The 57671-nt window shown below is 42.0% G+C and carries 50 protein-coding genes and 2 tRNA genes (1 of these 52 running past the window's edge); 22 read left to right on the top strand and 30 right to left on the bottom strand.

The features are described 5' to 3' along the window. Together I6E83_RS10955 and I6E83_RS10950 are read right to left on the bottom strand one after the other, a co-directional pair. Nucleotides 1–623 carry the 5' portion of a restriction endonuclease subunit S gene (locus I6E83_RS10955; protein ID WP_197101933.1) on the bottom strand. The gene continues 589 nt to the left of window position 1, outside the view, so the window shows 623 of its 1212 coding nt (coding positions 1–623); its start codon is at nucleotides 621–623; its stop codon lies beyond the left edge, outside the window. Next, the gene (locus I6E83_RS10950) at nucleotides 613–2148 is read right to left on the bottom strand and encodes a type I restriction-modification system subunit M (protein WP_197101932.1); all 1536 of its coding nucleotides are present in this window, start codon (nucleotides 2146–2148) and stop codon (nucleotides 613–615) included. Before I6E83_RS10950 ends, I6E83_RS10955 begins: the two co-directional genes overlap by 11 nt. 145 nt (nucleotides 2149–2293) lie before the next feature. Here I6E83_RS10950 and I6E83_RS10945 point away from each other — a divergent pair, with 145 nt between their 5' ends. The 4 genes from I6E83_RS10945 to I6E83_RS10930 all read left to right on the top strand — a co-directional run bounded on the left by I6E83_RS10945 (nucleotide 2294) and on the right by I6E83_RS10930 (nucleotide 8197). Further along, nucleotides 2294–2872, top strand: coding sequence for a hypothetical protein (locus I6E83_RS10945; protein WP_197101931.1), 579 nt, complete (start codon nucleotides 2294–2296; stop codon nucleotides 2870–2872). A gap of 823 nt (nucleotides 2873–3695) precedes the next feature. Then, nucleotides 3696–4859, top strand: a complete 1164-nt coding sequence (locus tag I6E83_RS10940; protein WP_197101930.1) for a leucine-rich repeat domain-containing protein — start codon at nucleotides 3696–3698, stop codon at nucleotides 4857–4859. A gap of 131 nt (nucleotides 4860–4990) precedes the next feature. Further along, nucleotides 4991–5695 carry a hypothetical protein gene (locus I6E83_RS10935; protein ID WP_197101928.1) on the top strand — a complete coding sequence of 235 codons (705 nt, stop codon included), beginning with the start codon at nucleotides 4991–4993 and terminating at the stop codon, nucleotides 5693–5695. A gap of 1113 nt (nucleotides 5696–6808) precedes the next feature. Continuing rightward, nucleotides 6809–8197 carry a GntP family permease gene (locus I6E83_RS10930; RefSeq protein WP_197101925.1) on the top strand — a complete coding sequence of 463 codons (1389 nt, stop codon included), beginning with the start codon at nucleotides 6809–6811 and terminating at the stop codon, nucleotides 8195–8197. A gap of 624 nt (nucleotides 8198–8821) precedes the next feature. Here the strand turns inward: I6E83_RS10930 and I6E83_RS10925 are convergent. The 6 genes from I6E83_RS10925 to I6E83_RS10900 all read right to left on the bottom strand — a co-directional run bounded on the left by I6E83_RS10925 (nucleotide 8822) and on the right by I6E83_RS10900 (nucleotide 14200). Beyond that, nucleotides 8822–9883 carry a hypothetical protein gene (locus I6E83_RS10925; RefSeq protein ID WP_197101923.1) on the bottom strand — a complete coding sequence of 354 codons (1062 nt, stop codon included), beginning with the start codon at nucleotides 9881–9883 and terminating at the stop codon, nucleotides 8822–8824. Nucleotides 9884–9964: 81 nt separating this feature from the next. Beyond that, complete coding sequence (locus I6E83_RS10920; RefSeq protein ID WP_197101921.1) at nucleotides 9965–11461, bottom strand: YHYH protein; 1497 nt, start codon at nucleotides 11459–11461, stop codon at nucleotides 9965–9967. 359 nt (nucleotides 11462–11820) lie between these two features. Then, nucleotides 11821–12798, bottom strand: a complete 978-nt coding sequence (locus I6E83_RS10915; protein WP_197101919.1) for a hypothetical protein — start codon at nucleotides 12796–12798, stop codon at nucleotides 11821–11823. A gap of 100 nt (nucleotides 12799–12898) precedes the next feature. After that, entirely contained in the window at nucleotides 12899–13444 is a 546-nt protein-coding gene (locus I6E83_RS10910; RefSeq protein WP_197101917.1) for a hypothetical protein, read from the bottom strand. 127 nt (nucleotides 13445–13571) lie between these two features. Continuing rightward, nucleotides 13572–13877 (bottom strand): hypothetical protein, encoded by a 306-nt coding sequence (locus I6E83_RS10905; protein ID WP_197101915.1) that lies wholly within the window; start codon nucleotides 13875–13877, stop codon nucleotides 13572–13574. A gap of 26 nt (nucleotides 13878–13903) precedes the next feature. Beyond that, complete coding sequence (locus I6E83_RS10900) at nucleotides 13904–14200, bottom strand: hypothetical protein (protein WP_194363816.1); 297 nt, start codon at nucleotides 14198–14200, stop codon at nucleotides 13904–13906. Between the two features lie 651 nt (nucleotides 14201–14851). Between I6E83_RS10900 and I6E83_RS10895 the strand changes: the two genes are divergently transcribed. Both I6E83_RS10895 and I6E83_RS10890 read left to right on the top strand, forming a co-directional pair. Beyond that, nucleotides 14852–15394, top strand: a complete 543-nt coding sequence (locus I6E83_RS10895) for a redoxin domain-containing protein (RefSeq protein ID WP_197101913.1) — start codon at nucleotides 14852–14854, stop codon at nucleotides 15392–15394. Nucleotides 15395–15600: 206 nt separating this feature from the next. Beyond that, nucleotides 15601–16395, top strand: coding sequence for a YdcF family protein (locus I6E83_RS10890; protein ID WP_197101911.1), 795 nt, complete (start codon nucleotides 15601–15603; stop codon nucleotides 16393–16395). Between the two features lie 60 nt (nucleotides 16396–16455). On the opposite strand, the gene I6E83_RS10885 is transcribed toward I6E83_RS10890, so the two are convergent. From I6E83_RS10885 to rsmH, 7 genes are all read right to left on the bottom strand, one after another. Continuing rightward, nucleotides 16456–17376, bottom strand: coding sequence for a putative RNA methyltransferase (locus tag I6E83_RS10885; protein WP_197101909.1), 921 nt, complete (start codon nucleotides 17374–17376; stop codon nucleotides 16456–16458). 228 nt (nucleotides 17377–17604) lie between these two features. Further along, entirely contained in the window at nucleotides 17605–18723 is a 1119-nt protein-coding gene (gene mraY, locus I6E83_RS10880; RefSeq protein ID WP_110923675.1) for a phospho-N-acetylmuramoyl-pentapeptide-transferase, read from the bottom strand. Nucleotides 18724–18726: 3 nt separating this feature from the next. Beyond that, a complete protein-coding gene (locus I6E83_RS10875) occupies nucleotides 18727–20187 on the bottom strand; it encodes a UDP-N-acetylmuramoyl-tripeptide--D-alanyl-D-alanine ligase (RefSeq protein WP_197101907.1) in 1461 nt (486 codons plus the stop codon). Between the two features lie 358 nt (nucleotides 20188–20545). Further along, on the bottom strand, nucleotides 20546–22297 hold the full coding sequence (locus I6E83_RS10870) for a UDP-N-acetylmuramoyl-L-alanyl-D-glutamate--2,6-diaminopimelate ligase (protein ID WP_197101905.1): 1752 nt from the start codon (nucleotides 22295–22297) through the stop codon (nucleotides 20546–20548). Between the two features lie 78 nt (nucleotides 22298–22375). Further along, entirely contained in the window at nucleotides 22376–24481 is a 2106-nt protein-coding gene (locus I6E83_RS10865; RefSeq protein WP_197101903.1) for a peptidoglycan D,D-transpeptidase FtsI family protein, read from the bottom strand. Beyond that, on the bottom strand, nucleotides 24478–24960 hold the full coding sequence (locus I6E83_RS10860) for a cell division protein FtsL (RefSeq protein ID WP_197101902.1): 483 nt from the start codon (nucleotides 24958–24960) through the stop codon (nucleotides 24478–24480). Before I6E83_RS10860 ends, I6E83_RS10865 begins: the two co-directional genes overlap by 4 nt. A gap of 308 nt (nucleotides 24961–25268) precedes the next feature. Next, the gene (gene rsmH / locus I6E83_RS10855) at nucleotides 25269–26453 is read right to left on the bottom strand and encodes a 16S rRNA (cytosine(1402)-N(4))-methyltransferase RsmH (RefSeq protein ID WP_413787064.1); all 1185 of its coding nucleotides are present in this window, start codon (nucleotides 26451–26453) and stop codon (nucleotides 25269–25271) included. Between the two features lie 326 nt (nucleotides 26454–26779). On the opposite strand from rsmH, the gene gltX reads away from it, so the two are divergent. From gltX to I6E83_RS10835, 4 genes are all read left to right on the top strand, one after another. Continuing rightward, a complete protein-coding gene (gene gltX / locus I6E83_RS10850) occupies nucleotides 26780–28306 on the top strand; it encodes a glutamate--tRNA ligase (protein WP_197101901.1) in 1527 nt (508 codons plus the stop codon). Between the two features lie 158 nt (nucleotides 28307–28464). Continuing rightward, entirely contained in the window at nucleotides 28465–28842 is a 378-nt protein-coding gene (locus tag I6E83_RS10845) for a hypothetical protein (protein WP_197101900.1), read from the top strand. Between the two features lie 122 nt (nucleotides 28843–28964). Then, nucleotides 28965–29040: transfer RNA gene (locus I6E83_RS10840), tRNA-Ala, on the top strand. 145 nt (nucleotides 29041–29185) lie between these two features. Next, a tRNA-Glu gene (locus I6E83_RS10835) sits at nucleotides 29186–29261 on the top strand. 160 nt (nucleotides 29262–29421) lie between these two features. Here the strand turns inward: I6E83_RS10835 and I6E83_RS10830 are convergent. Then, on the bottom strand, nucleotides 29422–29721 hold the full coding sequence (locus tag I6E83_RS10830; protein ID WP_197101899.1) for a hypothetical protein: 300 nt from the start codon (nucleotides 29719–29721) through the stop codon (nucleotides 29422–29424). A 300-nt stretch (nucleotides 29722–30021) separates the two neighbouring features. On the opposite strand from I6E83_RS10830, the gene I6E83_RS10825 reads away from it, so the two are divergent. Continuing rightward, nucleotides 30022–30675, top strand: a complete 654-nt coding sequence (locus tag I6E83_RS10825; protein WP_197101898.1) for a LysE family translocator — start codon at nucleotides 30022–30024, stop codon at nucleotides 30673–30675. 32 nt (nucleotides 30676–30707) lie between these two features. Further along, nucleotides 30708–31166 carry a hypothetical protein gene (locus I6E83_RS10820; protein WP_197101897.1) on the top strand — a complete coding sequence of 153 codons (459 nt, stop codon included), beginning with the start codon at nucleotides 30708–30710 and terminating at the stop codon, nucleotides 31164–31166. 114 nt (nucleotides 31167–31280) lie between these two features. Here the strand turns inward: I6E83_RS10820 and acnA are convergent, their stop codons facing one another. Beyond that, on the bottom strand, nucleotides 31281–34106 hold the full coding sequence (gene acnA / locus I6E83_RS10815; RefSeq protein WP_197101895.1) for an aconitate hydratase AcnA: 2826 nt from the start codon (nucleotides 34104–34106) through the stop codon (nucleotides 31281–31283). Nucleotides 34107–34421: 315 nt separating this feature from the next. After that, on the bottom strand, nucleotides 34422–35429 hold the full coding sequence (locus tag I6E83_RS10810; protein WP_197101893.1) for a DUF3025 domain-containing protein: 1008 nt from the start codon (nucleotides 35427–35429) through the stop codon (nucleotides 34422–34424). 111 nt (nucleotides 35430–35540) lie between these two features. On the opposite strand from I6E83_RS10810, the gene I6E83_RS10805 reads away from it, so the two are divergent. Further along, a complete protein-coding gene (locus I6E83_RS10805; RefSeq protein WP_197101892.1) occupies nucleotides 35541–36257 on the top strand; it encodes a metal-dependent hydrolase in 717 nt (238 codons plus the stop codon). A 45-nt stretch (nucleotides 36258–36302) separates the two neighbouring features. Next, complete coding sequence (locus I6E83_RS10800) at nucleotides 36303–36881, top strand: YchJ family protein (RefSeq protein WP_197101890.1); 579 nt, start codon at nucleotides 36303–36305, stop codon at nucleotides 36879–36881. 3 nt (nucleotides 36882–36884) lie between these two features. Here I6E83_RS10800 and I6E83_RS10795 read toward each other — a convergent pair whose 3' ends face one another. The 5 genes from I6E83_RS10795 to I6E83_RS10775 are packed head-to-tail and all read right to left on the bottom strand — an operon-like array spanning nucleotide 36885 to nucleotide 40797. Further along, nucleotides 36885–37376, bottom strand: coding sequence for a hypothetical protein (locus I6E83_RS10795; protein ID WP_197101888.1), 492 nt, complete (start codon nucleotides 37374–37376; stop codon nucleotides 36885–36887). Further along, nucleotides 37376–38317 (bottom strand): hypothetical protein, encoded by a 942-nt coding sequence (locus I6E83_RS10790; protein WP_197101886.1) that lies wholly within the window; start codon nucleotides 38315–38317, stop codon nucleotides 37376–37378. The genes I6E83_RS10795 and I6E83_RS10790 overlap by 1 nt, the downstream gene beginning before the upstream one ends. A gap of 24 nt (nucleotides 38318–38341) precedes the next feature. Beyond that, nucleotides 38342–39250: a class II glutamine amidotransferase gene (locus I6E83_RS10785; protein WP_197101884.1), complete on the bottom strand. Its 909-nt coding sequence runs from the start codon at nucleotides 39248–39250 to the stop codon at nucleotides 38342–38344. Further along, entirely contained in the window at nucleotides 39251–39580 is a 330-nt protein-coding gene (locus I6E83_RS10780) for a hypothetical protein (RefSeq protein ID WP_227680924.1), read from the bottom strand. A 47-nt stretch (nucleotides 39581–39627) separates the two neighbouring features. Further along, a complete protein-coding gene (locus tag I6E83_RS10775) occupies nucleotides 39628–40797 on the bottom strand; it encodes a homoserine kinase (protein WP_197101882.1) in 1170 nt (389 codons plus the stop codon). A 190-nt stretch (nucleotides 40798–40987) separates the two neighbouring features. Here I6E83_RS10775 and hisF point away from each other — a divergent pair, with 190 nt between their 5' ends. From hisF to glmS, 7 genes are all read left to right on the top strand, one after another. Then, nucleotides 40988–41770 (top strand): imidazole glycerol phosphate synthase subunit HisF, encoded by a 783-nt coding sequence (gene hisF, locus I6E83_RS10770; protein ID WP_197101880.1) that lies wholly within the window; start codon nucleotides 40988–40990, stop codon nucleotides 41768–41770. A 375-nt stretch (nucleotides 41771–42145) separates the two neighbouring features. After that, nucleotides 42146–42667 (top strand): 6,7-dimethyl-8-ribityllumazine synthase, encoded by a 522-nt coding sequence (gene ribE / locus I6E83_RS10765; RefSeq protein ID WP_194197873.1) that lies wholly within the window; start codon nucleotides 42146–42148, stop codon nucleotides 42665–42667. Nucleotides 42668–42911: 244 nt separating this feature from the next. Next, nucleotides 42912–43760, top strand: a complete 849-nt coding sequence (gene nusB, locus I6E83_RS10760) for a transcription antitermination factor NusB (protein WP_197101878.1) — start codon at nucleotides 42912–42914, stop codon at nucleotides 43758–43760. Nucleotides 43761–43762: 2 nt separating this feature from the next. Next, nucleotides 43763–44794: a thiamine-phosphate kinase gene (gene thiL, locus I6E83_RS10755; protein ID WP_197101876.1), complete on the top strand. Its 1032-nt coding sequence runs from the start codon at nucleotides 43763–43765 to the stop codon at nucleotides 44792–44794. A 3-nt stretch (nucleotides 44795–44797) separates the two neighbouring features. Next, nucleotides 44798–45379 (top strand): phosphatidylglycerophosphatase A, encoded by a 582-nt coding sequence (locus tag I6E83_RS10750; RefSeq protein ID WP_197101874.1) that lies wholly within the window; start codon nucleotides 44798–44800, stop codon nucleotides 45377–45379. Between the two features lie 196 nt (nucleotides 45380–45575). Further along, a complete protein-coding gene (glmU, locus tag I6E83_RS10745) occupies nucleotides 45576–46952 on the top strand; it encodes a bifunctional UDP-N-acetylglucosamine diphosphorylase/glucosamine-1-phosphate N-acetyltransferase GlmU (protein WP_197101872.1) in 1377 nt (458 codons plus the stop codon). Nucleotides 46953–47154: 202 nt separating this feature from the next. Next, the gene (glmS, locus tag I6E83_RS10740) at nucleotides 47155–48999 is read left to right on the top strand and encodes a glutamine--fructose-6-phosphate transaminase (isomerizing) (protein WP_197101870.1); all 1845 of its coding nucleotides are present in this window, start codon (nucleotides 47155–47157) and stop codon (nucleotides 48997–48999) included. 203 nt (nucleotides 49000–49202) lie between these two features. On the opposite strand, the gene ahr is transcribed toward glmS, so the two are convergent. From ahr to I6E83_RS10715, 5 genes are all read right to left on the bottom strand, one after another. Then, on the bottom strand, nucleotides 49203–50204 hold the full coding sequence (ahr, locus tag I6E83_RS10735) for an NADPH-dependent aldehyde reductase Ahr (protein ID WP_227680923.1): 1002 nt from the start codon (nucleotides 50202–50204) through the stop codon (nucleotides 49203–49205). A 311-nt stretch (nucleotides 50205–50515) separates the two neighbouring features. Then, a complete protein-coding gene (locus I6E83_RS10730) occupies nucleotides 50516–51331 on the bottom strand; it encodes a sulfite exporter TauE/SafE family protein (protein WP_197101868.1) in 816 nt (271 codons plus the stop codon). A gap of 69 nt (nucleotides 51332–51400) precedes the next feature. Further along, entirely contained in the window at nucleotides 51401–51913 is a 513-nt protein-coding gene (locus I6E83_RS10725) for a flavin reductase (protein WP_197101865.1), read from the bottom strand. A gap of 52 nt (nucleotides 51914–51965) precedes the next feature. Then, nucleotides 51966–52994 carry a methionine synthase gene (locus I6E83_RS10720; protein WP_197101864.1) on the bottom strand — a complete coding sequence of 343 codons (1029 nt, stop codon included), beginning with the start codon at nucleotides 52992–52994 and terminating at the stop codon, nucleotides 51966–51968. A gap of 50 nt (nucleotides 52995–53044) precedes the next feature. Continuing rightward, entirely contained in the window at nucleotides 53045–54067 is a 1023-nt protein-coding gene (locus I6E83_RS10715; RefSeq protein WP_197101863.1) for a DUF1852 domain-containing protein, read from the bottom strand. Nucleotides 54068–54499: 432 nt separating this feature from the next. Here I6E83_RS10715 and I6E83_RS10710 point away from each other — a divergent pair, with 432 nt between their 5' ends. Continuing rightward, the gene (locus I6E83_RS10710; RefSeq protein WP_197101861.1) at nucleotides 54500–55828 is read left to right on the top strand and encodes an esterase-like activity of phytase family protein; all 1329 of its coding nucleotides are present in this window, start codon (nucleotides 54500–54502) and stop codon (nucleotides 55826–55828) included. 167 nt (nucleotides 55829–55995) lie between these two features. Here I6E83_RS10710 and I6E83_RS10705 read toward each other — a convergent pair whose 3' ends face one another. Together I6E83_RS10705 and I6E83_RS10700 are read right to left on the bottom strand one after the other, a co-directional pair. Further along, a complete protein-coding gene (locus I6E83_RS10705) occupies nucleotides 55996–56589 on the bottom strand; it encodes a 2-hydroxychromene-2-carboxylate isomerase (RefSeq protein WP_197101859.1) in 594 nt (197 codons plus the stop codon). A gap of 56 nt (nucleotides 56590–56645) precedes the next feature. Further along, nucleotides 56646–57374 (bottom strand): SDR family oxidoreductase, encoded by a 729-nt coding sequence (locus I6E83_RS10700; protein ID WP_197101850.1) that lies wholly within the window; start codon nucleotides 57372–57374, stop codon nucleotides 56646–56648. Nucleotides 57375–57671 lie beyond the last annotated feature (297 nt).

Genomic DNA, 57671 nt, shown 5'->3' with positions numbered 1-57671 from the left:
CCCTCAAACCTTTCCCCTGCATCATCAAGCAAACGCTTTTTACCCGTCAGTAATTGCTGCATCAACGCTTTTTTCTGCTGGGTGCTATTGTCAATCAGGCGCTCAGTGGTACTAATCGCTTTGTCCCACGTGGATAGGATTTTGGCGATTTTTTGTTGTTCTGAAAATGGAGGTAGATTAACTGGATGCTGTTTTAGTAAGTTCGTATCTAGTCGTCCTGTACCATGTCCGGCAGTACTAACTAAATTCATAATTTTATGCTTATCACCCGACAACAGAAACGATAAGTATAGTCCGTCTACATTTTTTAAAGGTACTAATGCTTTTATATCTTGATTAAATGAAAGTTCCCTTGTTGCATAACCTACAGGAAAGTCTTTTAATAATGTCATACCTCTCACTAAAACTAATGTAGATCCTTTTGGAGCTTTCTTAGCTGCTGCAAAACCTTTTTCTGTCAATTTATCGATACTACTACATAGGTAATGGGTCTTTAAATCTTTACCGGAGATCCATGGCTCAGAACCATTCCAATACTCTTCATTTTGTTTACTTGGTGTACCACCAGATGAAAATTTTGCTAAATCATCAACTTCTACAGCTTCCCATCCATTAGGCACCATAACCCAACTCCTTTAAAAACCCTGCCATCTCGGTTTCTAACGTATCTAATTCAGCCTTTAACTCAAGACGCTCAGCACGCACCGCATCCAAATCAATTTCCGCCTCTTCCTCAAAGGTATCGACATAACGTGGAATATTTAGGTTAAAATCATTTTCTTTTATCTCATCAAAACTCGCTAGATACGCATATTTATCGACACTTTCTCGCGCTTTATAAGTCGCGATTACCTTAGCAATATTATCTTCAGTGAGCTGGTTTTGGTTCTTACCGGACTTAAACTCATTACTGGCATCGATAAACAGTACTTTGTCATCGCCTCTATTCTTTTTAAACAGCAAAATAGCCGCTGGAATCCCCGTCCCAAAGAACAGCTTTTCTGGTAAGCCAATCACCGTATCGAGCAAGTTTTCTTCGATGAGTTGCTGACGGATTTTGCCTTCACTAGAGGCACGGAACAGCACGCCATGTGGTACGACCACACCCATACGACCAGTGCTTGGCTTAAGCGTTTCAATCATATGACTGATAAAGGCATAGTCGCCCTTGGTCTTGGGTGGCACACCGCGATGGAAGCGACCATAGGGATCGCTGCTGGCATCCTCATGACCCCATTTATCCAGTGAAAACGGCGGGTTGGCGGTCACCACATCGAACTGTAATAAGTGCTTGCCATCGCTACCCAATAGCAGCGGATTACGGATGGTATCGCCCCACTCGATACGGTGGTTGTCCTCACCATGCAAAAACATATTCATCTTCGCCAGTGCCCATGTACTACCAATGGCTTCTTGACCGAATAGCGCATACTTTTTAGAGCCTGAGTTGTTGCGTACCATCGCCCCGCACTTGATGAGTAGTGAGCCTGAACCACACGCAGGGTCACAGATTTGATCGCCCTCAACAGGCTCAAGAATAGTCGCTAGCAAATTGGACACTTCAGGCGGTGTATAGAACTCGCCAGCCGTCGCCCCACTACTGGCAGCAAAGTGCTTGATTAAGAACTCATAGGCATTACCAATCACGTCCAAGCTACCAACACGCTCAACGCTTAGATTGAGAATGTCTTTGCCAAAATCTTCTAACAGGTGGCGTAGCAGCTCATTCTTTTGCTTTTCTTGACCCAGCTTATCGGTGTTAAAACTGATGTCTTGAAAGACGTTTTTGAGCTTAGTACCGTTGGCTTCCTCTAACGCATGTAGCGCCTCATCAATCCGTTGACCATTGCCCGGCTGATAACGCTGCTCGTACAAGTCCCAAAAGCTCGCACCCTCAGGCAACACAAAACGCTGCTTAGACATCATGGCGTGGATCAGCTCTGGATTGTCGCCATACTGCTCAACGAGCTTGTTGTACTCATCGCGATAGACATCAGACAAATATTTGAGGAACAGCATGGTTAAGATAAAGTCTTTATAGGTATCAGCGCTGATGACCCCGCGAAAAGTATCGCAGGCGTTCCATACGGCTTTATTGATGTCGTCTTGATTAATTTGGGTAATATGACTAGCAGTACTGTCGGGCATTTTTCATTCCTAAACACTTGATGAGATATGAATTCTTATAATGAGGTCATAATAGCAGGGTATGAGGTGTTGTTGCCTTGTTATATACTTTTGTTTGATGCAATATACGCAATATATTCTACTACCCCTTACCTTCGAGTTATTTATGAACATCAAACTGTCAATTTTACTTTTACTTTTCTTTGGTGTTATATCAGGTTGCTCGAACGACAATAATGTTAATACAACAACTGATGATTCTGATAGTAATGTTTTAATGCAAGAAGGTGATGAAGGTTATGGTGAAATTCCAACAAACCCTAATACACTTGATGACCAAGTTCAAGATGACCTAGGATTCGAAGAAAGAGGAGACATAATCTCTGATGACTTAGCTGTGAATCCAAACAATATTTCTGTTCAAAACGGTGAGGATTTATTTGAAATTCAAATATATTCGAAACTAAATGAAGGACGAGAGTATGCTCGGAATAACATTGAAAGTGCCAGAAACCTTTCTCCTGAATACGACACTTTCATCAGCTTTACATCGGACTACGAAGGTCAATTTACGTTTAATGAGGTTGTTGTTAACAAAGGACAATCATGTCGAATGATCATGAATCTTCCTGTTACAATGGGGTATGGTCAGAAAGTACAGGGTAGAACTGATTGTGATGAAGATCAAGTAAGGCATTTACTCGTGCAAACAGATCTTGGAAACTTCGAATTCGGACCTAATTAATAAATTCTATAGTTGTGAATAGCAGAGATAAGTGTCTGTTTAAATAATATTTTGATCGTCGATCCGCTGGATAAAAGAAGAGTGATATAATGTGAATACAGCCTCTTTATTGTAAATATAACTTAATCTGTTAAACCAAACAAAAGTTTAATAAAATATTTATTTAATGCTTTGTTACATTACGGATTCTTGGTCGCAGTTACACCCAGCACTTATCTTCTGTTGGTATAATTGCTGGTATTATAAATAAAAATTTATATCTAAACCAATAAAATCAATTACTTACTAATATTGTTCGGCTTCCTCCTTCACCGCCAATCTTATTCTGCTTAATCAAAGCATCAGTTTCCACATCTTGTTCTACCCTATCTCAAACACCCCTTAAATTTTTTAAAAGTAAGACTCTCTGTCTCTACTCATTATCTACTGCTGCCCGAAATATTCCTGTTCAACTTAATTTATTTCTTCACTCTTTTTGCTTGTTCCGAAGTAATATAGTCGATTCAATTTAAAAGTAGTACAAGGCAACCGAGTGCAGATGTATATGTGATACCTCAAGCGAGGTTAACGCTGTAATGCTTTTATAGTGGAATGACTATACAAGCCATAAATAGATGCTTACTGTCAAACCCATATAAAAACTGCTGATACTTTAGCTAAACCGCTTTGGGCATTATTCCTAAACTCCAACAGAACACTTATTGAATGAATAAATGCGTATTTTGTTGATTCATATCAATTAGCTTGTCACTAACGATAAATGAAATGATATGATTTAATGAAAATAAAGCCTTAACGTGCTCTATCAATATTGGGAAAGACGATGTCTCAAAATGGTAATAATACCGATCAAATAATAGTCAATCTTCAAGCACTCACAGCATTTGGTAAAAACCATGATGAGCTCAACCCAATCATAACTGAGCGTAAAGCTAGTCAATTAGCACTCGATGATACTTGGATACAGAAAATTTGGCGTTGGGCAGATAGTTTTGACATTAATGATGAGGCTATACCACGTGATAAAAAAGCTCTGCTAGCATTAAAAAGTATTGTTCTAGAAGCTAAAAACTTTTCTGAATTACCAGAGAGTCTCGGGCAGCTTAGTTATATAGATACGCTTGAACTAAATTATAACCAGCTTAAGGCGTTACCTGAAAGCATTGTACAACTACAAAACTTACTTCAACTTGGTCTTAATGGCAATAGTCTTAAAGCACTACCTGAAAGTATCGGACAGCTTAGTAACTTAACTCAACTTGGTCTCACTGGCAACAATCTCAAAGAACTACCTGAAAGTATTGGACAGCTTAGCAACTTAGCTCAACTGACGCTTGGTAGTAATACTCTTAATGAATTACCTGAGAGCATCGGACAGCTTCACGATCTGACTTATCTTTCACTTTTTGATAATAATCTCAGTTCTTTACCCACCAGCATTGGACAGCTTAATAACTTAACTTATTTCTTTCTTGCTAATAACCATTTGAGCGCATTACCTAAGAGTATTGGTCAGCTTAGCAACTTAGAAACACTAACGCTTAGTGGCAATGAACTCAGTGCATTACCCGAAAGCTTTGGTGAGTTTAACAAGCTAACTCAACTGACTCTCAGTGATAACAATCTTAATGAATTACCTATTAGCATTGGACAGCTTGATCGTTTAGAGATACTGAATCTTGATAACAATAACCTCAGTAAGCTACCTGAAAGTATCGGACAGCTTGGTAACTTGACTAAACTGATGCTTAGTGGCAATAAGCTCAGCGAATTACCCATAAGCATCGGACAGCTTAGGCGTTTGGAGATACTTGATCTTTCCGATAACGGTTTGAGTGTACTGCCTGAAAGTATCGGACATTTGAGCCAGTTAAAAACTCTATACCTTAAAGGTAATAGAATTAAACATCTTCCGGAAAGGATTAAGCACAATAGCGACTTGTGTATTTATGACGATAGCGGCTTATTAAGTAAGGATCTCTACTAAATAAATCGCATTTTCTAAACTGATTAAAGGTACAAACCAAAGTCACATTTAAAGATTGATACCTGTGGTCAAATCCGTACAAACCGCCCATACTTATCACACTTATTTAAATAGAATAAAGGAATTAAATCATGAAAACACTAGGATTGTGTATTGCAGCAGGACTGGGATTAAGCGCTTGTGCTAGTGGCATAAGTGGTGGGACAACGGTTGATGCCAATCCAAACAGCATAGTGACTCAATACCCCGTTGAGGCTGCTATGCTCAACATCTATACCAAACAACGGAGTGAAAAATTGGTTGCTATTGTAGGCAATCAAAGTGCCTCAGCGGACATTCAAATTACACCTAAAGGCAGTATTCAATTCAATAATCAAGCGGTGCAAGGTGCCGAAGTAAATACCATCAATAAAGTAAATAATCGAATCACTGATCAGTCAGTCGCGATCAATTACTTTACCCTGAATCCACTAGTGTTTCATGGCTTTACAGATAGCACAGGCAAATATTCACTATCGAACCAGACAACTATCATTCCTAAGATGGCTACAGTCGGTGACTCAAATAAGTTGATGACTGAAACCGTCTATGCTGACAGCAGTATGCATAAAAAAATAGGGTCGTACGAACAAGACTGGTCTCTTGCGCGAGACACCAATAATACGGCATGGCTCTGTATAGAAAACTCAAAAAACTTATTACTGAGCTCTGATCCTATGGGCACTTCATCAGAATGCTACAAGATCAATGCCAAAGGCGATATCTTAGCAAGCAAGGTGACATTAAGGCAGCCATCTACAAATGGGACTAAGACAGTGACGCTTGTTAGTCAGTAGTTTATGGCTATATCGTTGAATGTAGAGTACGCATTGGATACTCCTACAAATAGCGAGTTTTTTTCTAACGTGTGACCTATTTTTAGTTATAGAGCCAACCAATATTAAAGCTATTTGCCGTTATTGATAGATAGCAGCAAGTAGCTTCATCAATTTTAAAATCACATGGTCATCTTAAATCATTTTCAGCTATCGTTTGAGACACTTTACTTCTTTAAGAGCGGTAACAATCTTAGGAGGATACCGTTCTGTGCCAATTATCGACAAGCTTTCCATCATTTTATTTGTCTACCAGTTAGATAACTTTTACATCGCTATTCCTGTCTGCTGAGTCGTTGCGCTCAAATTGGCATTGTTGACTACTCTATTTTGACGGCTTCTACTTTGAACTCCGAACTATAATTGTACTTCTCATTAGTCATGACACCCTCATCATCACATCATCAATTTATCAAATCTGTCTCTGTGGTTGCTTCAGCATAGCGCAGTCTTATTTTCAGAGTACACCGCTAGGACTCTCTAATGACTACTAAGATTTAATAGTTGATATTTATTTACATGTCTGTTAAATTTTAACTTGATACATAATGTATCGTTTTATTTGTATTCGTAGATAGGTAGCAGATAATGGCTTGATGCTCTCACATAATCTCATCTACAAAAGTTGTGCTAGTCATATTTGGTTCATGCTAAGGATAGCTATTATGAACAATCATTCTCTAAATTCGCTCTTACAAGCTAAAACTTTTCTAATACCGATCGTATTAGCTCTCGCTATAAGACTGTAGCTATAAGTATTCATTGCTTTGAATACTCTTGGATAGAGAGAACAAGTCAGGTTGCATTCAATATCGTAAATATATTAAGCACTAATCGTAATATTCTATCTGCAAAATGCTTAGATATCAGTACCTCTCCCTTGACACTATGACATAAGGTAATTTTATTCATTTGTCATTCATGACGATATTTCACCATCTAAATAGCAAATACTAGAAAACTCGAGAAAATTTTATTGAATAATAAGTAGACTAAATTCTGTTTATAAGAAGAATTACCTGATTCACAAATTATAATTTAAAGCGTATTTTTCCATGGAAGGAAATTGAAACTATGAGCATTTTTGCTATTTTTTTGTCTTTGTCACTTTTGATATATTTTGCCTATAGAGGAGTTAGCATATTAGTTTTGGCTCCCTTACTCGCTATTTTAGCTGTTGTTTTAAGTGGCGATAGCAGTCAAACCATGGGGATTTATACTGAAGTATTTATGCAGGGTCTTGGAGGCTTTGCTGTCAAATATTTCCCACTATTTATCTTAGGTGCTATCTTTGGCAAGTTAATGGAAGATTCTGGTTATGCCTATAGTATCGCTCGTAATATAGTAGATAAACTGGGAGACAAACATGCTTTGTTAGCAGTAGTACTGGCCTGTTCGATCTTAACTTACGGGGGCGTATCCGCATTCGTCGTTACTTTCGCAATATATCCCATTGCTGCCGCCCTATTTAAGCAGACAAACATACCTAAAAGATTGATACCTGGAGCCATCTGCATCGGTGCCCTAACTTTGACCATGACGGCATTGCCAGGTTCACCTGCCATTCATAATGTTATACCGATGCCTTATTTTGAGACCGATGCATTTGCAGCTCCTGGTTTAGGCATTATTGCCTCGATAGTCATGCTAGGCGGAGGTATGTTGTGGATGAATCGCCAAACGCGTATTGCAAGTGCAAATAATGAAGGTTATGGAAATCATACGTTAAATGAAAAAGAGCCTCACTCAGGTATCGACATACCCAATTTTTGGCTCGCATTATCGCCTATTCTCATTGTGATAATAGGCAACTATGCTTTTTCAAAAATCATAATACCGTTATGGAACAACAGTTACTTAGCTGACGAAAAGTTTGGTGGGGTAACGCTAAGCTCAGTTATTGGTATATGGGCCATTATTTTATCGTTGTTTTTAGCTTGTATATTTGTGATTGTTTCGAGTTTCAAAAGAATAGATAGTGTGGCAGAAAGTTTAAACAAAGGCGCTACCGGATCTTTACTGCCTATTTTTAACACAGCTTCAGAGGTGGGTTATGGTTCCGTGATTGCAACTTTGGCAGGTTTCGCGATTATCAAACAGTCTCTCATGGGAATTTCACCTGGAAACCCTCTCATATCAGAAGCAATCATGATTAACGTTTTAGCAGGTATTACAGGATCAGCTTCAGGTGGTTTGGGTATAGCGTTAGAAATTATGGGTGCAAGCTATATGCAATTGGCAGAACAATATAACATTGACCCCGAACTGATGCATCGTATAGCTTCTTTGGCTTCAGGTGGCTTGGACTCATTACCACATAACGGGGCAATAATAACAATGCTAACCATTTGTGGTTTGACTCATAGAGAGTCCTATAAAGACATATTTGCTACTGCTGTGGTCATTCCTTTAATTGCTCTTACTCTAGTCATCATACTCGGTACCGTATTTGGGTCTTTTTAAAGAGAAAAGCTAATGTCTATACCATAGAAAGGAGCACTGCCACTTATTGGAGTTATTATAGATAACTATGGAAATTTGTCATATGCTCTTAGCTACGTTTACTCTTTCAAATACAGTTCCACCATATCCTTAGAAGTAGGCTTGGTATGTGTTTTTCTAGCTGAGCATGACTCGTGTCAATAGGTAAGTAATGGCAAGCACTTCATCAGAATGCTACAAGATCAATGCTAAAAGCGATATCTTAGCAAGCAAGGTGACACTGAATCAGCCCAATAGTAACAGCAGTACTAATTCGGTGACGTTTGTTAGTCAGTGATTTATGCGCATATCGTTGTATGTAGAGTACGTATTGGATACTCATACAAATAGCGAGGTTTTTTCTAACGTATGACCTGTCTTTAGGTTATATATAGTCGGTTCAATATGATTTGGATACAAGGAAGCCGAGTGAAAGCACTACAAGTAGTAGGCTAAGCGAGACTGACACCGTACCCAATTTATAGAGGATTGACTAGAGCAAGCCAACGATATACTTGGCTTGCTCCATTTTTCTAAAACAATTCCCGCCAACCTAAATATGTGTGTTGTCAGCTCGTTTGGAACAACACCAATACTTTTCAGATTTTATGATCCATTGACTGTGTAACGTACGATAACTTCATTATCGAGTACTACATTGGTTGACCAAATGAATTCAGCATCTGATTTTTCGTTATCAAAAATATCTGTGAAATTGGTATAAGCTGATTTGTTGTCTACCCCAATGGTTTGGTTACTATAGGTGGTGGCATTCGGCCAACTAGAGTCATCAAAGTCTATTTGTTGCCAATTAGCAGGCAATTCCCAATGCAGACCGTAATCTGCCGAACTATCTTGCACATTGCCGGTGGTAACACAATTGCTAGATAGACGCTCGCTACCCGACTCACTAACACAGGATAAGTCTCTAATCGGCGCGGTATAAAAAGTTTGTGCTTTCCAGTTTTCATCGGTCTTGGCGATGATGTTGTTATCTTTATCTTTGATCACAGCGACTAGACCACCGTCTCCTGCATGAAACTCTGAGCCGTTATTGCTCTCTGAACCAACACCTAAGTTTTCTTCCCAATCTACCAGATGCATAGCAACGGTAAACGGTGCTTTTGCTTTGAAACGTACAATGTTTGAATTGAACTGAGTAAACGGTACATTGTCACGTCCGACGGCTACGCCATTTACGTACATCTCAAAATAATTATCTGCAAAGACATAAGCGGTATACACCTCACCATCTGCATCTACTTCAATGATGTCTGAGCCATCAAGTTGAGATAAAGCTTCACTGGCGGTGCGATAGTCGTTGCCCGTACAAGGGTTGTTTAAGTCGGATGCCACTGGGAAATCTGTGTTGAGTAAATTGGTCGCTGCTGGTACTGTCCACGATTTACCGTCAGTTGACTGGATACTACCGATGTTGGTTTGACGACCGCGGTCACATTCATAGGCATTTGTCACGTCAGTCTGGGCAAGACCTTGAGTTAAGCTAGCGGTGCCAGTATAACTGCTAGCATCTGCACTACTTATTGATGCTGTCGTTTGCTCATTGGCATCGGTAGCTGCTGAGTCTATTTGAGTTTGGCTACACGCCGCTAGCAATACAGCAGATATTGTCGTGGTTAGCAAAGCAGGTATTAAAATAGGTTTCATTAGGATTCCTTAGCATTATATAAGATGGTCTAAAACTCAGCTTATTTGTCTCTATAACTGATCATTATCATTAGATGCACATTATTTTTTCTGTGTATCATCAGTGCGTTTATAAGTCTGTACGGTCGTACCCTCTGGATCAATAAACTCAAAAGTATAAGTATCTTTAGTCGCTTCAGTAGCGCCCCAACCGTAATTCAGCTTATGCTCTTGACCGTCATGGGTATACGTTAGACTATATTGAGTCGGGCTTATAATCTTGTATTCTGTGATCTCGGCTCCGCGCAAAGGCGTTAGCGCTGGACGAACGCCGTGCGTATGCGCTTGCGGTGCAATCTCATTTTCTGGTGCTGTGGTATTTGGATTCACAGTGACCTTGCCACGCAAACCGGCAATTAAATACGGAAACTCTGAAGTAGCATGATATTCATAGCTACCGTCTTCATTGAATTTGCCTAGATATTCATCAAGCTCATCATCCGTTTCACCATAGACAGGAAAACCATCTAGTGCATAAGCAATGGGCTTACCTTCACCAACTTGTGACTGTAGATGGGTTGGTGCAAGATGATAATGGTAGTCATCAGCGCGTCCAGAATGCCCGCCCCAATTGTCTAACTCTCCGAATGCTTTGGCATCCTCACCCCGATTGTTTAATGGGTTGAATATAGGAATGCCATTGGCTGCAATAGCGATGGCCCCTTTCATAAAATTGTCTTTGGCCATCAAAGGCTCATCGGCAAGCTCAGGCTGTAAGGGAATGACCCAACTGTTCTCATTGGTATAATCCTGGTCGATAGGTACTTGCTGCTGCCAACTGGTGATACCTGTCATCATTTCGTGGCTTGGTATACTATTTGATTCGACATACCGATATTTATCATCATGATGGGTACTGACGTTATCAAATGAGCCAAATACTGACGTCATAAAGTCAATATCATTGGCTGGTACTGGCAAATGAGCGATCGCCTCTTTAGTCTTTGCACTGATATTTTGGGCCGTCTCAGTGCTGCTACAAGCCACAAGTAACGCAGCTGAACCCAATACACCAAAAACTGAATAAGCCACTTTTGAGGTTCGGTTTTTTTTGTGGCGTATATTCAAAACATAGAAAAAAACCAAACCACTCGCTAAGATCAAGCCGCCCAAGAGGTAGAAGAATAAAACAGAGCGCGTGTCACTGTTATCCGTTATAACAGAACTTTCCGCATCAGCTTTGTTTAGTGCAGTTCCATTATCATTGGCAATAGCAGTAGTATCGCTTGGATTTTGGATAGCCGTTAATTGATTACTACTTACTAGATTTTCAATCACTGCTAGCTGATTGATCGCTTGAATATGGGCGTTTTTTTCCAAAATATAGGTTTGATCATTGGCTGAAAAGTCCGACAAATCAAAAGAGAGCAACTGATGGTGACTGTCGGTCAGATAAACTATGTCGTTTTCTAATTTAATAAAATCAGCAGCGACACTAGGCTGGCCGGTGATCTGCCATTCTTTGGCAGGCAGAGTATGTGCACTAGGATCATGGGCGTAGGCAGAGGTCAGTGATGAAACTTGTATGGCAGTGACCATAGCAAGCAAGCTGAAAGCTCGAGCCGTTTTTATAAGGGTTATAACACGCTCTCGTTTGGATTGATATTTGAAAGTTAGTCATAGTCAGACAGAGGTACTTATGCGCACTTGTCTAAACGTCGTGGCTACTTGTCATTACTCACACAAAAAATTATAGTGACAAAATCGTAGATCCATTATATTGAGAAGATAATATCAATTTTTACTTTAGATAAACTTTAAGAATTGTTAAGCCTTATTGAGTTTTTTACTATGGAAATCCCATAGACTATATCTTCGCCCGATCTACTACCTTTAATCGTGATGCAACGTATGACGATAACTAGCAGTGTTCTTATATAAGACAGCATCGTGCAAAATCAAAAACGCATCCCATTGTCTTCTAAACACTGCAGCGGATTTTTATCGGACGCACAAGGTTGGATTTTTTTGAGTTCATCAAGCGATAGATATTCAAAATAATTGGTCAGTGCAACACGGGCATCGGGGTCATCTATAAAGTAGCCGTCATCATATATTTTATCTTTCCAACTTGGATTTACTCGATACAAATAAGACTTATAGTCTATATTAGCTAATGCCTCGTCAGGGAGCTGATCAAAAGGGCCATCGTAATAGTTATTTTTATAAACATTATTGGCATTAACGCCTACTAATATGGCAAATTTTTCCATAGGCAGGTAGACAAACTGAGTCCTAGCACCCACTTTAAGTACGTCGCCAACAGGATAATAAAACTCATCATCTCTGGATAAAGGATTAATATAATAAAAGTTATCGGTAGTAGGATGAAATGCCAAATAGAGTGTGACCCCCGAATCATCCATCATTGGTAGGTTGACTTCAAAACCTTGACTCTCAAGCGTCTTTACAAAATCAGCATCCGGCTCTATCTGATTAATCTCAAGGTTTTTTTTGATATTTTTGAAGGTCAATTGATATAAGTTAGGTTGATGCTCTTTCAGGCTAAATATGTCTGATGATTTATATAGTTTATGATGCGTTTTAAATTCACCGCGTTCTTTGCCGGCTATGTCATAAAAATATATAAAGGATAAGCTGCCTTGCTGTCTTAACTTATGACCCACCAACATATTGCCTTTTATTAAGTTGCCCTGATGGTAAAAGTTAAAGTAATAATAGCCTTCTGAAGGGTAAATAGTGAGGGTATCGTCAGTCTGTGATAGCACGTATGCAAAAACGTCATCTACATTATTAATATCAAGCTCAGTATCTTGATACAGTTCATTGATCATTTTCTCGTTAGTATTTAGGGCAGTGGCTTGAGTAGAATACAAAAAAAGCAGACTCACCAGTAGGTAACAAAAGGTTTTCATGAATACTCTCCAAAATGTGGCTTAGTACATAAAAAATGACAGCTAAATGTTTAACTGTCACTTTGTTCTACTCGTAGATAGCATATATAGCATTGCTCAATTATTTTGTTAGTTTCATAGACTCAAGCTCAACGTTTTCATCGTTGATCCCTATTTTAGTGGTAATACAGTTATGAGTTTTGCGGGTTTTACCAAATAGATGACCTGCGCTTTTCGCCAGTTCTTCTTCACCGCTCGTAAATTCGCGTGCTTTAAAAATCTTAAAAGATTTTTTGGGCCAATGCGAGTCAGACTTGCCCCAACGATGACCTCCTCGCTTAGTTTCAGTCATCTCACCTTCAACGAATGCGCCACAAACCTCTCCGTAGCTTTTGTTCGTCATGTTATTTTTTTCAGCAAACTCGGTTAGAGCTACTTGCGATGCATCCTCTTCCAGCGGTACGTTCACCTTTGAAGACATCATGTTTGCCTTGCCCTTTTTCTTCTCTTTCCCAGTGGTGCTCCAATTATGCGTCCACGCCGCAATCGCACTGTTCTCCGTTACAGTCATACCACTTTTGGCACCTGCCATATCATCGGCGGCATGGCTGAGCCCTACTAGAGACATGCTCAGTGTCAGTATCGTTATTTGCTTATAAACATTCATAATATACATCCTTGTGTAATAGTATTTAATATCAATAAATCACTATAAATAGCTGATACTACTATCAGAAGCTACGTTAGGTTTACCATCAAATGTTCCACATGACGGACTACTTGCCTGAATCTCTCTAGGGCCTTGATTGATTCTTAAAGTCTTCGATAGCTTCAAGAGCTTTATCTTTTCTTCTTTGCCAAGGCCATCTAAATCCCTCTTCCTTATCCACTTCAACATCATTTGAATTATTAATGGCACTGGATTTATTATCTGTCGGTACTTTTTCTTTTTTCTGCATGGTTGGTTGCACTGTTTCGTTGACACTCATCATTGAGGTTTCAGAGATGCGTAAGTGTTGGATATCAACGTCTTCAGCATGAGGGATGATAGCTAACGGAAAAATAAAAATGCTAGTTAAAATGGCTTTCCATAATTTCATCGTGGTAGTCCTTTATAGTTAATGAACTAACAGCACTTTGGACGCTCAGGTGTCGCTACTTCTTTGTTCTTCTTCTGCCAAGGCCAGCGCCACGTTCTTTCTTTGTCCACTTCTACATCGCTGCCGTCTTGAATGGCGTTCGATTTTTCGCCCATATGATCATTATCATTGTGCATTTTCATGGTTGCTGGTGCCGCGTCATTGACACTCATCATTGAGGTTTCAGAGATACGTAAGTTTTGAGTATTAACGTCTTCAGCATAAGCGATGGTGGCTAACGGTAAAATACAGATGCTGGCGAGTACAGCTTTTGCTAATTTCATAGTTATCGTCCTTTATGGTTGCTTAACTCCGATACGTAAGATTAGAAATCCATACAGCCAATTAATTTAATTAGATAAACTAACCAAATTAATTAGTATAACTAGGTATAGCAGAAATATTCATCATTTTCCATGAATATATTTTGTGATAAATATGAACATCTTACTTAAAAGGGCATGCCAAAATACGAGCTCAACTATCCCATTAACCACCACTCGCTTTTTATCAATGAATAACCAGTGTGGAATGAACTGATAGCACAGCGTGGTGAGTAGGCTTAGGATAAGAAGTGGTTATATCTGTCCAATGGATACATAGTGTTTATTTGGTTGTATCGATTGCAGACGAAAACCTATATAAGAGACTCGAAAAAGGCAATGAGATACAAGGTTAAAGGTATGACAGCTACGAGGATACGTTTGGTGATAGCTCCTATTAGAAATATCTATAATCAATAGTTAAAGGAACTGAAGATACGTTTTAGATTCATAAAATAAAAAATTTACCGACAGTCATAAAACCTTGCACTCGCTAACAAAAAGCCAACTTCATTGTTGAGCGTTTATTTGTAGTATCGGTACTGAGCATATTGAACGATCAATCAAATTCAACGTAAATAGTTTTTTAATAAAACGATAAGGATAAAAATAATGTCAACAGACTACACTCAAAAACTTCATGCCGGCGTAAAATTCCCAGAGATAGACGTAACCATGCTAAATGGCGAAGTAAAATCATTAGGTACGCCCGAAAATGGTCATGACTGGAAAATGGTCGTTGTTTATCGCGGTAAACATTGCCCAAAATGTACTCAATACCTCACTCAGCTTGAATCTATAAAAGAGTCGTTTGCTAAGGTAGGCGTTGATATCATCGCCATCTCAGGTGATAGTAAAGAGCAATTAAACGCGCATCTAGAAGAGCTAGATATTAACTTCCCTATCGCTTACGGTCTAACTGTTGAGCAGATGAACACGCTAGGTTTATACATCTCTGACCCACGCTCAGAGAAAGAAACTGATCATCCATTCGCTGAACCTGGTCTGTTTGTTATCAATGCAGAAGGTAATATCCAAATCCTTGATATTTCAAATGCACCATTTGCCCGTCCAGATCTAGAAGTGCTGGCTGGCGGCTTGGCTTTTATTAGAAATCCAGAAAACAACTATCCTATCCGTGGTATGCATCGCTAGAGGTTGTTTAAATAGCAGTTTTATATATCTTTCAAAAAAAGAGCTCCCAATTAGGGAGCTCTTTTTTATTTGATGATTGATGACCCGCCTTAAAAATCCATATCCTATCCATCTATCATAATGTACGACTGTGATAATCTTAGACTCGTCACCTTTAAAACCATTTTCCAATATGTCGGTCATCTACATACAAGCGTATTATTTCTATGTCAAAAGCATTACTTACTAGCACTCGTGTCATCTTATTCACTATCGGTATCGTAATCATCGTTGACTGTGTTACTTTGATGGCTGTCGGTAAAATTAATTTTGGCTCGGTAGTACCGTTGCTATTAGGGATTATCTTTGTCGCTCATGGGCTATTTTGGCAAGCCATTCGCAAATTTTTCAGCCGAAACCCTTGGTTAAATCGTTTATGGTATGGACTCTGGGCTGTGTTTACAATTTGGCTCATCAGCTTTGGTCTTTTTATCTGGTCATTACAGCAGCAGATTACGCTTAGCAAAGGGCCTGCACCGACTGTGGCAGCGATTATTGTATTGGGTTCAGGAACGGTCGCAGGCAAACCAACACCGACTCTCGCCAAGCGTCTAGATAGCGCTGTACCACTGATCAAATCACAACCTAATGCATTGATCATAACCAGTGGTGGCGTGGGCTTTCAACGTACACGTAGTGAGGCCGATATCATGGCCACGTATCTACACGAATCACATGGCATTGCTTTCGAGCGTATTTTACAAGAAGGTAAAAGTACCAGTACCGAAGAGAATTTAGCCAATAGCCGAGACATCTTAGAAGCAAATGGGCTGTCTATCACCGAGCCCATCGCTATTGTGACCAGTGACTTTCATACCATTCGCGCAGCCAGTATTGCCAAGCATAAAGGCTATCAGCAGCCTATTACTGTCGCCAGTCCGACCCCTTTATCCATCCGCTATAATGCTTGGTTTCGTGAGTATTTTGCTTTTGTGAGTGGATGGCTGTTGGGAGAGTATTAATGCTAGCTATATTCTCGTCATCAACACAGTACATTTATATAGACACACTGTTGTAAGCAGCTACTTATCAGTCGTTTTTCGCAAGACATAAACCACAAACTTTGCCTCGGTATCAAATGGCTTTGTTTCAACGGCTGTTAGTAATGCCTGTTTTTTCTCGTTACGTGCACGATACGCATAGGGCGTCATGGTCATTAAATCAGCCAAATCACCTGCTGATAACGTTAGCTCTGTACTGACACGATGAGTATCTAATAGCGTAAAATACGGTGACAACTCTGTTAAAAATTTATCAGAATCATGCTCGCGAACATCATCAAATAAGGCATCACGCATTGTTGCCAAGTGACCTGCATCTGGCTTGGCAATGATTAGATAGCCTTCATCAGCTAGCACTTCAGCAAAAGCCTCTGGCAGAATGGGACTAAAAATACTACTGATACCCGTCATACTATGAGCGCGTAATGGTAGGTGTGCGGCGCTAGTGACTAACGGATAAATCGCTGTCGTCTGAGTAGATGTCTCTTTATTCTGCTGATACCACAATTGAGCTGCCATTTTGCTCACTTTAGCCAGCTCAACCACAGCAGGCTTACTGATATCAGCAGCAATGAGAGTATCGATAGCTTCAGTGCTCAGTTGCGCCATTGACTGTGTGTAGTAGCCTTCTCCGCAACCAACATCTAACCAATTTACCTGTTCATTTGATGATAATAACTCCACCATTTTTTGGCAAATTAAGTCATTTAATGGCTGATAATGCCCAGCATGCAAAAATCGCTTGCGAGCCTCAATAGATTGCTGACTGTCGCCTGGGGCTTTAGATTTTTTTTGCTGGACTGGTAGTAGATTGACATAACCCTGACGCGCCACATCAAATGGATGTACCGTTTGCTTAGGGTGTAGGCTACCATCACAGCGCCACGTATCTGCAGCAGGCTGTAGTGGAGATTGACAAAGGGGGCAGATAAATAAGGACACGAATTTCTCAAAGTCATACAAATATGACTGACATTTTAGCAAAATTCGCGTTGGTTCATGCAGAAAAGAAGCGGTTAAAAACGTGAGGATTGGAAAACAAAAAGCCACCTCAAATAGATTTGAAGTGGCTTTTTAATCAACAGTATTGATATTGGTTTAATGTCAATCAGAATGACGATATCGACATAGCTTTAAAATCAACGAACCTTTAAAGTTAACGTAGCTTTATTAACGTAGTTTTAAAGTCATGAGACCTAGAATAACAAGAATGATAGCGATAATCCAAAATCTTGCCACCACTTGCGTTTCTTTCCAGCCAATTTCTTCAAAGTGATGATGTAATGGTGCCATACGGAAAACGCGTTTTTTGCGCAGTTTATATGAACCTACTTGCAGCATAACAGACAGTGCTTCAGCGACGAACAAACCACCCATAATGGCGAAGGCAATCTCTTGACGAGTCATAACCGCAATCGTACCGAGCATCGCACCGAGGGCAAGTGCACCGACATCACCCATAAATACCTGTGCTGGATGCGCATTAAACCATAGGAAGCCAAGCCCTGCACCAATCATCGAGCCACAGACAATAATGACTTCAGAGTTGTAAGCGATATAAGGCACATGTAAGTAATCAGCAAAGCGTACATCACCTGATACATAGGCCATCGCACCCAAACCTGCCGCGACTAAAACCACTGGCAAGATGGCCAAACCATCTAAACCATCGGTCAAATTGACAGCGTTAGAAGCACCATTAATCACAAAATAGGTAAAGATAATAAAACCAATACCAAATGGCACTGCCGAAAATGGAATCATCCAGTCTTTAAAGATAGGTAATAACAAATCCTGCATCTCACGAGTAGTTGCAATATCTGGCTGTAACGTCGCGATATAATACAAAGATATACCGACAAATAATGCGCCCATCGATAGCCAAAAATATTTTTTGCGAGCGATTAGACCTTTGGGGTTTTTATATTTAATCTTGAGCCAATCATCTGCCCAACCCACTGCCCCAAAAATAACCATGACAACGAGCAAAATCCAGACATAAGGATTGTTTAGACGTGCCCACAATAGCGTCGATACCCCAATGGCACTGAGAATCAGGACACCACCCATGGTTGGTGTACCCGTTTTAGCCAAATGCGATTGTGGTCCGTCATTACGAATCGCTTGACCGTACTTGAGCGAACGCAGATGTCGAATGACAGGTCCACCCAACGCCATACTAAAAGCAAGTGCGGTCACGACCGCAAGTAATGCTCTCAACGTCAATGAAGAAACCGCAGAAAACGGCGTATAATACTGGCCAAGCCAGCCAAACAACCAAACTAACACCGCCTACTCCTCGACTAGCGCATTTATAAGAGTTTCCATTTCCATGGAACGAGAGCCTTTGAACAACACGGTACAAGGCTTCGCTTGTTGCGCTTGCAAATACGGCTGTAAATACTGTAATAAACTGTCTTTATCCGCAAATGCATGCGCGCTAATATCAGCAATCTCTTGCGCGCCAGCCACGGTATAAGGGGCATACTCACCAACACAAAGCAGCACATTGATGCCTGTAGTCGCAATAGTACGACCCAAACTTTGATGCTCGCTCACGGCTGCTTCACCGAGCTCCCCGATATCACCGAGTACCATCACTTGCGTACCTGTTTGCGCGGCCAATACTTTAGCTGCGGCACGAACCGAATGAGGGTTGGCATTATAAGTATCATCAATTAAGCGATGCATACCAAGCAACTGACTGTTCAAACGGCCTTTGGCTGGACGGGCATTTTCAAGCCCAATTACGATGTCACTGACAGCAATATTGAGCGCGTGTGCACAGGCAGCAGCGGCCAAGGCATTATTAACATTATGCTCACCAGCCAATGGCAAGTTGATATCATGAACTTGGCTGCCAATATGCAATTTAAACTCACTGCGCTCAGGCTCTACATCGAGATGACTAGCACTAACGTCAGTATTACCAAACCCAATTACATGAGACGTCTGCTTTTCAGCAATACGGCGCAGTTGATTGGTGAAATCATCCTTATCAGGAACAATCGCAAACTGGTCATTGGTTAATGTGCTATAAATCTCAGCCTTGGTCTGGCAAATGCCTTCACGGCTACCAAATTCACCCAGATGCGCGGTGCCAATATTTAGGATACAAGCCACATCAGGCTGAACAATCTCAGTCGTATAGGCAATCTCACCAATATGGTTAGCACCCAACTCTAAAATAGCATAACGATGATGATCCGACAGCTCAAGTAGCATCATCGGTACACCCAAGTCATTATTTAGGTTACCGCGGGTAATCAGCGTTGGCGCCAATCTACCAAAGATACTACCAAGCATCTCTTTGCAGGTGGTCTTACCGCTAGAACCAGTGATTGCAATCACGGTCAAATCTGTGTGCTGCTGGCGACGATAAGCGGCCAATTGACCTAGTGCTAAGCGTGTATCACTCACTACCAACTGCGGAATACTGTTTGGACTGGTAATAGGACGCGATACGATAGCAGCGATAGCACCTTGTGATGCCGCCATATCGATATAATCGTGACCATCAAAATTGTCACCACTCAGCGCTAAAAATATATCACCCGGCTTTATCGTGCGGGTATCGGTAGCGATACGATTGCCCGTGACAGCGTCGTTTGGTAACTCGGTCTGTCCTGCATTTATTTGTTCTGGTGATAACTGCCAATGACCATCAAGAGATGCTGTCGCAGCAAGCAGATTATCTACTTGCCAGACATACAGCCCTTGCGACTGAGTGGCAGTATCGTTGTCGGCTGTCATAGTGATTACCTTATATGATGACTACTTAATTTTTATAAATATTAGGGTCTGTTGAACATTCAAATATTAGGGCTGCTGCTGATTGCTAAAATTGCACCAAACTAGGCGCAAGTCGACGATAATGTCGAGACCTTAGCTAGGCTTGTAACAACGTTTGGGATAATTTTAGCATCAGCCTTTCAGGGCAGTACTATTTTTTGCCAATATATGGCGAAATTGTTTCACCTAGAATAACTAGGCATCAAAAATTTCACTGCATATTGTCTAAAAAAATAGTGACTGCCAGCACCACATTTGAATGTTCAACAGACCCTAGACTTTTAAATGATTGTGACGTAAAAACTGTCAAGCCAATTGCCTATACTCGGCCCGCTTGCGCTAGCGTTTGCTGCAATATGACACTGTCATCAAAATCATAACGGACATGATTAATCTCTTGATAAGTCTCGTGTCCTTTACCAGCGATAACGACAATATCATCGGCAGCGGCATGACTGACGGCATACTCAATGGCTGCTTGGCGGGCAGGTTCGATATGCGTACGTTGATATTGCTCTGTACTCATGCCAGCTTGCATGTCTTGTAAAATCACATTGGGATCTTCGGTACGTGGATTGTCAGCTGTCAAAACAACTTGATCAGCACCAGCCAATCCTGCTTGCGCCATCAATGGACGCTTGCCAGCATCACGATCGCCGCCACAGCCAAACACCGCCCACAGCTGTCCCTTACAATGAGTCTTGAGACTGGCCAGCACTTGGCTCAATGCATCAGGCGTGTGCGCATAATCCACGATAAAACAGCCATCATTAGACGGCACACGCTGCATGCGTCCAACAGCACCTTGTAGCTGCGGCACAACGGCGGCTATACGCTCAACGTCACTGTATATTCCATTATCAAAATCGTTTGAGTTCACACTAAGCGCCACTGAAGCAGCAATAGCCGCGAGCAAATTAGCAACGTTAAAGCGTCCTAATAACGGACTTACGATGTTTATGTTGCTTATGTTCTCATTACCAGAGCCATTACCATTCATATCACTACGCAGGGTAATTTCGACACCTTGTAGACTTGGCTTAATGTCAGCCGCCACAAAGGTAGCTGTTTTTGATGGTTCTAAACTATAGGTCCAAACGATTACATTGCTAGCCTGCGCAGTATCAATCATAACCTGTGCATATTCGTCATCGATATTGATAATGGCATGCGTCAAATCAGGAAAATGTGCTTTATCAAACAATTTGGCTTTTGCCGATGCATACTCTGTCATATCGGCATGATAATCTAAGTGATCGCGACTCAAATTGGTATAAATCGCCACAGATACGGGCATACCTTGCAAGCGCTGCTGATCTAATCCATGAGAGCTGGCTTCTAATGCTAAGAGTTCAGCGCGCTCTGTGCCCATTTGATACAAGAACTGCTGGACCGCTAAGGCATCACCCGTGGTATGGCTGGCCTGTACCAATTCACCAAGTCGACCATTACCCGCTGTACCCATCACTGCACTACTCATGCCAGTTAATTGGGTTAATTGCGCTACCAGTTGACTGATAGTGGTTTTGCCATTCGTACCCGTTACAGCAACGACCCTTGGTAAGGTCACTGACTGCTGATATTGCAAACGAGATTGGATTAAGCTGCCTAAAAAATCACGGATATTGGGTGCGTATAATACTGGACAAGGCAGCGTAGCTAATTGTTGCTGTGCGTTCGAGATACTATCCCCTGATGAGCTAATATCGGCAGAATTTGATATATTCGCCGTAGCAAACAGAGCGATAGTATCCACTTCCGATAGAATAAAAGCCGCATTTTTAGCAGCTTGGGATAGATAGTCGCGGCTTTTTTGACAGTTTGATGTTTGGCTTTTTAAGAGAACAAATGCATCATTCATTTCAAGCTGACGACTGTCTAAACGGAACTGATGAAATGGGATATTAGCGATTACATTTATATGATTTGACTTGTCTTGAGTCACTGCCTGATTAGCCGATGCCGCTACTATCGCCGTCCATACCTGCTGTAAACCCTGTTTATGACTGCTATTGGCTTCAAGCAATTGTTGCAAGGTAACAGGAGCATTGTTCGGCGATGAGATAGTCATTGGCAAATCCTAAATGGTTAAAACAAATCGAATAATTAAGCGCTAAACATTGAAAAACGGTCAGTTACACTTTTACTGCTATGGCTCTTCCGTTTTTAACGGCTTGTCTAAAGGTACATTATATAAACGTAGCGCCTCTTTCATGACGTTATGGAACACAGGTGCTACCGTCAAGCCAGCATAAATTTGACTGCGTGGATCTTCAATGAGCATCACACCGACTAACTTTGGATTAGACGCTGGCGCCATACCAGCAAAGACGTTGCGGTACTGGTCGGTATAATAGCCACCATCTGGGTTGATACGGCGTGATGTACCTGTTTTACCAGCGACGCGATAACCATCGATAGCAGCGGCTTTGGCTGTACCACCCTGCTCTGTGACACTTTCTAGCATTTGGACAATCGACATCGCCTTTTCGTGCGCCATGATACGCTTGCTCGGCAGCGGCTTGTCAGTTTTAGTCAAGGTCAATGGATGCATGACCCCGCCTGCCGCCAACGCTGAATAAGCCTGTGCTACCTGCGCTAGCGTCGCTTCCATACCATAACCATAACTGACGGTTGCACGGCGTGCTGTTTCTTTCTCTTTTGGTGTCACGACCAGACCACTGCCTTCACCAGGGAACTTTAATGGTGTCTTCGAACCAAAACCAAACTGCCTTTGCATATTACTAATAGCATCGGCTGGCAGTGATAGCGCAATCTTGGTAGAGGCCACGTTACTAGATTTCTGTAATAGCGTTGCCAGATTAATCATACCCAGATTATTATGATCACGAATGGTATAGCCACGAACACGAATAGATCCAGGATTGGTATCGATTAAAGAGGTCGGCGTGTATTTACCAGAATCCAAGGCGGCAGCAACGGTAAATGGCTTCATTACTGAACCTGGTTCAAACACATCAAGGAGCGCACGGTTACGCTGGTTTTCACCAGTCATCTCATTTAAGTTATTTGAGTTAAATGATGGCCATGTCGATAGTGCGAGCACTTCACCCGTTTGCACATCAACGATCATACCTGTCGACCAACGTGCTTTTTGCAAACGACCTGCTTTTTCTAGCTCTTTATAAAGCAAATACTGCAAGCGCGAATCAATGGTCAACGCCACATCTTTGCCCGGTATTTCTGGTTCAATTTGCTTAATTTCTTTTAGACTATTTTGTTTGGCATCTTTTAATACCAATACCTTACCATCATCACCTGCCAGCTCAGTCTCATACTGACGCTCGATACCGGCACGACCTTCGTAACCACCTTCAGGATCGCTAGCACTTTGTCCCATAAAGCCCAATAACTGCGAATTTGGTTGCGGCTGCGGATAATAGCGCTGAAAGAAATTCTTTTCATAAATACCAGGGAAATCAAGCGAGCTGACACTCTGAGCAATCTCAGGCGTGACCTTATTCAGCAATGGCAGATAATGTGAGCCTGCGCCCGACGGCAGTGCGGCTTTTACTGCTGCTTCGTCAGTGACATCAATACTGTCATCAATGGCGGTGACTTTTTTTAACTCGTCGACTGAGATGTTGGCAGCAGCAGCAAGCGTGGTCAGATCCATATTGTCTAGACGCTTCTGCATATTCGCCTGTAATTGTGGACTGCTAGGGTTGGTAAGAATAATCCGCTTTAGCTCATAATATTCACGCGAATAATCATGCGGACTAAAAGACACGGTGGCAAGTGGAGCACTGACGGCTAGAGGCAGATCATTGCGATCGGTAATCATGCCACGATAAGATTTTTGCGTACGCACGCTGGTAATAAGCTCATTACCTTTATCTTGGTAGAACTGGGCATTAGCGACTTGTAAATAATACGCACGAGCTATGAGTAACCCCAATACGACCAGTGCGATACCCCAAATAGTACGGAAGCGATTCTTATCATGCTCAAATCCACCACGAGAGGATGCGCCAGATGCCTTACCTAAAAATGCTCTTTTGGCTTTTTGATTTTTGACACTGGTATATGCACCCTTGTCTTCGTTCTTTTTTAGGCGATCAAATAGTTTGGCTTTTCGATTGCCAGAAGATTGTTTTTCAGGCTTGCTGCTCGTTTGTCCAGATTTAGCCGCGCTAGCAGGGCGTAATGGCTTGGTGACCTTGCCACTGGCTGGTTTTTTTCTGGTAGTTTTGACAGGTTTTTTGCCACCAGTATTAGGTTTTTTGTCACTCATTGTCCTACCTCCGCTTCCGCAACATCAGGAGACAAATCCGTAGAAGCCCGTGGTCCAACAGCGTATGACTCTTCTTCATCCGAATCAGTAGTGTCCACTGGTACCAATACCGTAGCGGCCCCTGGCTGGATGATGAGCTTGTCTTTGAGGGTTGGTGAGAACATACCCAACTCAGACACAGCACGACTGGCAATTTGCGGTGTCGCACTAAATGTCTGTTGTTCAATGAGCAAGCGCTGGTGCTCAACTTGTAGCTTACGCTCTTGTTTTTTCATGTCTTGCAAGGTTTTATAGTCCTGATGATATTGCTGAACGCCTTCGGCTGTTTTGATACCGCTCCACACGATCGCGGCAGCTATTATTAATAGCACTGCCACATAGATACTGACCACATTAAATCGGCGCACGAATAGTTCGCCGATATCGTTATTATAGGGCGGTGCGGCGCGACGTTTTGTCGGTTTGTCAGATATTGCCATGACGATCTCAAAAATTGAACTTCAAAATATAAAAAGCGATAACCGTCTATGAGTGATGCAACACTCATGAGCCATCAGCACCATCAGAAAAGATAAAGGTAAAACCAAACAGACAAAAAAGAAAGCAACTGTCGAGCCTAGCAGAGAATGTTTACAGGTTTTTAACAGCCACGTAACCATTAAAACATCAGTCCTATCTCATAAACAGATAGTGGACCAAATACCATGCCCAAGCGTTTATATATCTAAGTATTTATATGTCCAAGTACTCAGAATAAGTAGGTATTTATGTACCAACTATCTAGACTTTACTGGTCGCCGACAGGCAGATAGTCGATATCCGTACGTGTTGCCATGCGCAACCACGCACTACGTGAACGTGGATTTTGACTGGTTTCAGCTTTGCTTGGACCCACACGCTTAGGCTTGCTAAAGTAACGTGGACGATTGGGCGGCATCGGTAGATTTTCGTCTTCTGGATACTGTCCTTTGCTATGGCGCTGCAAAAACTGCTTAATGCGGCGATCTTCTAATGAGTGAAAACTAATCACCGCCAGTTGTCCGCCTGACTTCAAAATCGGGATACTTTGTTCTAAAAAGGCATCGACATCACCAAGCTCATTATTAATAAAAATGCGCATTGCCTGAAAGCTCTGAGTCGCTGGATGCTTGCCGCGCTGCCAGTTCGGGTGCGCAACTTTGATTACTTCTGCCAACTCAAGCGTGGATTCAAAACTGTCCATTTGCTTAATCGCACGTGCAATACGGCGGCTATGACGCTCTTCGCCAAAGTCATAAAGTACATTAGCCAAGGTTTCATCATCGACTTTCATCAACCATTCAGCGACCGACTGGCCACGACTGGTATCCATGCGCATATCAACCGCACCATCACGCATGAAGCTAAAGCCACGACTGCCATCATCAATCTGCGGTGAGGAAATACCCAAATCTGCCATTAAGCCGTCAACTTGCACGATGCCCATGGCTGCTAGACTGTCCGTCAATGTCGCAAAGCTGTCATGAACCACTTTCACGCGGCTATCTGTACTTGCCAGCTCTTGAGCCACGCTAATGGCTGTCGGATCTTTATCAAAAACAATCAGCTGAGCATCATCGGCAAGCTGACTTAATAGTAGTCGACTATGTCCACCGCGCCCAAAGGTCGCATCAACGTAAATACCGCTTATCTGCAAGCCATTCTGGTCGTCATTGCTTTGGTTCACACTGTCTTCAGCATCATTGCCTGTTTGCTTCGGCAAAGATTTGACACCCAAGACGGCGGCGACTGTTTCTTGCAGCAACACCGCGTCATGGACAAAGCTCAATTCGTCAGAGGTTGTTTTATCTGTTACAGATACTTGAGCAGACTGATCAGCAGACTTATCTTCTACCGTAGACAAAATAGCCGCTGAGTCAGAGTGCTCAGTGGTTGACGAAGGAGTTGCTGTAGATTTTGACTTATTTTTTTGCTTATTATTTAATAATGACACACACGACTCAGTAGATGACGACCATTTTGGCCAGTAATAGTGAAAAATCAGATGAAAATAAACAAGTTATGCCTTGCATAGCATTATTATCGCAAGGATATATCTGTAGTCAAGCGCTAGAAGGGCTTTTCATTAAAAATATCCTATCTCTCTGTTATACTAGCGCTATATTTTACGCTATTTTTCTACTTTGACGACTATTGTTTCATCCGTATTTTTTATTCAAATATTTCATGCATATTTGTCATTGCGATTTTTTATTACCCTCTTTCACTGCTAAATTCATTAACCAACACATTCATTAACAAACGTATTTTGAGATTCCTATGACCCAAACATCGACCCAAGCACCAACGCGCCCTGTCCGTACTCGTATCGCACCTTCACCGACTGGCTTTCCTCACGTAGGAACAGCTTACATCGCACTATTTAACTTGGCCTTTGCTAAAGCGCATGGCGGTGAGTTTATTTTGCGTATCGAAGACACTGACCAAACACGCTCAACCGAGCAATCAGAACAAATGATTTTGGACGCCTTACGTTGGGTCGGTCTAGATTGGAGCGAGGGTCCAGATATCGGTGGTCCACACGCCCCTTATCGTCAGAGCGAGCGTAGCGACATTTATACCAAACACGCCGAGATACTCATAGAAAAAGATCATGCGTTTCGCTGTTTTTGTACCAGTGAAGAGCTAGATACCATGCGTGCTGAGCAAATGGCCAATGGCGAGACGCCACGTTATGACGGTCGCTGTGCTCACCTTGCACCAGAAACCACCGAGCAATTGGTAAGCGAGGGCAAACCTCACGTGATTCGTATGCGTGTGCCTACCGAAGGCATCTGCCAAGTACATGACATGCTGCGCGGTACGGTTGAGATTCCTTGGACCCAAGTCGATATGCAAGTGCTGCTAAAAACAGACGGTATGCCAACATACCATTTAGCCAATGTCGTCGATGATCACTTGATGGACATCAGTCATGTGATGCGCGGTGAAGAATGGCTGAACTCTGCGCCTAAGCATCAGTTGCTTTATGAATATTTTGGTTGGGAAATGCCGACCCTTTGCCACATGCCATTACTGCGTAACCCAGACAAATCAAAGCTGTCTAAGCGTAAAAATCCAACCTCTATCACCTACTATCGTGATGCGGGTGTACTACCTGAAGCGTTGCTCAACTACCTCGGTCGTATGGGCTACTCAATGCCAAATGATGCTGAGCAGTTTACCTTAGAAGAAATGATTGCTAGCTTTGATATTCAACGTGTGTCGCTTGGCGGCCCGATATTTGATATCGAAAAACTAAACTGGCTCAATGCTGAGTGGCTACGCGCCCTAACCCCTGAAGAACTAAAGAACAAAATCCTCGAATGGGCAAGCAATAGCGACAAATTAACGGCTATCGCAGCGGCGATTCAACCACGTATCGAGCTATTGTCTGATGCGGTGAATTGGAGTGGTTTCTACTTCCAGAACCTACCTGCTATCAATGCTGAGAGCTTTACCCATAAGTCACTCACCCCTGAGCAAATCATCGAGATGCTACAGCTGTCATTATGGCAGTTAGAAGTCTTGCCAACTTGGTCGGAAGAAAACATCTACGCCACGCTAAAAGGTCTGGCTGCTCACCTCGATATTAAGATGCGTGACTTTATGGCACCATTCTTTATCGCTATCGCTGGTAGCACGTCATCAACGCCAGTCATGAACTCTATGGCGATTATCGGTGCTGATATGACCCTAACTCGCTTGCGTCATGCCGTTGATGTGCTTGGTGGTTTGGGTAAAAAGAAACTGAAGAAACTTGAAAAGCAAGCGGCAGAATTGCCGGACTTTTTGGCGGCTGAATAGTTTAGCTGCTGAATAACTTATCTACTAAACAGTCGATTAGCTGAAATTTTTGAATGTAGAAGGGTCAGGCCAGTTCTGACCCTTTTTCGTTATTAATAGGCATTACTACCCTTAGACTATTAAATATCCTTTATCAAACCTCTTCACTGGAAATAAACATGGCCGCCAAAACCGTCACGATAGAAAGCAAAGATTATGTCTTTAACACGCTCAAAGAAGCGCAGAAATATTATGATGCCATCGTAAAAGAACTTTATGATGCAAAGCTTACCCTGACAAAGGGTCAAGATTTCGAAGATTTGAAATGGATATATACTACTTACTGTGGTTATACCAATCATAATCTAGATAAATTAAGCCAGTTTGACATCATTGGCTTTAAAGGTATCAGAACCGTCAGAGAAAAAGGGGGTCAATATATCCCTACTGAATGCTGTGTCATCATTTTTTCTGATGGTAACTCTAAGTGTACTGAAGAAGAGTTTTATACTGATAAAGCCATCAAAGAGATCTCTCTCAAGCAAAATCCACGCTGATTTGGGCTTGTTAAGCCATTAAAATAGGCTAAAACGCTTTTTTTTGCATATTTATGAATTATTTTTAAAATAGTAGTTGACAGGACTGTCGGTCTTGCATAAAATACGCACACTCTTAGCGAGGGGCTATAGCTCAGTTGGTAGAGCACTTGCATGGCATGCAAGGGGTCAACGGTTCGACTCCGTTTAGCTCCACCATACTATTTATTGCAATGCTCAGTACTACTGAAATTTATAATAGATACTCGCTAGTAGGACGATATCAGCACCTAGGCAATGCTTACTTGTAAGCTATCTGATATTGTGAAGTACCGTTGTAACCATTGGTTATAACACTCTATGCGTCCCCATCGTCTAGAGGCCTAGGACACCGCCCTTTCACGGCGGTAACGGGGGTTCGAATCCCCCTGGGGACGCCACTATTCGGCGTCACTTATTAGCACTTTTGCTTAGCATCAGATTAGACTAGTAAGCGAACAATAAAGAAGCCCAGTCATCATACGGTGACTGGGCTTCTTTATGTCTGTTGGTTTTATTATAGTCAGTTTATTACGATTTGGATAAACTGAAGTTACTATATCAACGATCGTAACAAGAGACGAACTCTCTAATCGCCCAGCCCCATTGCCTATACTCACCCTTATAGTAACCTTCTAAATAAACCCATGGACGGTTTCTACTATCATAAGTGACCTCTGTGACATACACTTCGCGATCATTACGCAGCTTATTAATAATCTTGCCATTAGGTTCATCGCGGATGTTTAATGGTGTGTCAGTCGGATCTGTTACTTTGCAAACTCTCTCGGCATGCGCGGCACTTATCCCAATAGTCGTCGCAAAAAAAGATACAGCAACGTTATAAGCCAAACGTTTCATTTAAAATCCTTATTATCAACAAATGTTTTATCTAATTCTAATATATTATCAGAGTTCAAACAGCCATATCTGCGATTTTTATAAGATATTGACGTTTTATCCATTTCACAGGGACTGAGCGTAAAGTGTGTCTTATGGTTTTCAAACATCTCTTAACCTTACTCTAACTATCAAATGGCTATTGGCACTATTGCCAACTCACTCAATGCTAGATACTATCTACCCTATAAGAGTTTTATAACTTCCATACAGACTGTATGACACACGGACAATTAGGGTTATCAAAAGAAAGGATTCGCTATGTTCGGGATTGAGAACTATCTAGGGTTTATTTTGGCTGCTATTTTGTTAAACCTGACCCCAGGCACGGATAGTATGTACATCATTACCCGTAGTATTTCGCAGGGGCAAACGGCAGGGTTTTATTCTGTGTTGGGTATTACTTCGGGTATTTTGGTGCATACGCTACTGGCTTCTCTAGGGTTATCCGTGTTGCTTGCCAACTCTCCTACGGCATTTATGCTCGTTAAATATATTGGTGCTGGATACTTGTGCTATTTAGGTGTCAAAATGCTAATGAGTAAACAGCAGCCTTTGATAGCCAATAGTTTGCAGGATAGCGAGAAGCCGAAATCCATCAAACCTCTAGACCATTGGCAAATATATAAGCAAGGTGTACTCACCAATACCTTTAATCCAAAAGTCGCGTTATTTTTCCTCGCATTTTTCCCGCAGTTTATTGACTCCAGTTATGCTTACGGCATGCTGTCATTTTTAATGTTGGGACTGACCTTTGCTGTTACTGGCTTTATATGGTGCTTATGTTTGGCACTGCTGGCGTCAAAATTCAGCAAAAAACTAAGAGAGAATCCAAAAATTGAATCGATGATGAATAAAATAAGTGGTGTCGTATTTATGGGGCTAGGAATTAAGCTATTAACTGAGAAGGGTTGATAGAATTGGAATACATAGTAGAGGAAATAATAATGAACGATGATAGTAAGAAAAAATTTACTTTGCTACTTGAAGAGTTACTCAACACGGAATGCTCAGAACCAAGACAAATAGAGATAAACCTTGAACTAAATAAATTATCTCCCGATCCACTTTGGAGTGATTATATATTCTGGAGTGATGAGTATGTACACGAAGATGGGAATGTAAACTACGAGAAACTGTTTGATAAAATTTCTAGTTATCCGAATTCTTACGAGTATAAAACAAAAAGTCGTATTTTAGAGCTGGCTCAAAAACTTATTATTAAAGATTTTTCTGATATTAGTGAAGTTGACATCGTAAATGAGATCAATGAACTATCTCCTGATATCAGTTGGACGAACTACCTTTTTGTCGATAAAAGCTGCTTAAACAATGACGGTAACATCGATAAAGAAAAGTTCTTAAATAAAGTGTTTAAAGAGAGCTGGAATGAGAACTTCAGATAAGTTAAGTAAATAGATTTTCAGATATTTGCTTTCCCTTTTCTCAGACAATAAAAAAGCCCAATCCCCTACTACGACGGAGATTGGGCTTTTTATCATACGACGCTTAATTAACCATTATGCAGCGTTTTTACTCTCAGCAGCTAGCTGACGCAGTACATAGTGCAATACGCCGCCGTGACGCACGTATTCACGCTCTTTTGGTGTTTGTAGCATGACATTGACTACAAAGCTCTCAGTTGAGCCATTAGCCCGTGTGGCCGTGACTGTCGCTGTTCTACTTTCACCATTATCTAGACCTGTGATATTAAGTACCTCAGAACCGTCTAGGTTATAAGTCGCTGCATTTTCACCTTCTTTAAAGGTCAATGGCAACACACCCATACCGACGAGGTTGGAGCGGTGAATACGCTCAAATGAGCTGGTCAATACCGCTTTTACACCGAGCAAAATCGTACCTTTGGCAGCCCAATCACGGCTAGAGCCAGAGCCATATTCCGCACCACCCAATACCACGAGTGGGCGCTTGTCTTCTTTATACTTCATCGCCGCATCATAGATGGCCATTTCCTCACCGTCTTGAAGAGTAGCACTATCACCATTAAAGTAATAGGTATAGCCGCCCTCTTTGCCAGCCATCATCGTATTCTTGATACGGATATTTGCAAAGGTACCACGAGTCATAACCGCATCATTACCACGACGTGAGCCATAGCTGTTGAAATCGGCTTGTAGGACACCACGCTCTTGCAGATACTTGCCTGCAGGTGAATCTGGGTCGATATTACCGGCTGGTGAGATATGATCAGTAGTGATTGAATCACCGAACAGACCTAAGATACGTGCGCCTTCGATATCAGGAATACCTTCTGGCTCCATGGTCATACCATCAAAGAACGGTGGGTTTTTGATATACGTTGACCCTTCATCCCATGGATACAGTTGGCTATCCGCTGAACTGATCGCGTTCCATGCTTTGCTACCTGCAAACACTTCACCGTAATTTTTGCGGAACATGTCAGCATCGATATTGTTGGCAATCAATTCATTAATCTCTTCCGAAGTTGGCCAGATATCTTTCAGGAATACATCATTGCCATCTTGATCCTGACCAAGTGGGTGCGTGGTCATATCAATATCGACCGTACCTGCCAACGCATAAGCGACAACCAACGGTGGTGAAGCTAGATAACTGGCTTTGACGTGTGAGTGGATACGGCCTTCAAAGTTACGGTTGCCTGATAATACGGCAGCAGCGACTAGGTCGTTTTCTTCGATACCTTTTTCAATACTTTCAAGCAATGGCCCTGAGTTACCGATACATGTGGTGCAACCATAACCTACTAGATAGAAGCCTGTTTTTTCTAGCTCATCCATCAGCTTGGTTTTTTCTAGGTAATCAGTCACCACTTTTGAACCAGGTGCTAATGACGTTTTGACCCATGGCTTGGCTTTCAGGCCTTTAGCTGCTGCTTTTTTGGCGACTAAACCTGCACCAATCATAACGGCAGGGTTTGAGGTGTTGGTACAAGAAGTAATGGCGGCAATCACAACTGAACCATCACGCAACTTGTGGTCTTTCTCATCGATACTAACGGTCGAGAAGACCCCATTTGCAGGCTGATAGCCATCATCTTGGTCATTAACTTTAGGCTGTGCTGCTAAATGTTCAGCTTGTTCTTGCTCACCGCCTTCTTGGTCAAAGCGACCTTTGCCTTCGACTTCTGACTTGCGATCTTTAGTCATTTTTTCTAACGTTTCGCCAAACTTCTCATGCATATCAGACAGATTGATACGTTGCTGTGGCAAGTTAGGACCAGCAAGTGCTGGCTGTACTGAAGACAAATCTAACTCTAGCTTGCTTGAATAAGTTGCGGCTGGGGTATCAGCATCATGCCATAGGCCTTGCGCCTTGGCATACTTTTCGACCAACTCAATTTGTGCTTCATCACGACCAGATAGACGCAGATAATCAATCGCCATTTGGTCAATAGGGAAGATACCACAGGTCGCACCATACTCTGGTGACATATTAGCAATAGTGGCACGGTCTGCAAGCGGCATACTGTGTAAGCCTTCGCCATAGAATTCGACGAACTTACCAACCACACCATGCGCACGTAGCATCTCGACCACACGCAATACCAAATCTGTCGCAGTGACACCTTCAGTTAGCTTGCCTTTCAGCTCAAACCCGACCACTTGTGGAATCAGCATTGATGACGGTTGACCCAGCATCGCCGCTTCCGCTTCGATACCGCCTACACCCCAACCAAGCACGCCAATGCCGTTAATCATGGTCGTGTGACTATCTGTACCAAATACCGTATCTGGATAAGCCGTCAGCTCACCATCTACATCAGCAGCCATCACGACACGGGCTAGATACTCAAGATTAACCTGATGCACGATACCCGTCGCTGGTGGTACGACAACGAAGTTTTCAAAGGCATTACGACCCCAATGTAGAAACTCATAACGCTCATTATTACGCTTAAATTCAATTTTTTCGTTGAGATCTAGCGCGTCTTCACGGCCATAAGCATCCACTTGCACAGAGTGATCGACGACCAATTCACTAGGGATAAACGGATTGATTTGCTCGGCCTTTCCACCAAGCTCAACCACCGCATCACGCATCGCTGCCAAATCGACAACTGATGGTACACCGGTGAAATCCTGTAGCACCACACGTGCTGGCATAAAGGCAATTTCTTTTGACGCTTCTGCGCCTGCATCCCAGTTGGCAACGGCTTCGATATGGTTTTTTCCGACTGATTGACCGCCGTCTTCGTTACGTAATAGGTTCTCTAGTACGATTTTCATGCAAAATGGCAGTTTACTGATGTTTTCATAAGTTTTGGTTAGCGCTGGCAGGCTGTAATAGGTATGTTCCTTGCCATCGACCGCAATCGTGTCTTTTACATCAAAAATATCACTCATAGTAGCTTCCTTATCGTTGTTATATATCCTGAACATAAGCAGTCTTACGCTTGTGCTGATAACTGGTGGCTAAATAAATCCTTCATCATTGTTTATTAAAGTTAATCGTTATTTAGAATGAGGAGACATAAATCTCAATAAATAAAATGGCTAAATACCTTTTAAATCATTTCTTTATCATTTAACAATAACGTCCTTTTACCATAACAAATATATCAACCTTTGTTAACGTCTAGACGTAGTCAAATCGTGGCACAATCGTAAACGTAACAAAGGCTTAGCCACTGATCCACCAATACCTTCAGTCATTTCACATTAATTACTTTTTTGGCGGCGACCACTGCGAAACACATAGCTATCATCGTAAAAACTCGGGTCAGTATTGTCTAGCCAAAAGTGCGGTACACCCAAAATAGGCAACGGTGCAAGTTGGCGCGGGGTAACATCATCTTTTGATAATAATTCGTCCATATAGTGCGCAACTTTTTCATCCAAGTAGCTCATGCGTTCAGATAGTGATAATGTAAAAAAGTCCTGAGTGACATTGATGACGATACTGTGCGCACATAAAGACTTACGAGGTTTTATCAACTGCTCAAGTAAGGCGTGACCAAAAATATAGACCGCTGCTTGTGCATGGCTAGTAGGCTGTTGTGGTTCGTCCCACTTAGCACGCGGTGCTACTAAACTCGCCTGCCAATCAAATCCAATCAACTCTTCACCAATACTAGCATCAGAAGTCACTAGCACTGCCCCATTCTCATCAAAGACAGTAATGGTATCGCGCACACGCCCTCTACTCGCATTGATACCCTGCGCGGCTATTTCTAGCATATGATAATAATTGAGCAATGCCTTAGTTTTCGGAAACGTCAGCCAAATACTACCGTTAAATAAATCATGCAAATTATCACGCGTTGGGATATTGCCACTTATACCAATAAATTGCTCATAGGCTTCACCTTCAGGCAGCACATCCTGTGAGACAAACTTCAGAGTGTGGGCTTTATTATTATGAGTGGGCTTAGTCATTGGTAGCTCTGCTTGCCCATGACTGCTCTGCTCATTACTGCTTTGCTGATTAAATGCATTGTTTAATACACCTGCAATGACATCTATTGGCTGACACTCATATGCCACAGCATTGTTTTGTTCACTTGATGAACTTAGGCCTTGAATAGCAGCGCTGATGATTCTCAGCTGATTTATATGGCACATCCATGGTGCTTGCCAATCAATGTCAGCGAAGCTTTTATCCAGCATAGTTGAGATCTCAGAAGAAACATCAGTATCAAGGGCAACAGGGTAATCAGTGATAAGCATAGGAGCGTTCTCTGTTAAGCATTGGGCTACGCTATGGTATCATGGTGCGCTTTTTTACTGCTAGATGAGCCGCTCGAAAGGTCTTTTTGAGCGCTATGGATAAATGATTTTATGGCAAATTTTAATACCCATCTGAATGTCGCATTTATGGTCAGCGGCACACTGAGTTTGACGGTTTATAAAGCTGGATTGATTGATGATTCGGGCTTTTTGGTGTGCGTGGCGCTTGGGACTATTGGCGGGTTGTTACCGGACTTAGATTCTGATAATTCCACACCGATTAAGCTCGGTTTTAATATTACCTCGTTTATATTTGCCTTTGGCCTCGTCATGCATTGGCGCAGTGATTTGAGCTTACTTGCATTGATAGTATTGTGGCTAGCTGGCTACGGTTTTATGCGTTATGTGGTCTTTCATATTTTCACTACTATGACTGTGCATCGTGGCGTCATCCACTCTGTGCCGTATATGGCGATACTGGGATTAGGTCTGACGTGCCTAAGCTATTATGGGGCGCAGCTCCCACTGACGACCAGTTGGTTTTACGGTTCATTCTTATTCGGCGGCGCGATGGTACATCTATCATTAGACGAGCTATATAGCGTCAATCTGTCCAATATGAAAATGAAACGCTCATCGGGTACAGCGATGAAGTTTTATAAGCATGACGACAAATGGTGGTATCTATTGCTATATACCTTGCTCGCTATACTGGTCTATATGGCACCACCTTTTGAAGCGTTTTGGGCGCAGCTACGTGACCCAGCACCATGGGCACAGCTCAAAGTTGGCATATTGCCAGAGTTAATAAAAAGCATGCTGCAATAAAAGCACCTTAAAGCCGTAAAATCCAAATGATAATTAGAGTAACCCATGCAACTGTCCCTACAAACTTGCCCTTGCCAAATCAGTCCAGCATCACAATCTGTCAGCTCAGCGCTACTTTATAAAGAGTGCTGCCAGCCTTATCATGATAGCCTTTGTCATGAAGATTTTGATCAAGCAGATGGCATTTATGCAGACTCTGCCGAGCGGCTCATGCGAACGCGCTATAGTGCCTTTGTGTTGATTAAGCCAGAGTATATCGTCAAGACCACGCTACCAGTGCAACAAAACTTGCTTGATATTAATGCGATTGAGAGTTGGGCAAAAGAGACGGACTGGGCAGGATTGGAAATCGTAGAGCACACGCCAAAGCTAGGTAAACGTCATGCACAGGTTGAGTTCAAGGCTTATTTTAATATCAAAGATAATACAACTAGTTTAGAAGAAAAAGTAAGGCAGGCACACCATGAACTGTCTGCCTTTGTAAAGGTTACAAATAAAGCCAGTAATGATATGCGCTGGTACTTTTTAGATCCGACGGTTGCGATGACTATCAGCCAAAAGCAACCGTGCATTTGCGGATCGGGTGAGAAGTTTAAACGGTGTTGTGGGGTTTATTTGGGTTAACGGTTAGCTCTCGCCTTTAAGTATTACCCTTTTAAATTCGTTAGCTGTTTTGAAAGACGAGATTTGGTTATAAACTATGTATGTAGCTACGACAAATAGAGAAAGTTGGACACTACCGATAATCCAATTTACTTTTATTCTCAAAATGCATATATTTATATTGAGATCAACAACTCCTAGAAGGATATAGTTAGCAATTATTAATCCGACAAATAGGAGAACGTTTGATATTAATTCATTTTTTAAATCGATGAAACTATCTACTACATTTGAATAGGCTTCTAAACCTTCTAATTTCTTCTTTTCAGAAATATCTCGTATAACAGTATCTAAGTAATTCGAAAAAGCTATAGATGTAGCACCGAAGACCGTTAATATAGCAAAATAGCCTTCAAACAACCTCGAAAATACTGGTAAAATACTTCCGCTAGTAAAAGTAATTAATACTAATACTATAATAAAAGTGATTAAAAAGATTATTATTAACTTTTGCATTAATCATGTCTACGCTTGATAAAATCTAGTATCCTATCTGTTAGCTTTGTTGCTACCCTACTTTGTACGTTATCGTAATCCTGCACCTCTTGCACATCAAGCTCATATTGGCTATTTAGTAGAACTTCATTTACATTCTTATGCACAGGAAGTTCAATAGTTTCTGTCAACGAAGCACTTGAAATTATTTTTCTAACACCATTATCATTGACTTTAAGTTTCCATTCACCTTCACCTTCTTCAATATACTCTACATAATCTTCGGTAGGTAGTTCAGGGATTTTTAAATTTCCAGACTCACTTTTCATCTTAATTTCTGTTTTATCTTGAGAATACAAGCTATGCAATGCTTCTAAAGCACTTCTTGCCTTTTTGTTAGTTTCCAAAATATTAGGAGAAATCAACGTTAAGTTAAGTTCATAAATTCTATTATATTTATTAACGGCATGCCAAAATTCGCCTTTAACAGGTATAGGTTCAACAAAAACCCTATAATTATAGTTTAATAAAATTGGATCAAATAATCCTTTCTGTAGTTTTTTAGCAATATATTTTACATCTCCAAATTTAGAGCTTTTTTGAACAAAAATTAATTGTTCAACTGTATCGAATATTACTATAACTGGAATCCAATCATCTTCTACGCTATTAACAATATCGCCTGGAATCTTCTCGCCAACATTCGTTTTCTTTAATCTAGCTAACTTTCCTATAAGGATACTTGAGCGCTTATTTGTTTCCTTACTCTCTCTTCTAATAGAATCACTGAACCCTACAAAACTAAACTTTACGTTTTTATCCATCCACTCTCTATCATCTGTAACTGCTACTTTAATAGCATCCCCTTTAATAGTAGGTAAATTGACAGGAATCAAAGTTTCTTGCTGTTCTTTCACTAAAGAGTATCTAAAAACGTAAAACTTACTTTCACTAGTTCTCATATCTTTCTCTACAAAAGTTAAACCCTAAACACTCGCCCCAACAGCTCTAGCGATTGCAATGCCTTCATCAACCGTCAAAAACTTGCGCTGACTTGGGCTGTCTTTATAAATGACATCACCATCTTGAAATATTAAGCATTCATTGACAGCCAGTTGTTGCCATTTTTCATTTTCAGTCAATGGCACGGTGACTAAAATAGTGACCTTATCAGCATCTGTGGTTACATCGCCAAAGTTAATCGCCAAGTCATCGTCAGCCAATTTTGCCTCACCAAACGGTGCTTTACGTGTGAGATAAAATAACAAGCTGCCCGCATAGGCCAGTTGCCACCTGCCATTTGATATCAAGCAATTAAATAAACCATTGGCAGATAAATAACGACATTGCGTGGTCAAAAAATTAAACAGCGTCTGATCATCAGGGCGGGTTTTAAAGCTGCTTTTTAGGCGATTGACCAAATAACAAAATGCCATTTCAGAGTCAGTTGAACCAACTGGTTGGCAGTGTGAGCCATTACCATTATCTTGCAAGCGCTGACAGCGTTTGATAAATTCGATATTCATCTGCCCATTGTGCGCAAACACCCACTGCTCGCCCCATACTTCACGGACGAATGGATGCGTGTTCGCCAAGCAGTTCTGCCCTTGGGTGGCCTTGCGAATATGCGCAATGACGTTCATGGCTTTGATTGGGTAGTTATTGACCAAATCAGCGACTGGTGACATATGGCTTGGGCGATTGTCATGAAACAGACGCAGTCCCGTTGAATCATTTGCCGCTTTATCACTATTCACACAGTCGCTACGTTCAAAAAACGCAATGCCAAAACCATCTTCGTGGCTGTCAGTCATACCACCACGCTTGCGAAATCCTGCAAAGCTAAAACCAATATCCGTTGGGGTGTTGCTGTTCATTCCTAAGAGTTGACACATTTATAAAGTACCGCCGTTATTGTCGTTCATTATCGGGTTGCTTTGAGTAGAGTTACTTTGAGCGTCAGATAGCGCATCAAAGTCCGCATCACTCATCTCATCCAGTAAGGCTGCGCCATCAGCTGGGATGGTCGCTAAGATACGTTGAGCTTCTGCCAAATCCGTATCTTGCACCCAAAGCACTGCCCCTGAATTCATACCAGGTATACTACTCAGCGCTTGCATAGATACCGTAATGTTATTATTTCTCAGCAAATTGGCATGCAATTCGCCCTGCATATTGGTGTCGTAGCGTGCCAGTTTGTGCCAGTTATCAACTTGATCGGTCATGGAATCGCCTTATAGTTTTGGTACCAGAATAAATGAATAAGCAATGCTTACGACAATTGATCTAGCGTATATTCTTTGATTGCTAACTCACTACTATTGCTCAATTTTTCACGGGCTTGCTCAGCTTGCGTGATACTGCTAAAAACACCAATTATCTGATTGTCTGATGCCGTACCAGAAAGCACAAACACGGTATCTTGCGATTTTTCAACATGCGCCCAATGATAAGCGGCCAGACGTTTCATCAAGTCAGGGTTTTTGACCATGATGTTATCACCCGTACGACCTTCGGTACGGTTGTAATGGATAACGTTTAAACGTAGCAACCAAAAAATCACTGCCGCTTTGGCTAGCATAACAGGTAACGCGCGTTTTTCGTCATTGCTCATTTGGCGTTTAGACTCGTAGCCCTGCAAGAATGCCGCCATTTTACTGCGGTCAAAGTTCACTGACTCGCCTTGTTCAGCCATGCCCCACGTAGTACAAAAGTCATTAATAGTAATGGCAATGTCCATTACATAATGCTCAACACTGACCTCGGTAAAGTCTAATAAACCAGTGAGACGCTCTTCCCCTTTTTGCAGATTCCATAGGGTGTTGTCCGCAAACATATCCAAATGACACAAACCATTTGGCAACGTTGTCAGTGGCAACTCTGTGTAAGAGCGCCAAATATCACTCATTAACTTGGCTTCGTCACCCGGCATAAACTGCATTTCACGGTCGCGTACATCTGCCCACGGGTATAAAGGCACGCCATACTGTTCAGCAGGTTGTAATGCTTGCAGTGTCTCATGCAACATCGCTAGCGCAGCACCGATATCATGGCACATCGCTTGCGTGGTTTGCTCTGGATGCGACCCTGCTAGGCATGGCACTAGCGTAATAGCCTTGTCTTCGTAATGAATGACATAGCGTTTATCATCGCCATTCGCTTGAGAACCATTTGATTCAATAACGGATAGCGGTGCAGCAACAGGTAGCTTACCGTCTAACTGATTGAGAATAACCGCCATTTTTTCGATATCAGCGGGTGGACGCTCTTCAAATAAAGTCAATACATAGGAGTATGCACCATCTACATCATCAGTCGTTTGAATAAACCAGTTTGAGTTTTTTATCCCTTGGGTAATCGGAATAGCACGCACGAAAGACACGCCAAAGCTCTGGCAAAAGGCGGCAAACTGGTCATCGGTTAACTGGGTATAGACGGACATGACATCTCACTTTTAGCAATTGAATAAGAAGTTAAATAGAATAAATTTAGGCGGTAATCACAGCAATTGTACCGCGCATGAGCAAACTAGGGCGAAATGTATAATAATCTTACGAAAACCTGCCTGAGACGGCGGTGTTTTTGCTAGACTAGCGCCTATAGAATGAATTGATTATAAGGTGAAAGACCCTATGTTAGCAAAGCGTATCATCCCTTGTTTGGACGTTGATAATGGCCGTGTGGTCAAAGGTGTGCAATTTGTCGATATTAAAGACGCAGGTGATCCTGTCGAAGTGGCCAAACGCTACAACGAACAAGGCGCTGATGAGATTACTTTTTTAGACATTACTGCCACCAATGATGAGCGCGATACTACTTATCATACCGTCGAGCGCATGGCTGAGACCGTCTTTGTCCCGCTTACAGTCGGCGGCGGCGTGCGTAAAATCGCTGATATCCGCAATTTACTCAATGCGGGCGCAGATAAAGTCGCGATTAACTCAGCAGCAGTGTTTACGCCAGAGTTCGTTGGCGAAGCCTCGCAGAAATTTGGCAATCAATGTATCGTCGTTGCCATCGATGCTAAGCGTGTTGCTGATATCAATGTGAATGGCATTATCGTCCCACGTTGGGAGATTTTCACTCACGGTGGTCGTAAGCCAACTGGCATTGATGCGGTTGCTTGGGCCAAAAAAATGGCTGAGCTAGGTGCAGGTGAGTTATTAGTCACCTCGATGGACGGCGACGGTACCAAAAAAGGCTATGACTTAGCCCTCATGCAACAAATCACCAGCCAAGTAAATGTACCAGTCATCGCTTCAGGCGGCGTCGGCAACTTACAACATTTGGCGGAAGGCGTATTAGAAGGCGGCGTCGATGCGGTACTCGCAGCCAGTATCTTCCATTTTGGTGAATACACAGTACAAGAAGCCAAAGCATATATGGCAGCGCAAGGGATACAAATGCGTCTATAGTCAATCATATATAAGTTAGATAGAGCGTTAGGCGTGCTGAACCTACTATTTTTAGTGTTTTCGCTCGCCTACCCTGTATGTAAATGTGATTGAGCCGACTAAGGCGTATTGCACATTCGACTATGGCAGTGCCCATTTATAAATGTCTAATACGCCCCATATAACACACTGGTAAAATACAAATAAATTAGAAAAAAATGTTATCATAGCGCTAACCACTTATTTTCGTTCATTTAACTGCCGGTTTCTTTGATTATCAGTATCTATTGAATAACAAGCCAAACAATCGAACCTGTTATTTGAACGCATCACTATATTTAGCGACTCATTTACGCCCACATCTTTATTAAAAGCCAAATAAGCAAAGGATTTTTTATGTCAAATCTACAACAGCAACGCAATGATGTGACTCATATCGACGGTAATTTACATCAAAACAAAGACGTTCGTATAGGTATCGTGGTCGGTCGTTTTAATGGTTTTGTGGTTGAATCATTGGTAGATGGTGCAATTGATGCACTACTACGTCATGGTGTATTGGGTAGCAATATCACCGTTATTCGTGTGCCTGGTGCTTTTGAATTGCCATTGGTTGCCCAACGTGCCGCTGAGTCTGATCGCTTTGACGCGATTGTTGCTTTAGGCGCTATTATTCGTGGCAGCACGCCGCATTTTGACTTCGTGGCAAGCGAATCTGCAAAAGGCTTAAGTGCTGTAGCGATGGATTACAACATTCCAGTCGCAAACGGCGTATTGACCACTGATAGCATTGAGCAAGCGATTGAGCGTGCTGGCACGAAAGCTGGTAACAAAGGCTCAGAAGCGGCAATGGTTGTCATAGAAATGCTTGCTGTGTTATCGCAGCTAGATATTGATGACGAAAGCGATGACGCTTAGTTTTATTGACTGTTAGTATTGACCACTAGACAGTCCCTATTTAACTGTCTAACGGTTTTATTAACACAGGTAAGCAGTGCTATTTAAGCAGCATTTATAAGTAATATTATTTGTGAAGTTGATGAAGGTTATGGTTGTTACGATAGCCCTAACCCTGTAACTCCAGTATCCAAGACTGACTGGCAAAACGTGCCAGCCGACCACTATTTAACATTCTATTTCAAAACTCAGGTATTGACCCCTTATGACTGACCAACTCAAGCACGCTATTAATGCTGCGAAAACCGCACAAATCAATGATAAACAAGCGGAAGCTACTCGTATAGCGAGCAGCAGTGCGGGTGATCAAACCTTCGATATGAGTGAGTCTTCTTATAAGACCAGTCACACTGCTATTCGTAAGGCGCGCCGCTTTGCGATGCAAGGTCTATACGAATGGCTGGTCACTGATCGCCGCTTTGATGTAGATGGCAAGCTTGGCTGGAAGGCCAATGCGCCGCATGATATCGCTGCCCGTACGCGCGCGACCAATGCCATGCACACCGTACATATCGGCTACTATCACGAAATGATGCGTGATATCCCAGAGCAAATTGAAGCGTTGGATGCTCTAATTCTTCAGCATCTTGATCGCGACATTGATAAGTTGGACACCGTTGAGCACGCTATTCTGCTTATTGGTACTTATGAGCTGCAGAATCGTTTAGAGATTCCTTATAAGGTAGTACTTGATGAAGCGATGAAGCTTAACAATCATTTTGGTGCCACTGACGCGCATAAATTGATCAATGCGGTATTAGATAGAATGGCCGTTGAGCTACGCGCTACTGAAGTAGAATCAGACACCAAAGCCAACCTGCGCACGTCACAAAAATCAGCGGCTAAGCAAGCTCAAGTGAAACCAGCTGATAGCACAGAAGCCACAAACGAGGTACAAAGCCCTATCGATAACAGCCCAACTGCATCAAACAAACCTCGTATTAGCGCAAATAATGCCAGTATCAAACGCAATAGCGCTAGTAAAGCCAGTGCAAATATTAGCGAGTTTAAGGCGAGCAAAAAAGACGCTGATGATGCTAAAAACCAAGACTAACTATGAATGAATTTGAGCTGATTGAGCGTATTTTTTCGAAAATGCAAGCGGCACATGCACCATTAACTGGTATCGAAAAAGGTATCGGTGATGATGCGGCCGTCATGGCTTTGCCAGCAGGGTCACGATTAGTCAGCTGTATTGATACATTGGTTCAAGGTCGACATTTTAGTGCTGATTGGCAGCAAGTCAACGAGCTGGCATTTGCGATTGGTTATAAATCGGTCGCTGTCAATGTCTCAGATATTGCCGCGATGGGCGCGACCCCGCATAGTATTTTATTGGCATTAGCATTACCTAAGCAACTTGCCAATGAAAAATGGCTCACTGAATTTGCCAAAGGCTTATTTCACTCCTGCCAATTATTCGGTGTTGCCCTTATTGGCGGTGATACCACACGCAGTGATAACTTGGTACTGAGTGTCAGCGCACAAGGATTGCTTGCCGCCGACACACCAGCTATATATCGTTCGGGTGCACAAGTTGGTGATAAGATTTATGTATCAGGGACGCTTGGCGATGCCAGTTATGCCTTAACACATTCTGACAGCACCCAAGGTAAAGAGTTGGCTCACAGGTTACATATGCCAACGCCCCGTATCGCCTTAGGGGCAGCATTGGCAAAGATTGGCGCAACGGCGATGATAGACATCTCTGATGGTCTCTATCAAGATATCGGGCATATATGCCAACAAAGCAAAATAGGTATGCACATTGATGTGGAGAAGCTACCTACTAGCGAACCATTGGCAACTATTGATTTATCTGAGCGCTTGTTGTGCCAACTGGCGGGTGGTGATGATTACGAGTTAGCTTTTACTTTGCCTGCACATCTTGAACCACCTATTGGCAATACACCAGTTACCTGTATCGGTGAAGTAATCGCACTGTCAGATGATCTAGTGACAGATGCAAACAGGTCTATAGCATTACACCCTAAACTGTATTATCAAAATCAGCTAATCACACCCACTCAGCACGCGCCATTTGCCACATGGCCCAACCTTACTGGTTACCAACATTTTACAGGTTAGCCTATGACTGATCACGATTTATCCAAGCCTGATATCAGCAAAGCAAACGACTGCCCACCACTGCCTGAACATGCCAGTGCGCTTGATCGTATGGTCTATTGGTTAGGTATTGGTTTGGGCAGTGGTCTGCCACGCCGCGCACCTGGCACTTGGGGTACCGTTGGTGGGTTAATCATCGCCATACCACTGATGAGTTTGGGCTTTATACCTTTTCTAATTCTGACCATTCTATCTTGTATTTTTGGCGTTTGGATCTGCGGACGTACTTCTGAGCTAATGCAGGGCCATGATGATCCGCATATCGTCTGGGATGAGTGGTCTGGTATTTGGATTACCCTACTGCCTTTCTCTTATATGGGTGTTGCTTCCACAAGCTTTTGGCAAGATGTCTCTCAAGAGCTTTCTATTTTTGCCATTGTTATCGCTTTTATACTCTTTCGGTTTTTTGACATTATTAAGCCGCCACCGATTGGCTGGGCTGACAAAAAAGTGGCTGGTGGCTTAGGTATTATGCTTGATGACATCATCGCAGGTATCATGGCAGCAGTGTTATGGGTAGTGATTATGTTTGGTGTACTATTATAAGTAACCATAGTCGCTATGGTAGTGAGTGGCCGCAACATAACCTCTTATGTTAGCAAGTTGGAGGCTATCCTCTTGCATAGATGATTTATTTATCGTTATCAGATTGCATTACAAAGCATGCACATCACAGCATTTTTCTAAATGAACATTTGCGCTATAATTCAATATTATACTTTGTTACATTTGTAGGGCTACTATGACATCTCCTCTCTCGGTAATTATCCTCGCTGCTGGTAAAGGCACGCGTATGCAATCAGCTAAGCCAAAAGTCCTTCAGACCTTGGCAGGCAAGTCTTTGCTGAGTCACGTTTTAGACACGTGTCATAAGCTAACTGTCAACGAGACCATTATTGTTCATGGCTTTGGCGGCGACCAAGTTAAATCGGAAATTATCGACCAGTATACGCAATCGTCAATTACTTGGGTTGCGCAGACTGAACAGCTAGGTACAGGCCATGCGGTCAAAGTGACGCTGTCTGATTTGCCGAAAGAAGGACAAAGCCTCATTCTCTATGGTGATGTACCTTTGGTGAGCCATCAAACTCTATCAGCACTGAAGACAGCCAATACTAACGGCATGTCTATGCTGACTTTGACGGTGGATAATCCCTTTGGTTTGGGCCGTATCAAACGTGATCATGTAGGCAATATCACTGCCATCGTTGAACAAAAAGACGCCAGTACGGATGAACAACAGATTCAAGAGATTAATAGCGGCATTTATTGTGTCGATAATGCTCTACTGCATAAATACTTACCTGAACTCTCTAACGATAACGCACAACAAGAGTACTACCTGACCGATATCGTCAAAATGGCAGTCGCTGATGGCATCACGATTGCAGCGATTGAACCTGAGCATACCTTTGAAATTGAGGGTGTCAATAACCGTCAACAGCTTGCCAGCTTAGAACGTACTTGGCAAAGTAAACTGGTCGCTGACTTACAAGAAGCAGGTGTACAGTTTGCTGACCCTACCCGTGTCGATATTCGCGGTACATTGACAGCAGGCCAAGATGTGTTTATCGATGTCGGTGTTGTATTCGAAGGCAACTGTACGCTAGGTGACAATGTCTATATTGAAGCAGGCTGTGTTATTAAAAACTCACAATTCGGTAATGCTTGTCATATAAAGCCCTATTGTGTCATTGATCGTGCCGAGGTTGGTGCTGGTGTCGACGTTGGTCCATTTGCACATTTGCGCCCTGAGACAGTATTGTCTGACAATAGTAAAGTCGGTAATTTTGTAGAAATTAAAAAATCGACCATCGGTCAAGGCAGCAAAATAAACCACTTAAGTTACGTCGGTGATGCCACCGTCGGTATGGGCGTCAATATTGGTGCTGGTGTCATCACCTGCAATTATGATGGTGCTAATAAATCACAAACCATCATTGAAGATAATGCCTTTATCGGCTCTAATGCCAGTTTAGTCGCGCCAGTAACGATTGGTGACACAGCAACGGTTGCAGCGGGCTCTGTGATTACCAAAAATGTGGATGCTAAAGCATTGGCATTTGGCCGCGCGCGACAAACACAGAAAGACGATTTTCAACGACCAACTAAAAAGTAATCGATGCGCCAATCGTTGAGTCAATAGCAGTCAGACTTAAACAAATTAAGCAGCGCGGCAATCTTTGTGGTGCTGCTTAATTATATCTAACACGCTATAAAATTAACGGCTTATCTGCCAACCAGCTTGTTGGTTGGTAAAGTACTTCTATATAGAAAAGTTAAACTCTCAAAACAACAAAAATTAAACTTAAGGAATAGCCATGTGCGGAATTGTAGGGGCAGTTGCTGAGCGTAATATCGCCAATATCTTACTTGAAGGTCTTAAGCGTTTAGAGTACCGCGGCTATGATTCCGCTGGCTTGACCGTTATTCGTGATGGTGATTTACACCGTGAGCGCCAAGTGGGCAAAGTACAAGCACTGGTCGATGCAGTCGCTGTCAATCCAGAGTTTTTTGATGGCCATATCGGTATCGCCCATACACGTTGGGCGACGCATGGCGAGCCAGCACAACGTAACGCGCACCCACATGTCTCAGGCAAGATTGCTGTGGTGCATAACGGCATTGTTGAGAACTATGCTGAGCTTAAAGAAGCGCTAATAGAAAAAGGCTATGAATTTACCTCACAGACAGATACTGAAGTCGTCGCCCACCTGATTAATGACATTTACAAAGCAACGCCTGACTTGCTAGAAGCAGTTCGCACTGTTATTCCACTATTACATGGCGCCTTCGCTCTTGGCATCGTACATACCGATTATCCAGATGAGCTTATTACTGTGCGTTTAGGCTCGCCACTGGTGATTGGAGTAGGTATCGGTGAGAATTTTATCGCTTCAGATCAGTTAGCACTTCTGCCAGTGACCAACCGCTTTATGTATTTGGAAGAAGGTGATATCGCCAAATTAACTCGTAATAGTATTCAGGTTTATGCTGATGGTATTGAGGTTCAGCGTCAAATACATGAAATTGATGCTACTCAACACAATGCAGATAAAGGCGAATTCAAACATTATATGCTCAAAGAAATCTATGAGCAGCCAGATGCCGTCGCACGTACCCTTGAAATGGGTATCGATAAAAGTGAGACCTCTAAACTGCGTGATGACTTTTTGCAACGTCATGAAACGCAGCTAGCAGGTATTCGTCAAGTTCAAATTCTTGCTTGTGGTACCAGCTATCACTCAGGTCTGGTCGCAAAATATTGGTTTGAAAGCCTTACCCGTATTCCCTGTTCGGTTGAAGTAGCCAGTGAGTTTCGTTATCGTAATCCCGTAGTGGTTGATAATTCACTAGTGATTTGCATCTCTCAGTCTGGCGAAACTGCCGATACATTATCTGCGCTGCGTGATATTCAAAAGCATACCCCAGCAGGTTTGGTCAGCTTGGCACTATGCAACGTTCCTACTTCATCGCTGGTGCGCGAAACAGATATTTTCTTGCCGACACTAGCAGGTCCTGAAATCGGTGTCGCATCGACTAAAGCATTTACTGCTCAGCTTGCAGCGCTTATGCTATTAGTCATGAAGGTCGGTGTCATTCAACAGCGTATGACCAGTGATTATTTAAGTACACTAATTGGCGAGCTACAACTGCTGCCGGGCCAACTACATGCCAGCTTAAACCTTGATGCCCCTATTAAAACGATGAGCGAAAGCTTTGAAGATAAAAGAAGCTGCTTATTCTTAGGTCGTGGCTTACAGTTCCCTATTGCATTAGAAGGCGCATTAAAGCTTAAAGAAATTTCGTATATTCATGCAGAAGGCTATGCCGCAGGGGAGCTAAAACATGGCCCATTGGCATTAGTTGATAAAGACATGCCAATCGTCGTACTAGCGCCTAAAGATAGCATGTTTGATAAACTCAAAGCCAACATGCAAGAGGTACACGCGCGTCACGGTGAGTTGTTTGTGTTTGCCAGTGAGTCTAGTCAGATGATCGCAGAAGATAGATTGCATGTGGTTTATGTACCGGATATCTGTGAGACACTAGCGCCTATCGTCTATAGCGTACCTGTGCAGCTATTGTCGTATCATGTAGCAGTTATGCGTGGTACTGACGTCGATCAGCCTCGCAATTTAGCAAAGAGCGTCACGGTGGAATGATTGTTGCCAAGATATAATTATGATTGTCATTGAGTAATTAGCTATCATCCTATTGATTATGACGTTTACCCCTGCTGTTGTTAATTCAATAGCAGGGGTTTTTCGTTCAATAACATCATAAATTTGAATAAAAAAATAGCGATATTCTATCTATAAAACAGAGTATCGCTACCATGATTGAATCTGATTGGTTTTAGTTACTTTTAATCTCTTTCTAATACCACTCTATAGCGAGCATTACCACTTTCTAATCTTGCAAACGCTTCATTTATCTCAGACATTTTGTACGTTTCAGTCACTGGCTGAATATTGTGACGTGCGGCAAAATCTAACATTTGACGAAGGGTAGACGGTGATCCAGCTGGCGAACCTGACACGCTATTTTGAGCCATAATCAGTGGTGCAGCTGAAATCTCTAGCGGAGCAGCCAGTAATCCAACAAAATGCAATCGACCTTTAGGTTTCAAAGTTTTGATAACGGCGTTCCAATTCATATCAACGTTCACAGTCGAGATAACCAAATCAAAAGAGCCTGCTGCTGCTTCAATGTCGCTCTCATTTCTTGAATTTAGGCTATGGTGCGCACCCAATTCTTTTGCTTCTTCCATTTTTGATTCGCTGGTGAATGCTGTTACTTCACAGCCCCATGCATTAGCAAATTGTAGTGCCAAATGACCTAAGCCACCAATACCAATAACCGCCACTCTAGAAGTTGGTTTGATATCGTATTGCACCAATGGGTTAAACACCGTGATACCGCCACAAAGCAATGGCCCAACCGCATTGAAGTCCAAGCCTTCTGGAATTTTAATAACGCTGGTGTCTTTTGCACGTACTTTATCTGCAAATCCGCCATGGTTACCAATAATAGTGCCTTCTTGCTCAGCACATAAATTGTGGTCACCACTCATGCACAAATCACAAACGTTGCAATAGCCTTTGTGCCAGCCCAAACCGACTTTATCACCAAGCTCTAAGTGTGTAACATGCTGACCCTTTGCCAGTACTTTACCTGCCACCTCATGGCCACCCACAAACGGATATTGGGTCATGCCCCACTCATTCTCCCACATAGATAGATCACTGTGACAAACACCGCAGCTGTGTACTTCAATTTCTACTTCGTGATCGCCTAGTGTGCCAGGGTCGTATTGGTAAGGGGTGAATTCTCCGCCTTTTTCTTTTGCTGCATATGCATTAATCATGGTTATTCCTTATTATTAGGGTTGATCATCTCGTTTTTATCAAGTGAAAAAACACTCATTATTGAGATTGTCTCAGCACTTGTTTAAACAACTGTTTCAACAGCAATACTCACAAGTAGACCGCTCAACTTGAACGAGCTAAGATTACCATAATACCGAGACATATCGGCAAAACAAGACGAATCACCAACACGACTATAAACAGAACCCATTATAAAAGATAAGGGTCAAAGCAATAGTTGACTATCACTTCGACCCTCGATTCGTTATTAGCATTTGTATTTATGAGCTGATGGTTTGATTCTTTACACTCAAACCAGTCCTTTATAAAGAAAATAGCATCCTACTATGGTCAACAATACTGCAAAACACTTTTTTAATAATTGTGGTGATAGTATATGAGCCACTTTCGCACCTATCTTTGCGGTAAAAAAGCTCATGATACTGATACCTAAAAAGGCATAAATGTGGACAAAACCAATCGTATTGGGTACATCTACTTGCTGCTTCATTCCAAAAAACATAAACCCTAACGCACCTGCAATGGCAATAGGTAGACCGCACGCTGCTGACGTACCGACTGCTTTTTGCATGACCACACCATAACGCGTGAGATAAGGTACGGTTAAACTACCACCGCCGATGCCAAAGATGGCAGAAGCAATACCAATAACCCCGCCTGCCGCCAGTTGCTTAGGTTTTGAAGGCAATACTGTATGAAGATTACCAGTATCGCTAGTGGCTTTCTTTTTACCACCCTTAAACATTTTAAAGGCAACCCAAAGCAAAAACACACCAACGATGAGCTGAAGATACAATCCAGATATCTGTCCTGCTATCCCTGCCCCTAAAAAACACCCTATCGCTAGGCCTGGTGCCAGATTTTTAAAGACAGGCCACATAACTGCGCCTTTTTTATTGTGCGCCATTAACGAGCTGATAGACGTGATAATAATGGTCGCAAGCGAAGTACCCAAGGCCAAATGCATAATAGTGTCAGCAGGATAGCCCATTTGGGTAAAAACAATGAATAATAGTGGCACGATGATGGTTCCACCGCCCACACCGAAAAGCCCTGCAGCAAATCCTGCTAGAGCACCTATGATTAAAAAAATGATTAATTCCACGGATTATTTACTTCTTAGTTAGATTTGGTTAAATGCTTACTTTATTTGTTTGATAATGAGATAGCTGACTTAAGCAATTTCTACTTGAGCCATCTGCCCCACTTGGTGATAAGCACGATTAAAATAAACCAAACTTTCCTCTCGTACGCCTCGTTGGGCAGATTGTTTGATAGCGACAACGCGACACATAAACACACTGTGTGTACCAACCTCTTGAATATGCTCTATCTCACAGTCAAAACTGACCAAGGCATCCTCTAACACAGGAGCACCTGTTTGTAATTGCGTCCAAGCGCCATATTCAAAGCGCTCTGCTGAATGCAATTTAGAAGCGAATGCATTGGATATCTGTTCATGCTGTGCACCCAATACATTAACACTTAAGATTTTATTTTCAATAAAATAGCCATGTGATCGAGACGTCTGATTCATACAGACAAGTAAGGTCGGCGGCGTATCTGTGACGCTACATACTGCAGATGCCGTAAACCCATGAAGACCAGATGGGCCTTCTGTGGTGACAACACTTACTGCGGTTGTCAATAAAGACATGGCATCTCTAAAGTCAGTTGCTTCAATCATATCTTAAGTCCTAAATTTCAGATCAGTAAACACTCATGTGTACCAATAAACGCTAGGCAGTCAGCTCTTGACGCACGATTTGAGCACCTGCACTTAATGCTGCGAGCTTGCCTCTTGCAACTTGGCGAGACAAAGGTGCCATACCGCAATTGGTTGCAGGATACAGCTTGTCCGCATCGACAAACTGTAGCGCTTTGCGTAGTGTATCTGCCACCTCTTCTGGTGTCTCAATAGTATTGGTTGCCACATCAATGGCACCGACCATCACTTTTTTACCGCGAATCAACTCAATCAAATCCATTGGCACACGTGAATTCTGACATTCGAGTGAGACAATATCAATCTTAGACTGTTGAAGTTGAGGAAAGGCTTTCTCATATTGACGCCACTCTGAACCCAGTGTCTTTTTCCAATTATTATTGGCTTCGATACCGTAGCCGTAGCAAATATGTACTGCTGTTTCGCATTTTAGACCTTCAATAGCACGCTCTAATGTGGCAATACCCCAGTCGTTTACGTCATCAAAGAATACATTAAATGCTGGTTCATCGAACTGGATAATATCAACACCAGCTGCCTCTAGCTCTTTTGCTTCTTGATTCAGAATTTTAGCAAACTCCCAAGCCAGTTTTTCGCGACTTTTATAATGACTGTCATATAGGGTATCAATCATCGTCATTGGCCCTGGTAGCGCCCACTTGATTGGTTGACTGGTTTGCTGACGTAAAAATTTAGCATCTTCTACAAATACTGGCTTTTGGCGGCTCACTGCGCCAACAACAGACGGTACACTCGCATCATAGCGATTACGAATTTTGACCGTCTCACGCTTCTCAAAATCGACACCATCCAAATGCTCAATGAACGTGGTCACAAAGTGCTGACGGGTCTGTTCGCCATCACTGACAATATCAATCCCTGCATGTACTTGTTCTTGTAGTGATAAACGTAGAGCATCTTGTTTGGCTTCAATCAACTGCTCACCTTCTAATGCCCAAGGTGACCAGATTTTCTCAGGTTCTGCTAGCCAAGAAGGTTTCGGTAAGCTGCCAGCGGTTGATGTCGGTAATAATAATTTCATGTGATTCATCTTCTTATTTATTTTTTATTATGTTAATTAGTGAGGATCAGTTAGGCAGCTTGTTGTTTAGCCACATTTTTTTTGGCCCCTTCACTTGTCACATCGTAGCTTGCAGCCCACTCTTCCAGAATAGCTTGGTAAGGCTTAATGAACTGTTCTTCAGTAAATTTGCCTTGCGTCACTGCCATCTGGCTACGCTCGGCGCGGTCATACACAATTTGAGTCAGTGAGTAATCTTGGTACTTTAAGCTTGGTTGATACACTTCACCTGCGCTCGAGTTGGCATTATAAATCTCAGGACGGTAGATTTTTTGGAACGTCTCCATCGTACTGATAGCGCTTATCAGCTCAAGATCGGTGTAATCACTTAGCAAGTCACCCGCAAAATAAAAGGCTAAAGGTGCCGCACTATTTTCAGGCATAAAGTAGCGAACGGTTAAGCCCATTTTGTGAAAATAATCATCAGTCAACGAATAGTCATCTTGTCTGTACTCAACGCCTAAAACAGGATGCTGGTTGGCGGTACGATAATAGGCTTTACTCGTTGAAACACTGAGACAAATCACAGGTTTTTTGTGAAAGTTGGCGTTGTAAGCTTCTGAGTTCAATAAGTATTGAAACAGTTTGCCATGCAACTCACCAAAATTGTCTGGCGTTATTGATGATAAATTTTTGTCGCGATGCTCTGGCAATACCACGCTAAAGTCATAATCACGTACATAAGAAGAAAAACTATTACCAATCATACCGTCAATACGTTTGTTATCTTTATGATCAACTATCGTTGTTTGCAGCGTCTCAATGATAGGGAAGGTATGACCATTGCCTTCGACATCCATATCGACAGAAATTATATCCACCTCGACAGAATAACGGTCTGCTGTCAGGTTATCCCAATGCGCCAACGCGTTAAAGCGGTTATTTATCATACGTAACGTTTTACGTAAATTTTCTTCGCGATGCTCACCACGTGCCAAATTTGCAAAGTTAGTCGTTAAACGCGTGCTGTCTGCAGGCTGATAGTTTTCGTCAAAACGAATGCGCTTAATTGAACAGGTAAATGCTTTACTCATGGGGATCTGCTACCTTAATCTATTCTCATTATCTGAGACAAAACCAAATTTGTGTATGGAGTAGATTATGCCCGAACTATAACATGAATAAAAACGACTTAATTTAAATAAAAGATGAATTAAATTCATTAAAGTGATTTGATGGTATAAAGAGTATTGGATAGTGTCAGTATTGATTATCTGTTTAACTAAATAATTGAATCTCTAGATGCCTGATTTAACTGATCCTATAGACATAAATAGGCACAACCATATTGCTTTCATATCATCGTAAGCCACATTGACCAGCCTCTTCAGCATGACTCTTAATGTCATTAAACAGACATACTTCATAGCCATAATTCAATCTTCTTGATTAACTATCAACAATAATAAATTGAAGAATTGGAGAAAAAAATGTACACAAGAAGGGCTAATTTTTTGAGAATAAGTATGGCTATCATCGCCACGACTGGTATTGGTCAGTTAGCAACAGCAGCGGATGCCTACCCTGCTGAATTGGTCTCACATGCCCTACTACCCTCTCAAACATTTATCTCTGCTCCAACTGATGCGCCCAAAGATTTGCAAGTCAGTGGTAAATACACTACTGGGCAATTGGTTGAAAAACTTGGCAGTGTTGAAGGTAAATCGGCAGGTCGTCCCACTGGTATCAAGCTGCCATTTCCGGGACAACCTGTACAAGGGCATTCTGGTATTAAATATATGCCTGATGGCAGTTATTGGATACTGACGGACAATGGTTTTGGTAGTAAAGCCAATTCACCAGATGCCATGTTATTCATGCGTCAGTATCGAATGGATTGGGATAAAGGAATTTTTGAACCTATAAAAACTATTTTTTTCAATGACCAGAATAAAGTGATATCTCACCGAATTACGCATCAAGACAGTAATCGCCGCTATCTAACAGGATCTGATTTTGATCCTGAAAGTTTCCAAATCATTGATGGTGATATTTGGGTAGGTGAAGAATTTGGCCCATGGTTACTAAGATTTGACAGCAAAGGCACACTTAAAGCCATATATGACACAAAAGTAGATGGGGAGACCGTACATTCTCCAGACCATCCCGCCTTACAATTACCAAGCAAACCCGATGACAATCTACCGTTATACAGTATTAAACGCTCCAAAGGCTTTGAAGGTATGGCATCAGCCCCAGATGGACGTTATTTATATCCAATGTTAGAAGGCGCTGTTTATAACCAAAAGCATCAACAATATGATTCAGTTGATGGTCAGAACTTCTTGCGCATCCTGCAGTTTGATACAAAACGTAATACATATACTGATAAGAGCTGGAAATACATACTTGATAATAACAAGTACGCGATCGGAGATTTCAATATGATCGATGATACTTATGGTTTGATTATTGAACGAGATAATTTAGAAGGTGTAAACGATAAGGCTTGTAAAAAGACAACTGCAGATAAAAGTAAATGCTTTGACAAACCAGCCGTATTCAAACGTATATATAAGGTCAAATTAGACCCTAAAAGTCAGATCGCTGAAAAAGTCGCCTATATTGATTTGATGTCCATTAAAGATACCAATGGCGTGGCTAAAAAACCTTTAGTAGGTGAGAAATTTGTATTTCCATTTTTTACTATTGAAAATGTCGACATCATCGATGAAAGTCACATCGTGGTAGGTAATGATAACAACCTGCCTTTTTCCTCTAGCCGAGACCCAAATCGAGCAGATGATAATGAACTATTATTGTTAGAGGTCAAGGATTTTTTAAAGGCGAAATAAATTACCATTAGTGCTTATAGTAGATCATAACTAAACTAGAAATTAGAAAGGCTTCAGCTATAAGGCACCAAAATAAACCCCTGCTATTTTCAATATTAGCAGGGGTTTTCTATGTATTTAAAGAACCATCATTCAGGTACTTGCAGTTCATACATTAATGCTACCCATTAGAGTGAGTCTTTTAAAGCATCCTCAACGAAATTCAAACGATCTTGTCCAAAGAACATTTCACCATTTACAAAGAAACTCGGTGCACCAAATACACCTCGGGATACAGCTTCCTCAGTAGTCGCTTTCAAACGCTTCTTGACCTCAGTATCGCTTATACGTGTCATAAAATCAGTGGCATCAATACCCGCTCTGACCAAAGCTTCAGTGACTACCTCTGATGATTCCATATTGAGCTTTTCAGCCCATAAAGCATTAAAGATGGCCGTTAGACAACTTGGAAACTCAGGTTCTCCTAGGTAAGCAGTAATACCTCGCATGAGATGCATCGTATTCAACGGAAAAAATGGATTGAACTCAAACGGTACCTGATAAATAGTTGAGAAGCGCTTAAGGTCTTTAAGCATATAAGCACCTTTCGCAGGTACTGCAGCTGGTGAAGTGTTACCAACAGCTTGAAAAACGGCTCCAAGCAACATAGGTCGCCAAATAATTTTAGCATTGTAACGTTGTGCTATGCTCTCTAATTGTGTCCATGCCAAATAACTGGCTGGACTGCCCACATCAAAGAAAAATTCTATTGGTTTACTCATCTTTGCACTCCTTGCAATATATATTAAAACCTTGGGGATTTATCGTTAGATAAATGTTAGAAAGTTTCCATCCACGGGCGTAAATCCAGCTCATGCGTCCAACTGTCTCTCGGTTGGCAATGCAATTGCCAATACTGCTCAGCGATATGCTCAGGATTCAAGATGCCATCTTGGTCTTTAAGTGCATAGCGCTCCGGAAAATTGTCACGGATAAATGCCGTATCAATAGCACCATCAATAATAGGGTGCGCCACATGTATACCTTTTGGTCCTAACTCACGTGCCATGCTTTGCGCCAAAGCACGTAACGCAAATTTAGCGCTAGCAAAAGCCGAAAAACCTTTACTGCCTCGCAAAGAAGCTGTTGCTCCAGTGAAAATAATCGTGCCTTTTCCACGTGGAATCATAACTTTTGCAGCTTCTCTACCTGTCAAAAATCCAGATAGTGCTGCCATTTCCCATACTTTTCGAAAGACTCTTTCTGTGGTCTCTACAATCGAGAAATGCACATTTGCACCGATATTAAATACCACTACTTCAATCGGCCCAATATCCTTTTCAATATGAGCGAATAACTCGACCATCTCTTTTTCTACACGCGCATCACAACCAAATGGCTTGGCTACTCCACCAGCTGCCTCAATATCACTGACTAACGTGTTTAGTTTATCGACGCTTCTTCTAGTCACACATAAAGTAAAACCTTCTTTTGCAAAACGTTTTGCAACAGCACTACCCGTTGCATCCCCTGCTCCAATTACAACCGCTACAGGTGATCTATACATATCTATTTCTTTTTAGATTTCTTTTTAGATTTCTTTTTAGAACTAACAAAAATGTAGCCTTATTTATGCATACTGTCAAGCTAACCTATTACTCAATAGTAAAGGAGATAAAATATGCGTTGGGATGAACTTGCTAAGCATTTTTGCTCGATGCCTCGTACGTTAGCTAGAGCTATTTCCCCCAAACTATAGGCAAAAGAAAACCCCCGACGCGTGAGCGTTGGGGGTTTAACTTTGAATAGAGAGCTGACGATGACCTACTCTCACATGGACGAATCCACACTACCATTGGCGCAA

The organism is Psychrobacter sp. SZ93C1, assembly GCF_015864635.1.
Taxonomy (GTDB): domain Bacteria; phylum Pseudomonadota; class Gammaproteobacteria; order Pseudomonadales; family Moraxellaceae; genus Psychrobacter; species Psychrobacter fozii.
Note: the sequence above shows the minus strand (reverse complement) of the source record. Positions and strands in the feature narration are given on the sequence as shown.

Bases quoted from the DNA above. Each gene is read 5' to 3' on its own strand.
- I6E83_RS10950 (WP_197101932.1), bottom strand. From the start codon at position 2,148: ATGCCCGACAGTACTGCTAGTCATATTACCCAAATTAATCAAGACGAC.
- I6E83_RS10945 (WP_197101931.1), top strand. From the start codon at position 2,294: ATGAACATCAAACTGTCAATTTTACTTTTACTTTTCTTTGGTGTTATA.
- I6E83_RS10940 (WP_197101930.1), top strand. From the start codon at position 3,696: ATGTCTCAAAATGGTAATAATACCGATCAAATAATAGTCAATCTTCAA.
- I6E83_RS10935 (WP_197101928.1), top strand. From the start codon at position 4,991: ATGAAAACACTAGGATTGTGTATTGCAGCAGGACTGGGATTAAGCGCT.
- I6E83_RS10930 (WP_197101925.1), top strand. From the start codon at position 6,809: ATGAGCATTTTTGCTATTTTTTTGTCTTTGTCACTTTTGATATATTTT.
- I6E83_RS10925 (WP_197101923.1), bottom strand. From the start codon at position 9,883: ATGAAACCTATTTTAATACCTGCTTTGCTAACCACGACAATATCTGCT.
- I6E83_RS10920 (WP_197101921.1), bottom strand. From the start codon at position 11,461: ATGGTCACTGCCATACAAGTTTCATCACTGACCTCTGCCTACGCCCAT.
- I6E83_RS10915 (WP_197101919.1), bottom strand. From the start codon at position 12,798: ATGAAAACCTTTTGTTACCTACTGGTGAGTCTGCTTTTTTTGTATTCT.
- I6E83_RS10910 (WP_197101917.1), bottom strand. From the start codon at position 13,444: ATGAATGTTTATAAGCAAATAACGATACTGACACTGAGCATGTCTCTA.
- I6E83_RS10905 (WP_197101915.1), bottom strand. From the start codon at position 13,877: ATGAAATTATGGAAAGCCATTTTAACTAGCATTTTTATTTTTCCGTTA.
- I6E83_RS10900 (WP_194363816.1), bottom strand. From the start codon at position 14,200: ATGAAATTAGCAAAAGCTGTACTCGCCAGCATCTGTATTTTACCGTTA.
- I6E83_RS10895 (WP_197101913.1), top strand. From the start codon at position 14,852: ATGTCAACAGACTACACTCAAAAACTTCATGCCGGCGTAAAATTCCCA.
- I6E83_RS10890 (WP_197101911.1), top strand. From the start codon at position 15,601: ATGTCAAAAGCATTACTTACTAGCACTCGTGTCATCTTATTCACTATC.
- I6E83_RS10875 (WP_197101907.1), bottom strand. From the start codon at position 20,187: ATGACAGCCGACAACGATACTGCCACTCAGTCGCAAGGGCTGTATGTC.
- I6E83_RS10870 (WP_197101905.1), bottom strand. From the start codon at position 22,297: ATGACTATCTCATCGCCGAACAATGCTCCTGTTACCTTGCAACAATTG.
- I6E83_RS10865 (WP_197101903.1), bottom strand. From the start codon at position 24,481: ATGAGTGACAAAAAACCTAATACTGGTGGCAAAAAACCTGTCAAAACT.
- I6E83_RS10860 (WP_197101902.1), bottom strand. From the start codon at position 24,960: ATGGCAATATCTGACAAACCGACAAAACGTCGCGCCGCACCGCCCTAT.
- gltX (WP_197101901.1), top strand. From the start codon at position 26,780: ATGACCCAAACATCGACCCAAGCACCAACGCGCCCTGTCCGTACTCGT.
- I6E83_RS10845 (WP_197101900.1), top strand. From the start codon at position 28,465: ATGGCCGCCAAAACCGTCACGATAGAAAGCAAAGATTATGTCTTTAAC.
- I6E83_RS10830 (WP_197101899.1), bottom strand. From the start codon at position 29,721: ATGAAACGTTTGGCTTATAACGTTGCTGTATCTTTTTTTGCGACGACT.
- I6E83_RS10825 (WP_197101898.1), top strand. From the start codon at position 30,022: ATGTTCGGGATTGAGAACTATCTAGGGTTTATTTTGGCTGCTATTTTG.
- I6E83_RS10820 (WP_197101897.1), top strand. From the start codon at position 30,708: ATGAACGATGATAGTAAGAAAAAATTTACTTTGCTACTTGAAGAGTTA.
- acnA (WP_197101895.1), bottom strand. From the start codon at position 34,106: ATGAGTGATATTTTTGATGTAAAAGACACGATTGCGGTCGATGGCAAG.
- I6E83_RS10810 (WP_197101893.1), bottom strand. From the start codon at position 35,429: ATGCTTATCACTGATTACCCTGTTGCCCTTGATACTGATGTTTCTTCT.
- I6E83_RS10805 (WP_197101892.1), top strand. From the start codon at position 35,541: ATGGCAAATTTTAATACCCATCTGAATGTCGCATTTATGGTCAGCGGC.
- I6E83_RS10800 (WP_197101890.1), top strand. From the start codon at position 36,303: ATGCAACTGTCCCTACAAACTTGCCCTTGCCAAATCAGTCCAGCATCA.
- I6E83_RS10795 (WP_197101888.1), bottom strand. From the start codon at position 37,376: ATGCAAAAGTTAATAATAATCTTTTTAATCACTTTTATTATAGTATTA.
- I6E83_RS10790 (WP_197101886.1), bottom strand. From the start codon at position 38,317: ATGAGAACTAGTGAAAGTAAGTTTTACGTTTTTAGATACTCTTTAGTG.
- I6E83_RS10785 (WP_197101884.1), bottom strand. From the start codon at position 39,250: ATGTGTCAACTCTTAGGAATGAACAGCAACACCCCAACGGATATTGGT.
- I6E83_RS10780 (WP_227680924.1), bottom strand. From the start codon at position 39,580: ATGACCGATCAAGTTGATAACTGGCACAAACTGGCACGCTACGACACC.
- I6E83_RS10775 (WP_197101882.1), bottom strand. From the start codon at position 40,797: ATGTCCGTCTATACCCAGTTAACCGATGACCAGTTTGCCGCCTTTTGC.
- hisF (WP_197101880.1), top strand. From the start codon at position 40,988: ATGTTAGCAAAGCGTATCATCCCTTGTTTGGACGTTGATAATGGCCGT.
- ribE (WP_194197873.1), top strand. From the start codon at position 42,146: ATGTCAAATCTACAACAGCAACGCAATGATGTGACTCATATCGACGGT.
- nusB (WP_197101878.1), top strand. From the start codon at position 42,912: ATGACTGACCAACTCAAGCACGCTATTAATGCTGCGAAAACCGCACAA.
- thiL (WP_197101876.1), top strand. From the start codon at position 43,763: ATGAATGAATTTGAGCTGATTGAGCGTATTTTTTCGAAAATGCAAGCG.
- I6E83_RS10750 (WP_197101874.1), top strand. From the start codon at position 44,798: ATGACTGATCACGATTTATCCAAGCCTGATATCAGCAAAGCAAACGAC.
- glmU (WP_197101872.1), top strand. From the start codon at position 45,576: ATGACATCTCCTCTCTCGGTAATTATCCTCGCTGCTGGTAAAGGCACG.
- glmS (WP_197101870.1), top strand. From the start codon at position 47,155: ATGTGCGGAATTGTAGGGGCAGTTGCTGAGCGTAATATCGCCAATATC.
- ahr (WP_227680923.1), bottom strand. From the start codon at position 50,204: ATGATTAATGCATATGCAGCAAAAGAAAAAGGCGGAGAATTCACCCCT.
- I6E83_RS10725 (WP_197101865.1), bottom strand. From the start codon at position 51,913: ATGATTGAAGCAACTGACTTTAGAGATGCCATGTCTTTATTGACAACC.
- I6E83_RS10720 (WP_197101864.1), bottom strand. From the start codon at position 52,994: ATGAAATTATTATTACCGACATCAACCGCTGGCAGCTTACCGAAACCT.
- I6E83_RS10715 (WP_197101863.1), bottom strand. From the start codon at position 54,067: ATGAGTAAAGCATTTACCTGTTCAATTAAGCGCATTCGTTTTGACGAA.
- I6E83_RS10710 (WP_197101861.1), top strand. From the start codon at position 54,500: ATGGCTATCATCGCCACGACTGGTATTGGTCAGTTAGCAACAGCAGCG.
- I6E83_RS10705 (WP_197101859.1), bottom strand. From the start codon at position 56,589: ATGAGTAAACCAATAGAATTTTTCTTTGATGTGGGCAGTCCAGCCAGT.
- I6E83_RS10700 (WP_197101850.1), bottom strand. From the start codon at position 57,374: ATGTATAGATCACCTGTAGCGGTTGTAATTGGAGCAGGGGATGCAACG.